This is a genomic window from Micromonospora sp. NPDC049044 (genome assembly GCF_040649215.1).
In the GTDB taxonomy this organism is placed as follows: domain Bacteria; phylum Actinomycetota; class Actinomycetes; order Mycobacteriales; family Micromonosporaceae; genus Micromonospora.
Genome location: NZ_JBEZFA010000050.1, coordinates 1 through 51658, shown reverse-complemented (window position 1 = coordinate 51658; position 51658 = coordinate 1). Strand labels below are relative to the sequence as shown.

Here is a 51658-nt window from a genome sequence, read left to right as displayed (position 1 = left end):
CTCGACAGCGCATCCCACTCGACATCAGACAACTCGTAGCGACGACCCACGCGCTACATCATCCGACATCAAGATCCTTTGAAGACACGGCCTAGCGGAGTGTCGCCGCGATGATCTCCGCGATCCGCTCGCCCGCCGCGCCGTCCCACATCGGGGGCGTGGGCCAGACGGCGGGTCGGCCCGCTGCCACAGTGCTCGCCACGGTCTCGGCGAGCGTCGACCGGGTGACGAGGCGGTTGGTGCCGTGCGTGATCGTGATCGGGCGTTCGGTGTTGGGCCGCAGCGTCAGGCAGGGCACCCCGAGCATCGTCGTCTCCTCCTGCACCCCGCCGGAGTCGGTGACCACGACCGCCGCGCCGCGTACCAGGCTGACGAACTCGAGGTAGCCCAGCGGGTCGACGACCCGCAGCGCGCGGTGTGACAGCAGGCCCGCGCTCTCCAGGTGCTGCCGGCCGCGCGGGTGCAGCGGCAGGATGACGGGGAGTTGATCGGCAACCGCGTGCATCGCCTTGACCAGGTCTACCGCGTCTGTCGCATCGTCGACATTGCCCGGTCGGTGCAGCGTGGCCACCACGTACCGGTCGGGCAGCGAGAGTGCCGCCCGAATGCCGGCGACGTCGAAGCGGTCGAGATTGGCCAGCAGGGTGTCGATCATCGGGTTGCCGACCAGATGGATCTTCTCGGCGGCGACGCCCTCGGTGCCGAGGTGCGACACGGCGTCGGGGCTGGTGGCGAACAACAGGTCGGACACGTGGTCGACGACGATCCGGTTGATCTCCTCGGGCATGGACCTGTCGAAGCTGCGCAGGCCGGCCTCCACGTGCGCGACAGGGACGCCCAGCTTCGACGCGACGAGCGCGGCGGCGAGGGCGGAGTTGACGTCCCCGTAGACGACGGTGAGGGCCGGGCGGTCGGCGATCATCAGCTCTTCCAGGCCGGTCATCACGCTCGCGGTCTGGCTCGCGTGGCTGCCCGAACCGACCCCCAGGTTGAGGTCCGGCTCGGGCAGGCCCAGTTGCCGGAAGAAGACCTCGGACATCCGCTCGTCGTAGTGCTGTCCGGTGTGGATCAGGCGCTGTGCCACGCCGTGCCGCCGAAGTGCGCGGATCACGGGCGCTGCCTTGGGAAAGTTGGGACGTGCACCCGCGACGTGCAGAACGGCGTCGGCTGGCATGGATCTCCTCGGGAAATTCGGTGCGAATCAGCGACGGCGCGCCAATAGTACAAGTTATCCAGTTTAAGGCATCTAATCGGCATAGAATGCCGAATGACGGATGCGTCGCGGTGTGTGTTGCCTGAGCGGTGACCTGCCGTGATCGGTGTTCTTACTCCCGAAGGCAGGCAGAGCCGCGTGAAGCAGATCGTCCAATCGGTGTCCGGCGGAGAGTTGCGAGTCGTCGAAGTCCCCCAGCCGGAGCCCGGCGCCACCGAGGTGCTCGTCGCCACCCGCCGGTCCCTGCTCTCCGCGGGGACCGAGCGCGCCGTGCGCGAGCTGGCCTCGGCGAGCCTGCTGCGCAAGGCGCGGGCCCGACCGGATCTGGTCCGCCAGGTGGTCAACAGGGCACGCACCGGGGGAGTTCGCTCGACCGTGGCCGCCGTGCGCAGCCGGCTCGACGAGGACATGCCGCTCGGCTACAGCGCCGCCGGTGTCGTCGTCACCGCCGGCGCCGCGACCGACGGGATCCGCCCCGGGATGCGGGTGGCCACGGCGTCGGTGGGGCACGCCGAATACCAGGCGGTGCCGGGTCTGCTCGCGGTACCCGTCCCGGAGTCGGTGTCCGACCAGGCGGCCGCCTTCGGCGCGGTGGCGGCGATCGCCATGCAGGGCCTGCGGCAGGCCGAGGTGGGTCTCGGCGGCTCGGTCGCGGTCGTCGGGCTCGGCCTGGTCGGGCAGCTGACCGTACGACTGGCGCTCGCCTCCGGGCTGCACGTCATCGGCATCGACCTGCGCGACTGGACCGCCCAGCTGGCCGGCGAGTGTGGTGCGGTAGGCCTGGTCGAGGCGGGTGCGACGACCACCGAGCAGATCATGGAACTGACCCGTGGCCGAGGCGTCGACGCCGTCCTGATCACGGCGGCGACCGCCTCGTCGGAGCCGGTCGCGCGCAGCACCGAGATCGCCCGCGACCGCGCCCGACTGGTGGTGGTCGGCGACGTCGGCCTGGCCCTGGACCGTCGACGCTTCTACGAGCGTGAGCTGGACCTTCGGTTCGCGCGCAGCTACGGTCCCGGCCGCCACGACCGGGCCTACGAGGAGTGGGGCATCGACTATCCGATCGGCCACGTGCGCTGGACGGCACGCCGCAACATCGAGGCCTACCTCGACCTGGTGGCCGGTGGCCGGGTCGCGGTCGACGACCTGGTGACGCATGTCTTCGAGGTGGAGCGGGCCACCGCGGCCTACGAGGTGCTGGCCGCGGACCCGCGCTCGCTCGCGGTGCAGCTCAGCTACGCGGCTCCCGCGCAGCAGTCCCGGCAATCGATCACGGTCCGACCGCGCCGCAACTCGACGTCGCCGCGCGGCGGCCTGATCGGGGCCGGCAACTACGCCAAGGCCACGTTCCTGCCCGCGCTCAGGGCGGCGGGCTGGGGCGACGACCTCGTGGCCATCACCTCGGCCAAGGGCCTGTCGGCGCGGCACGCGGCCGAGCGCAACGGAATCGCCGTGGTGGCACCGACAGCCGAGGATCTGCTGGTCCGCGATGACATCGACGTGGTGTTCATCCTCAGCCGCCACGACTCGCACGCCGCCCTGGTGGTGCAGGCGCTCGACGCCGGCAAACACGTCTTCGTGGAGAAGCCGCTCGCGCTGACCCAGGACGAACTCGACGAGGTCAGGGCCGCCTACGAGCGCAACTCCGGCCACCTGTTCGTCGGGTTCAACCGCCGGCACGCGCCCATGGTCAGCCACGCCAGGTCGGCCCTGGCGGCCGGGTCAGGTCCGATCACCGTCGCCTACCGGGTCAACGCCGGGCAGTTGCCCGCCGCCCACTGGTATCACGACCGACGCCAGGGCGGCCGCATCCGGGGCGAGGTGTGCCACTTCATCGATCTCGCCTCGTGGCTGGTGGGCGCGCAGCCGCGGGTCGTGCACGCGTACGGCAGCGGCCGTGGCGAACCGGGCCTGGAGGAGGACGTGAGTGTCCTGCTCGGATACCCGGACGGGTCCACCGCGACGATCACGTACGCCACCGGCGGGCACCGGCGGACGCCCAAGGAGCGCCTGGAGGTCCTCGGGCGCGGGCACACAGTGGTGATCGACGACTTTCGGCGCCTGGAGATCGACGGTCGGGAGGTCAAGCGCGTGCCCGGCGGCAAGGGACATCAGGAACTGCTCGCCCACACCCGCGCGGTGATCGCCGGCAATCTGCCCGACGATCGGGAACTCGACGCCTCCTTCGGCACGACCAGGGCCGCGCTGTCCGCGATCGCCGCCCTGACCGGCGTCCAGGAACACCCGTCGCGCCTGCCCGTGCAGGCAGACCTGGAGAGCGTGCGGGCCGGCTTCACCTCGTGACGCGGTACCCGGCGCCGGGCGTGCGGTCAGCACCTGGCGCCGGCTGTCGGTGTCAGGCGCGGTGCCGGGCGGCGGGACTGCCGTCAGCGCGACGCGTCGCCGTCGACAAGCGGATCGAGTAGCCGCCCGAGGGCCTGCGCCATGGCCGTACGAGACTGGTTCGCCCGGATCCAACTCCGGCCGGCCGCGCCCAACTTGGCAAGTTCGTCCGGGCTGGCCTGGCTGAGCTGGGCGAGGCCGTGGGCCAGGTGGCCCGGCGGGGTCACGTGTCCGGCGTCCGCGCCCAGCACGAGGTCGCCGACGACCCCCGGGCTGTTGGTGACGATCGGCAGCCCGGCCGCCATGTAGTCGAACACCTTGTTGGGGCTGACCCCGGCCCGGAACAGCTCGACGTCGGCGAGCACGTGCACCCCGACGTCCGCGGCGTGCAGGAGGTCCGGGATCTCCGACTTCGGCACCGGGTCGAGGAAGCGGACATTGTGGATGCCGACCGCCTTCGCCTGTAGGCGTGACTTCTCCACACCCGCGCCGACGAGGACGACGTCGATCTCGGGTACCGCCTCGGCGGCGGCCAGCAGCAGGTCGAGCCCGTTGGCCGGACCGTGCGCCCCGGCGTAGACGGCGGTCCGGCGGGTGAACCGGTAGCGCCGCCGCAGCTCGGCACGGTCCCGGCTGGGTACGAAATCCTCGGGGTCGGCCGCGTTGGGGATGAAGGCGATCTTCTCGGGCGCCACGCCCTTGCCCTCGATCGCCGCCCGTACGCCAGGTGCCATGATCACCACCCGGTCGGCGCGCCGGTACAGCAAGCGTTCGAGGCGCTCCAACGCCCGGTACGCCACAGATGTCTCCGACAGCGTGCCCATCTCCACGAGCACGCGCGGCCACAGGTCCCGGACCTCCAGCACGAACGGCGTGCGCCGCAGGGTCGCCACCACGCAGCCGGAGAGACCGGCCAGCAGGTGTGGCGACGAGGCGTAGACCACGTCGGGTCGGGGCTGCCGCAGGCTGGCCACCGTGGCCGTCACCGCGTAGCTGGCCCAGTTGGCCACCCGGCCCAGGCCGTTGCGCCGGTACGGCGTCACCGCGACCAGGTGGAAACCCGGCTCCGCCCGTTGCGGCTGACCGGTGATCATGTTGCGGCGAGCCGCGATGATCACGTGGGTCCAGCCGGGCAGTCGGCTGAACAGCTCGACGTGCCGGGTGCCGCCCGGATGGCCCGGGGGTACCGCGAAGTGGTTGAGGACCAGGACCCGGCGTGGTGTCATCGCGGCGCTCGCACCTGGTGGACGTCCCCTGTTCCGAGGTGGGTGGCGGTGAGGATGGCGCTCGCGTCGGTCCAGGTCACCTGGTACCGGAAGCCGTCGAGTGCGCTCGGCTCGGGGGGCGGCCCGGGTATCGTGCCCAGCCCCCACAGGGTGGTGTCGGCCCGGCTCTCGGCGGTGAGCCACGTCGCCGGCTCCCAGCGGCCGTAGGTCCGGCTGTGCCAGCCCGCGAAGGGCGTCGAGCGTCCGCGCACCTGCTGGTGACCGTCCAGGCCGATGAGGTCGAGTTTGGTGCCGCCGACGATGAGCGTGCCGTCCTGCACTGTGACGTCCGGGTGCAGCGGAACGGTGAGTGACCAGGACCGGGCGGCCGCCGGCGGGTCGGCGAACTCGACGATCGCCAGGTACTGCTCGGCCACCACCACCGCGCGGGCGACCCGTACCGGGTGCTCACCGCGCGCGTACGCGTCGTGCCAACCGAAGACGACTGTGCGATCCGGCAGGACGAGCGGTGCGCCGAGGTAGCCCCGGCCGCTGTTCAGCCAGCGGAACGCCCGGTGCGGGACGAGTTGGTCCTGCCCGTCCGGCCGGCGCACGGGGTGGGCGGCGGACGTACGTAACCCGTTGCGGATCTCCAGCGGGCCGTTGTAGGTGCCAGTGCCCGGGTCGGCGATCAGCCAGCGGTTGTCGTGCTTGACCCAGACCGAGGTCAGGTCGGCGTGGCCGTGCGACGGGCCGCCGTCCACCTTGAACCACACCCGCCACGGCCCCCGGTCGACAAGCGCGATGCCGCCCGAGGCCGTCGCTGTCGATCGGTGGCGCAGCGCGGCGGGAAACTCCGCCGAGGTGGCCGCGGGGCCGGGCGGCGGCGCGTACCAGGCCAGTTCGTCGAAGTCGGCGTACCAGTGCGCCGGCAGCCGTTCGCCGCAGAGCGCGAGCCCGAGCGCGGCGGTGCCGGCCACGTCGAGGGGGTCACCGGAGGACGCCAGCACCCGACCCTCGTCCCAGTCGCCGTACTGCGGGAGGTCGCCGTCGAAGACTCCGAGCCGGGCCAGGTGCAGGCTGGCGGCGTGCAGATCACGGTGCACGCTGGACGGCGCGCCGCCGAGCAGCACCCGCACGATGAGCATTTCGAGCACGAACCTGTGGTACGACAGCGAGTCCTCGATCATCCGGCCGTCCGCGCCGAAGTGGCGGCGTTGCTGGGCGGCGAACATCTTCGCGCCGGTCCGCGCCCACAAGCGGGCGCGTCGGGCCGTGGGGAACATCCGGGCGAGCAGCATCAGTCCGAGCGCGTCGCCGAGCAGGTGGTTGTTGCGCATGCTGCTCAACGTGTAGGGCAGCTCGACCATCAGGTGCCGGGCGCTGGCGAGCAGCTGCCGCTGCATGGCGGTCCCGACGTCGGGGGGTAGTCGGTCGCCGACCAGGGTGAGGATCTGGTTCCAGGCGATGGCGCGCAGGGCGAGTTCGAGACTTGAGTACCAGTTGACGCCCCGCTCCGGCGGGGACTGCGAGCACCAGGCTCGCAGCAGCTCGTCGAGGCCGTCCTGCCACCGGCCGGACGGGTCGAGGCGGGCCGCGCGGGCCAGCACGACAAGGTCGCGGTGGCGGGCCGCCTCCCAGGTGTGCTTGACGTCCGACAGCCGGGCCGCGGAGCGGATGTCGATGCGCCACCACGGGTCGCCCGCCGGCCACTGCCGCCCGGTCAGCGGGTCGGTGCCCCACGGTTTCGACACGCCCGTCGCCACCCGGGCGCCGAAGACCCGGAGCCCGTCGTCAAGCACGCGGCCGGCGTCGTCCAGGCAACGCTGCCGTGCGCCGTCGCCGATCGGCAGCACGCTTGTCAGCGGCACCACAGCGGCCGGGTGGTGCCGGTGCGGCGGCCCACGGAACAGGACGGCGTGGAAGCCGCTGCGCTTGGATGCCTCGTAGGCCGCGCGCAGCGGTGCCGACAGGCCCAGCGCGCGCAGGTCCACGGCGATGGAGCGGAGATCGGGTTTCACCTTCGACTTTCCCCTTGGGCAATGGCGATTCCGTCGTTTCGTCCCGACCAGGACCGCCGGTGTAGGAAGCTGCAAGCTCAGTAAAAATCGGGCATTTAGGACGGCTGTGAGTGGTGTGTGGGTCGGGCGGTTGGTGCGTGCCGGTCGGGGCGGGTCGTCGGTCTGTCGGCTGTCCAACGCCGCCGGTGCCGCTTCAGTGACGACATCGCCGCCGCCCGCTTCGTCGACGACGTCGCGGCTGCACAGTGGCAACGCAGAGGAGTGGTCGTGACAGTGCAAACCCGGGTGCGGCTCGGAGCCCGCCGGCCGATGCCGCCGCGGGCCGGTGCCGGACCCGTACCCACCGGTGGGGCCACCGCCGGCACCGTGGCGGGTGGCTGGCGGACGAAGGCGACGACCCTCGCCGTCGCGCTGCTGTGTGTCGCGGCCTTCCAGGCGGCCTCGGCGAACGCCTGGATGACCGTGTTGCAGGCGTGCGGCGCGGCGATCCTGCTCAGTTGTCGCCTGCCCCGACCCCGCCTGCCCGACGTGCTGGCGGTCGGGGTCGCGGCCTGGGCACAACTGACGGTCCTCTGGTCGAGCGACGTCGCGCAGACGCGGAGCGTGGCCCTCGCGTACACCTCGGCCGCTCTGCTCTTCGTCGCGGTCCGCCACGTCGCCACCACGCCGAGGCACCTGCTCGCGATCGGCGGCTCGTACGTCGTCGGGTGCGCCATCGCCGCGTGGCGTCTGATCATCGAGGCGCGGGGGGCCGGTGGGCCGGCCGGCGCGATGGACATGGCGGTGCGCTTCGGCATCGAGGGCACCAACATCAACTTCACGGCCTACTCCAGCGTCACCGCCTTCGTACTGGCGCTCTGCCTGTTGAAAATGCGCGGCCAGCGGCGGCTCGTCACCATCGGCCTGCTCACCGCGCTACCGGTACTGGCGTCCGGGATCTTCCTGAACCGCACCAAGGGCGCGCTCGTCGCCCTGCTGCTCGTGGTGGTGTACGCGCTGCTCAGCGAGGTGGCACCCCGGTTGACGTGGATGGCCGCGGTCGCCGCGGTACCGACGCTGCTGGTGGCGGTGCCGCTCGGCCTGGGGCAGAGCGCCTTGATGTGGGCGGACGGCGTCATCGGCTCGGCGGCGACCGGCGACGTGCTGAGTCGGATCGAGCTGTGGCGGTACGCGTCCGCCTACCTGTGGGACGACCTCTGGGTGGGCGGTGGCGCGGGCACCTTCGAACTGTGGAATCCGTTGGGGATCCGCCCGCACAACGCCGTCCTCGCCGTCGCCGTGGACCTGGGCCTGGTGGGCCTGGTGGGCGTCGCCACCCTGTTCGCGGTGGTGCTCGCCCGGCGGGCCGCGCAGCGCCCGGTCGGGCTCCAGGTCGCCGGGCTCTTCCTGGTCGGGGCGTTCCCGCTCTGGCTGACCGGGGTGTGGGAGTTCGAGCGGGGGTCGTGGCTGGCCCTCGCACTGCTGTCGATGCTGCCGGTCCAGGCCGGCAGCCGTCGGACGCGGACCACCCCGGACGGTGGGCGACCCGCCGTCCGGTCGGGGTCCGCGCCACCGTGCCCCGCCGGGACGAGCGTGCTGGAGTAGCCCGGTGCCATCACCCGGTGACAGCCCGATCGTTGGCTCGTTGAGTGAACACTCGCAGTCAGTCGATTGGCCCGAACCGGGGCGGGCGCCGTCCGGGCCACCGACACCTGGCTCGGTACGACGACGGCCACGCCCGGTCGTCGGGCGCTCAACAGGGTGGAGGGTCGGCGGGTGCAATCTCGGAATCCGGGCCGGGGCGACTCGCGACAGTTTCGGGCCGGCCGCTCAGCCGGGAATGGTCCGCGGTGACCGCCACCGACGGGATCAGTCGGGGCCGGCACCGCTCGCCGGTCGGCGACCTGCAACTCCCGGCCCCCGCCCGGCGACCGGAGCGCCGGGTACCCCGGCCGGTGGCGGCGCTCAACGCGATGCCGGCCGGTCGAAAGATCACCTGGCTGCCGTTGGCGCTGGCGCTGTTCTGGATGCTCGGCACGTTCGGCGCGTTCTGGTTGACCAGACTCGCCCACGATGTCGCGAACCCGTTCCGGCTCTGTGTCTTCGTGCTCGTGGCGACCGCCCTGTTCGCCGGGGGGTACGTGGCGCAGATGTCGCGTCGCGCGCCCCCGGTGGCTGTCCCGAGACACTCCGCCGGGCGCATCCGGCTGGTGCGTCAACTGGTCCTGGCCAGCGCCATCTACTACGTCGTCGTGAGCCTGACCCGGCTGACCCAGTTCGGTGCCACCGGCCCCAGCAGTGTGTGGGCGAACATCCAGGCGCCCGCCGCCGGCTACGTCAACAAGTTCGATGTCTACCAGCAGGGGTTCGCCAGCACCAGCCCGTGGATGAACGCGCTGTTTCCGCTCGGCGTGCTCAGCATGGCCCTCGTACCGCTGCTGGTGGTGCACTGGCGCGGTCTGCCCGGCTGGCTGCGCCTCGCCGGCGTGGTCGCGACGGCGACGCACATCGCGTTCTACCTCTTCATCGGCACCATGAAGGGGCTCGGCGACGTCGTCATCATGCTCGCGGCGGGGATGTTGATCGCCGGCGCGTCCGTCCGGCACCGGACCCGGACCCGGACCCACTCCCGCCGACGTCAGGCGCTCCTGGTGGTCGTCGGGGCGTTCGCGCTCCTGACCACCTACATGATCCACAATCACGCGACCCGAGCGGCCGAGTTCGGCACCACGGGTGACGTGGTGCAGGTGAATCCCGCTGTGGAACGGGCCGTGGGCAGGTCGATGGCCGAGGGCGTCGCCGCGATGATCGGCTATCCGACGCACGGCTACCTCGGGCTGTCCTACAACCTGCAGGTGCCCTTCGAGTGGTCCCGGGGCCTCGGCAGCGCGCCCTCCGCGGCCATCTTCGCCGAGCAGACCTTCGACGTGGACCTCACCGAACATCCGAGCTTCCCCGACCGGACCGAGCACGAGACGGGGTGGCCGGCGCGCATGTACTGGGCCACCATCTACCCCTGGCTCGCCTCGGACCTCACCTTCCCCGGCGCGGCGCTGTTCATGGGGTGGGTGGGCTGGCTCTTCGCCGGCTCGTGGCGCGCGGCGGTGTCCGGCCACCGGGTGGTCCCGACGTTGATCTTCGCGCAGCTCTGCATTCTCATCGTCTACGTGCCGGCGAACAACCAGCTCGGGATGGCCCCGGAATCCATCGTCGGGATGGTCACGCTGTTGGTGCTGCACCTCATGCAGTCGTTCTCCGGCGCCCGCCGACCACCCGCCGCCGACCCGGTCACCGCCGCGCCGTTCGCCACCCACCGCTAGCCGCACCGACGGGGCCGGGCAACAGGTACGCCGTCAGCCCCACTGCCGGAAGAACCGGCCCAGCGGCTCCGCGTGCGCCCGGTAGTCGAACGATTCGAGGGCCTGGCTCCGCGCTGCCTGGCGCATCACGCTGCGCTGCGTCGCGGTCAGCCCCGCCGCTGCGCGGAACGCCGCGGTGACCTCGCCAACAGTGTGGTCCCGGCAGATTAGGCCCTCCAGGTTGGGGCGCAGGTATCTCCCCATGTCGCTCGTGAGGTTGGCGATCACCGGGGTGCCGCTTGCCAGACTCTCGCAGAACTTCGTCGAGAAGCCCGCGTCCGCCGCCAACTCCGGCCTGCGGATGAGGACAGTGAAATCCGCCTCCTGGAGGGCGTTCGCCACCTCGGCCTGTGGCAGGCGGCCCAGGCACCGCACCCCGTCGGGCAGCGTCCGACCGCCGAAGAGGCCACGCACCTCGTCAGGCGTCGGGCCGTAGACGCGTAGCTCGACACTCGCGCCGTCGCGCCGGACGTTGCCCACCGCTTCGATGACGGTACCCAGGAGATCCTTCTTGTTCCCGTGCGGATTTCCCGCGTAGGCAAGGGTGAGCGGCGGTGAGTCGCCACCGGTCTGTCGGGCCTCCAGCGTCAGGCTCTTCACGTCGAGCGTGGGCGGCACGCGCAGGATGGGCTTTCCGCTGCGCCGGTAGTGGGCCTCCAGGTAGGAGCTGATCGCGATGATGCCGTCGCAGCGCGGGTAGTAGTGGTGCAGGGCCAGCTTCATGCTGAGGTGTAGCGGACCGAGGTAGCCACCGCGCACGTGGCGTCCGTTGAACCAGTCGACGACGTCGACGATCAGCGGTACCCGGTGCCGCCGGCACCAGCGCTGGAGGTGGAACATGTACTGGGCCTGCCCACCGTGGACCAGGACGTGGGACGGCTTGGTCGGCTGGGCGTCGAGCCATCGCACCGTGCGCTCACCCCAGCGCACCAGCGTCTGGACCGAGCTGCCGATCGGTCCCGCCGTTGCCGGTGGCCGCTCGGCGAGGCCGAGGTGCGAGACCGATCCCGGTCCGTCGACGCCCGGCAGCGCCGTCCTGGTCAGCGGCTCCGGCCCACCGCTGGCGACCACCACGTCGTAGCCTGCGGCGGCCAAGGACGCCACCAGGCCATAGACCCGCCGTGACCCCGCCTCACCCCACGGGAAGAGGAACGGACCCACACAGGCGACCCATCCAGTACGTCTCATCGCAGCACCTCGACTTGCTTCTAGGCCGTTGGCCGGCCGGCGGCCCCGACCGTGGCGGATCCGGTTCGGGCCGCCGCGTCCAGCGTGGCGGCGAACCGGGCGGCCACGTTCTCCTTGGCGTGCTCCTGTCGGGCGAAGGCGGTGCCGTTGCGGGCGAGCCGCGCCCGCAGGGCCCCGTCCCGACAGAGGTCGGTCAGGCCGCGCACCAGCGCCGTCGTGTCCTCGGTACCGACGATCACGCCGGCCTCGGCCTCCTGGATGTGGTTCATCGACGCCACCTCGGCCGGCCCGTAGCCGAGGATCGGCCGGCCCGCGGCGAGGTACTGCGGGATCTTCGTCGAGACCGAGTAGCGGGTGTAGCGGCGAATCTCCTCGTCGAAGGACTCGATATGGACGAGGACGTCCGCGCCGTGCAACGCGGCGGGCACCTCGTCGCTGGTGAGCGACGGCCCTAGCCGCACCCGCCGCAGTGCGGCGAAGTGTTCCGCGTACCGGCGGAGATCCTGCTCCGGGGCGTGGATGGTCAGCCGGGCCGACAGTCCGGCCTCGGCCAGGCCGTCCAACGCGGCGCCGATGTCGCGCAGCGACTCCCAGCGGTTGAGGTGCAGCGCGCCGACGTAGACGAGCTCCGCCGTCGGCCGCTGATCCGCCTCGCTGCGGGGCGCGGCGAAGAAGGTCTCGTCGACGCAGTTCACGAACGCGCTGAACGGAATGCGGTACCGCCGGGTGTACTCCTGGGCCATCGGCGCACTGATGACCATGCCGAGCGGGGCCAGGCGGATGAGTCTGGCGACCGTCTCCCGGACGGATCGGTCGGCCCGACCGAAGAGTTCGCCGTTGTCGTAGAGGGTGGCCGGCCAGTCGTCGGTGAAGTGCGGCACGACAGGTACGCCGCAGGTACGCGCCGCGAGCGCGGTGATCCTGGTCAGCCGCACGCTGCCGAGCATCGAGTAGACGACGTCGGGCTGGAAGTCGCGCATCCAGCCGATCAGCGCCGGGGGGACGCGGATCGGGCTGAGATCGGCTGTCGCGCGCAGTTGTGCGTAGATCCTGGCCACTGTGGGACGGCGCTCCGCCGCGGCGTGTACGGCGGCGATCGGTCGGCTCTGTTGCAGCGGCGTACGACCGTTCCAGCCCGACATCCGCATGGCGTAGTACTGGATGGGCAGGTAGTGGTCGCGGGGCGGGAAGTGGAAGAAGTTCTCGCAGACCTCGGTGGTCGGCGTGATGTTTCCGGTGTGCACCTGGGCGAGGCGGTCCTTGGGCCAGCCGGAGAAGAGGTTCGACAGGGTCATGGCGGTGCCACTGACCCGGCTGAAGGGGGTGTGGCTCACCACCAGCACCCGCGGAAATTTCTCGTCCAACACCATTGGCGTATCCGCCTCTCTCATGTGGTCCGTATTCTCAGCGCCCGCCGGTAGCCGAAGACGGCCGCCGGAACAACCGTCACGGCGTAGATGACAACGGCGACGTACGGTGCGGCGGCCACCCCCCACCAGTGCACTCCGAGCAGTTTTCCGACGATCGACAGTGGTAGGTACAGCAGGTAGCCGCACATCTGGGGGCGCACGACGCCGGCGGCGTTCTGCACCATGAACCGTGGCGAGATCGCGGCCAGCACGATCCACCAGCAGGCGAGGCCCAGCAGGAGTGCGCGATTTCCGATCGGAATCGGCAGCCAGGCAGCGAAGAACCGCTCGCCGAACAGCACCAGGAATGTCGATGGCAGTAACGCGATAAGCGTCGACACGACAGTCATCCGGCGCACGGTGCGGCGTATCCAGGCGAGGTCACCACGCGCCAGCGCCTCGCCGTGCATCGGCCACAGCGGTTGGTTGACAAGCGTGACGAGTGCGCCGAGCTGGTTGAACAATCTGGCCGGCACCGCGTACGCGGTGACGCTTGCCAGCCCCAGCACGTGAGCGATGATCAATGGGTCGGCGTTGTCCGCCAGCACCATTATCAGCGTGACCACGAAGAAGAGGCCGCCCAGGCCGAACAGGTCCCGGACCCCCCGACCGTCGACGAATCTCGGCCGCGGCGCCAGGTGTGGCAGCCGCCAGCCGAAGGTCCAGACCGTGTTGGTGATGTTGACGAGTAACGGGGCGACGGCGATGCTGGCGATCACCGCTATGGGTGGCAGGTTCGCGTACACCGCGCCGAGCGCGAGGGGTAGCGAGAGCGCGCTCGCCGCCGCCTGCCAGACATTGCTCGCCGCCACCTGTTGGTACGCGTACTGGACGCGGGCCACCAGGGACAGCGGGATGTTGAGCAGGAACGCGGTAAGGCACACCAGGGCGACGAGGTGGGCTTCGCGCGCCGCCGTCCCGGTCGCGTTGAAGAGCAACGGCCACGGGATGAACCCACCGAAGAGCCAGAGCAGGCCGCACGTCGGCAGCGCCACCCCGCAGACCGCCGCGTAGGCGCTGGAGACGTACCGCCGGGCGGTGTCCGAGTCGCCGGCCACCCGACACGGCGCGAGCCTCGTCATCAACCCGAGGCCGACGCCCAGGTCCGCGAAGGCGACCATCCCGGTGACGGCGAGCACCGCGGCCCAGAGCCCGTACAGATCGGTGCCCAGGTAGGCCAGGGTCACCGGGAGGAGGACCAGGGGTACGAGAGCGCTGACCACCCGACTCAACGCGGCGGTGGCGATCCAGGACAGCAGTCGACGACCGCGACTCGGTGCCGGGGGAGTGGGAGCTGCCGGCGCCGGCGGCGCGACAGTCTGGACACCCCGACCCGAGGTGGGTGCTGCGACGCCCGGCGGCTCGGGCCGCTCAAAGCCGCCGGATGGGGCCCGCATCTTTCGGTCCTATCGATCTGCGGCGAACGCCGGAGGGACACGGTTGCCGCGACGCGGCCGCACGCTGGGGTTCCTCACGGGCATAACTGCCGGTGCGGGAGTTTGGGTGCGGCTTCGCGCCACAGTCCGCCGCCGGTCACCGCGACTGAAGGGGTACGCCCACCGGGCCGTCCACCGCCGGATCGATCGGCTGCGCGCAGAGCATCGCCAGGTGCTCGGTGAGCTTCGCCGCGTCGTCGTACGGGTCGAGGCCGCTCACCTCCATCGGGTCGAGCGCCGGCACGGCCACGTGCGACACCAGCGGGTGGAACGGCCGGGCGTCCACCTCGCCGGTGCCGAACAGGTCCTCGTGCAGCTTCTCGCCGGGACGCAGGCCGGTGTAGACGATCGGCACCGTCGTGGATGCCTGCTCGGCCATCTGTCGGGCCAGGTCGGCGATGCGGACCGGCTCGCCCATGTCCAGCACCAACGCCTCCCCGTCCCGGCCGATCTCGGCGGCCTGGAGCACCAGGTGGACCGCCTCCTGGATGGTCATCAGGTAGCGGGTGACGTCCGGGTGGGTGACGGTGAGCGGCTTGCCGTCCTCGATCTGTCGCTGGAAGGCAGTCACCACCGAGCCCCGGCTGCTGAGCACGTTGCCGAACCGGACGCTGAGGAACGTCCCGGGGAACCGGGACGCGGCGTGCGCGGTCAGCCGTTCGGTGATCCGCTTCGAGTACCCGAGCACGCTTATCGGGTTGGCCGCCTTGTCGGTGGAGATGTTCACGAACTTCGCCACGTCCTGGCAGGCGTCCAGCACCGACAGCGTGCCCCAGACGTTCGTCTTGACCGCCTCGCCGGGGTGCCGCTGCAACAGGGGCAGGTGCTTGAGTGCCGCCGCGTGCAGGATGATCTCCGGACGGCGCTCCCGGATGATCCGCCGCAGGCCCTCGTCGTCGCGCAGGTCGGCGAGGATCAGCTCCGGACTGTCCAGCAGGGCTCGGCCGGCGAGCGACATCTGTAGGCCGTGCAGCGCCGACTCGTCCCGGTCCAGCATCATCAGCTCGGCCGGGTCGGCCTTCATCACCTGCCGGCAGAGTTCCGAGCCGATCGACCCGCCGGCGCCGGTGACCAGGACCCGCCGCCCGGTCAGGCTGTTCGAGCTCAGTGGCAGGTCGCCGATCACCTGACGGCGGCCGAGCAGATCGCTTATCTGCACGTCCCGGACGTCGGTGACGGTGATCCGGTGGTCGACCAGGTCCCGCACCGGGGGCAACACCTTGAAGACCGCCTCCGCGGCGAGGGTGGCCTCGCGGATCTGGCGGATCAGCGCCGCGTCGGCGTTGGCCACCGAGAAGATCACCGCCTTCGCGCCGGTCCGGCGGACCGCGGCGCCGACGTCGTTCCGCCCGCCGAGCACCCGCACCCGCCGGATGCGCAGGTCGCGCTTGTCCGGGTCGTCGTCGAGCGCGCCCACCGGCAGGTAACGGCCGCGCGGGTCGCCGAGCATGGCCCGCAGCAACTCCTGCCCGGCGTCGCCCATCCCGAACAGCAGGACCGGTGTCGAGGAGCGGACGTCGGGACGCATGGAGAGTTCCCGGCGGTGCCGGTACGCGAACCGGGCGCCGAGCATCAGGAGCAGGGCGAGAGCGCCGCCGACCAGCGGGGTGCTCGCCGGGATCGGCCGGTCACCGGAGGTCAGCAGGCCGAGCAGCACGATGGCCGCGGTCAGGATGGCGGTGCCGCCGACGCCCTGGACCTCCTGCAGACTGCCCAGCGGGTGTCGTCCGGAGTAGAGCCGGCGTAACGCTGCCACCGCCACGTGCACGACTGCCGCGAGCAGGCCCATCGCCGCGGCCCGGCCCAGTTGGCCCGCCGGGAGGTCGAACTCGAACCGGGTCCACACGGCGGCGGCGAAGCCGCCGACCCAGGCGGTGGTGTCGGTGGCGAGGAAGCCTGCGGTGCGGCGGCGGACCCTGGCCCGCCGGGTCGATCGGTCCGCGTGCTGCGTGTGCTCGGTTTCCTGCGGCATGTGTTTGGCTCCTGACCCCGTCTTCGACTGCTTCCGCCGCGAACGACAGAAGGACAAACGCCCTTTGTCCTTGTTACAGGCAGATTCGTGTTTTTGGGTGGTTTATGGCGAATCGCGCATCAAAGTCAGCTCCGTCGCCACGTGTTCGTCACACCGAACCGACTCCCGGGCGCAGACTCAGGAACTCCTCGATCGCGACGGACACCCGGTTGATCTGCGACTCGGTAAGCGCGCTTCCGCTGGGCAGCGTGAGCCCCTGGCCGAACAGTCGCTCCGCCGCGCCGGTGAGCAGGGCCTCCGCGCCGGCGTGCATGGGTTGCAGATGCATCGGCTTCCACACCGGCCGGGTCTCGATGTCCCGCTCGGCCAGGTGGGTCGCCAGGTCGTCCGCCCGCCAGCCGCACCGCTGCGGCTCGACGGTGATGACGGTGAGCCAGCAGTTTGACTCGGCGTCCTCCACGCCCAGCAGCCGGACGCCGGGCACCGGAGCGAAGAGCTTGGCGTAGTGATCGCGTAGCTGCCGGCGGCGGGAGATCATCGCGTCCAGCCGGAGCAGTTGGGCTCGACCGAGCGCCGCGAGCAGGTTGCTGAGCCGGTAGTTGTAACCGGTCTCGCGGTGCTCGTAGTGCCGGGCCGGTTCGCGGGCCTGGGTGGCGAGGTGGCGGGCGCGGGCGAGCAGCGCGGTGTCGTCAGAGACCAGCATCCCGCCGCCCGAGGTGGTCATGATCTTGTTGCCGTTGAAGGAGAGCACGCCGGCGCGCCCGAACGAGCCGGCGGCTCGTCCCCCGTGGTGGGCGCCGAGCGCCTCCGCGGCGTCCTCCACCACCGGGACCCCGGCGTCGGCGCAGACCGGGATCAGGGTGCGGTAGTCGGCGCAGCTGCCGAACATGTCGACCGGAACGACCGCGCCGACCCGCTCACCCCGCGAGCGCAGCCGGCGCAGCGCCTCGTCGACCAGGGCGACGTCCACGTTGCCGGTGCGGGGGTCACAGTCGACGAAGACCGGCCGCGCCCCGATGTAGCGGGCCGCGTTCGCTGTGGCGACGAAGGTGAGCGTGGGCACGACCACCACGTCGCCGGGGCCGACACCGACACCGAGCAGCGCGAGGTGCAGCGCCGCCGTCCCGGAGTTGACGGCCACGGCTGCCTCGGTGCCGACCCGGGCGGCGACGTCCTGCTCGAACGCCTGCAGGTCGGGGCCGACCGGTGCGACCCAGCCCGAGCGCAGGGCGGCGATCAGGTACGACTCCTCGAGTGGCCCGATGTCGGGTGGCGACAGATACACGGTGCCGCTCATCGGGCACCACCGGTCCCGAGACCACCAGGCATCGGCACGATCCCACCTCCAAAGGCGTCGGGCGAAACCGGATGACCGTGCCGATAGGCGACAGTCGGCCAGCATTCCCCCGATCAACCCCGAAACTCGCGGACGGACACGGCCAGCTCGGCGGCCTTCTGCGGTGAGCGGGTCAAGCGAGCCTCCGCTGAGCGCCGCGACGACCGGTCGGGCGAGGGGAAGACTGGCCGTCCGGGCGAGGGGTTGCGGCACGTAGGACACGCCCAGCAGGCCACCGGCCAACCTCCGCCTCCGACAGCAAAATCACCACATAAGCTGACATGTTTCCCGAGCGCCTGTTAGCTCGTTTGGTCCGATTGCGGGCCAAACACGTATCTGCTGCTGGGGCCTCTCGTTGTCCCGGGTGCCGTATCCGGCGGGGCTTCCGCCTGACCGCCGGAGACCGGCGCCCGCGCCACAGCGCGCAGCGCTGTGCCGCGCCGGGTCGACGGGTGGGAACCGCCCGTCGGGTGACGAACGGGAGAACCAATGAGCGTGATAACCGCGGGCCGCCGGGTGCTGATCACCGGCGGGACCGGATCCTTTGGACAGACCATGGCTCGACGACTGCTCGACCGGGACGTCGCCGAGGTGCGGATCCTCAGCCGGGACGAGGCCAAGCAGGACGCCATGCGGCGCTCGATCGGTGACGAGCGGATGCGCTACCACATCGGCGATGTCCGGGACATCGACACGGTGCTGCGGGCCACCCAGGGCGTCGACTTCGTCTTCCACGCGGCAGCGCTCAAGCAGGTACCGTCCTGCGAGTTCTTCCCCCTGGAGGCGGTGCGCACCAATATCCTCGGCAGCAGCAACGTGGTGGAGGCCGCCGCGCACAACGGGGTCAGCTCGGTCGTCGTGCTCAGCACCGACAAGGCCGTCTACCCGGTGAACGCGATGGGCATGAGCAAGGCCCTGATGGAGAAGGTCGCCCAGGCGTACGCCAGGAACAACCCGAACAGCGCCACCACCGTGTCCTGTGTCCGGTACGGCAACGTGATGTACTCGCGCGGCTCGGTGATCCCGCTCTTCATCGAACAGATCAAGGCCGGTCGCGCGCCCACCGTCACCGATCCGGCCATGACCCGCTTCCTGATGTCGCTCGCCGACTCGGTCGACCTGGTCGAGCACGCCTTCCACCACGCCCGCCCCGGCGACGTGTTCATCCGCAAGGCCGCCGCCTGCACCATCAGCGATCTCGCCGAGGCCATCTGCCAGTTGTTCGACGTGCCGTTCAAGCTGGAGATCATCGGCGTACGGCACAGCGAGAAGTCGCACGAGACCCTCGCCAGCCGGGAGGAGTTGGCCCAGGCCGACGACTTCGGTGACTTCTACCGGGTGCCGTTGGACGCGCGGGACCTCAACTACGCGCTCTACATCTCCGAGGGCGAGCTGGGTGAGCGGCCCGGCGAGGACTTCAACTCGGCGAACGCCACCCGACTCGGCGTACCCGATGTGGTGCGGTTGCTCAGGTCACTGCCGGAGATCCGGGCGGAGCTGGCGCTGCGGGATCCGGTGCTGGCGTGCTGAGCCTCGCCGTCACCGGTGCCGGCGGGTTCCTCGGCTGGCACGTGCGGGTCCTGCTGCGGGCGCTCGGCTGGCCCGAGCCGACAGTGCTGACCCGTACCGACCTGGCCGACCCGGCGGTGGTCGCCCGCAAGATCGCCGGGGTGGACCGGGTGTTGCACCTGGCGGGGGTCAACCGGGGTGAGCCCGCCGACGTGGCCGCCGGCAACGTCCAGCTCGCCGTCCAACTCGCCCACGGCCTGCGGGCCTGCCCGGAGCCGCCCGCCCAGGTGGTCTTCGCCAACTCGGTGCAGGCCGGCAACGGCACCCCCTACGGCGACGCCAAGGCCACCGCCGCCGGCATCCTCGCCGAGACCGGCGTGGCCCTGGACGACGTGCTGCTGCCCAACCTGTACGGCGAGCACGGCCGACCCTGGTACAACTCGGCAGTCGCCACCTTCTGCCGGGTGCTCGCCGAGGGCGGCCAGCCGGAGGTGCACGCCGACCGGCAACTGGACCTGGTGCACGTCACCGACGCCGCCGCCCGGCTGGCCGGTGTCGCCGCGGGCGGCTCCTGGGACCCGGCGCTGCCGGCCCTGCGGATCGGGGTCCGCGACCTCGCCGAGCAGCTCAGCTCGTACGCCGGCACCTACCGCACCGGCGAGATCCCGCCGCTGCGCGACCGGCACGACGTGCGGCTGTTCAACACCTACCGGTCGCACTGCTTCCCGGCGCACTACCCGCTGGCCCTGCCCACCCGGACCGACGCCCGGGGGGCACTTGTCGAGACGGTCAAGGCGCACGGGGGAGCGGGGCAGACCTTCTGCTCCACCACCCGGCCCGGGATCACCAGGGGAGAGCACTTCCACCTGGCCAAGGTGGAGCGGTTCGTGGTGCTGCGTGGCACCGCCGAGATCAGCCTGCGCCGCGTCGGCGACACCGATGTCGTCCGGTTCCCGGTCAGTGGCGACCAACCAGTTGTCGTCGACATGCCGACCATGTGGGCGCACAACATCACAAACACCGGCCCGGACGAGCTGCTCACCCTCTTCTGGACCAACGAGTTGTTCGACCCGGAACGGCCCGACACGTGGCCGGAGCCGGTCGGCGTCGAACCCCGGGTGCCGGTGGGCGCCCGGTGAGTGACAGGCGGAGGGAGACCACATGACCCGAGTGATGACAGTCGTCGGCACCCGTCCCGAGATCATCCGACTGTCCCGGGTGCTCAGCCGGTTGGACGAAACCGTCGACCACGTGCTTGTGCACACCGGACAGAACTGGGACAGCACCCTCTCCGACGTGTTCTTCACCGAGCTGCGGCTGCGCGAACCCGACAGGTTCCTGCGGGTGGACACCAGCTCGCTGGGCCGGGTGCTCGGCGGTGTCCTGGTCGGCATGGAGGCGGCGATCGCCGAGCTGCGGCCCGACGCGCTGCTCGTGCTCGGCGACACCAACAGCTGCATCGCGGCGCTGATGGCCCGTCGGATGCGGGTGCCGGTCTACCACATGGAGGCCGGCAACCGCTGCTTCGACCTCAACGTGCCGGAGGAGACGAACCGGCGACTTGTCGACCACGTCGCCGACTTCAACCTGGTCTACACCGAACACGCCCGGCGGAACCTGCTCGCCGAGGGCCTGCACCCGCGCCGGATCCTGCACACCGGCTCGCCGATGCGGGAGGTGCTGGAGCACTACCGGGCGCCGATCGCCGCCTCGACCATCCTCCGCCAACTGGAGCTGGACCCGAGCCGCTACGTCCTGGTCAGCGCGCACCGGGAGGAGAACGTGGACCGGCCCGACCGGCTGCGGCGACTGTTGGACTGCCTGGTGGCGGTCCGCGACCGTTGGGGCCACCCGGTGCTGGTCTCCACCCACCCGCGCACCCGCAAGCGGCTGGAGGCACTCGCCCCGGACGCCACCGCGCTCGACGGCATCGCCTTCCACGACCCGTTCGGGCTGCTCGACTACGTACACCTGCAGATGAACGCGTTCTGCACCCTCTCCGACAGCGGGACGATAAGTGAGGAGGCCGCCATCCTCGGCTTCCCGGCGGTGACCCTGCGCGAGTCCATCGAACGCCCCGAGGCGCTCGACGCGGGCGGGATCATCATGACCGGTCTGGATCCGCAGGGCGTGGTCGAGGCGGTCGAGGTGACTGTGGCGCAGGTCGCCGCGGCGGGTGTGCCGTGCCCGGCCGACTACCAGGTGCCGGACACCTCCCGGCGGGTGGTCGACTTCATCCTCTCCACAGTGCGCCGGCACCACGACTGGGCGGGCATCCGGCACTGACCGGCCGGCACGGGCGGTCGGTGGTCCGGCGGGACCGGCCACCGGCCGCCCGGCGACGTGCTCACCGAGGGCGGCCCACAACGTCCTCGACCGCCCGGGGACCGGCGCTCACCGCGCCGGGACTCCCTTGACCACCGTGCCGGCGGGTACCTCGCGGACCACGCAGGCCCCGGCGCCGACGGTGGCGCCCGCGCCGACCCGCAGCCCCTGCAACACCACGGCACCGGCCCCGATCAGCACACCGTCGCCCAGCCGGCAGGCGCCGGAGACCGCTCCCAGCGGGTTGACCGAGACGTGGTCGCCGACCGTGCAGTCGTGCGCCACCGCGCTGTTCTGGTTGAGGTGTACGTGCCGACCGAGGGTGACGTTCGTGGTGACCCGGGCACCGGGGAACACGGTCAGGCCTTCGCCGTAGATGGTGTCCGGGCCGACTGTGGCGTCCGGATGCACAAGCACCGCCGCCGGCAGCCGGTACGCGGTCAGCCGCTGGTCCACCGACCGCCGGGCGGCCGGATCCCCGATGCCGAGCGTCAGGTGGGTGCCGGCGGGCTGCTCGCCGAGGCGGGTGGTGCCGCCGAGGTACGGCACCTCCAGCCGCTGCACCCGCTTCAGGTTGACCTCGCTGGGCTTGTCGTCGACGAAGCCCCGTACCCGCCACACCGGACCGTCGGGGGCGGCGGCGTTGATGGCCCGGACGATGCCGAGCACCTCTCGGCCGTGCCCGCCGCAGCCGACGATGACGATGTCCAGGCTCACCGGCGCCCCTCTGCCGACCCGCGACCGCCGGCGGTGGCCAGCTCGGCCGGGCCGAGGAACTCGTGGGCGGTGGCCGCGCCGGCCGCGGTGATCCCCTCCCGGCGCAGGACGGTGCGTACCGTGCGCAGCAGGATCCGCAGGTCCAGGACGAGCGAGCGGTGTCGCACGTAGTGCACGTCGAGCGCGAAGCGTTCGTCCCAGCTCAGCGCGTTGCGTCCGTACGCCTGCTGGAGGCCGGTGATGCCGGGGCGAACCTCGTGCCGACGCAGCTGCTCCGGGCTGTAGCGGCTCAGGTAGGCCGGCAGCAGGGGCCGTGGCCCGACCAGGCTCATCTCGCCACGCAGCACGTTCCACAGTTGGGGCAGCTCGTCGAGGCTTGTGGTCCGCAGCCAGCGGCCGAACGTGGTGAGTCGGGCGGCGTCGTTGGCCGGGGCCTCGTCGGCGCCGCCCACAGTCATCGAACGGAACTTGACCAGGTGGAACAGTTGGCCACCACGACCCGGGCGGGCCTGCCGGAACAGCACGGGTCGACCCATGGTGACAAGCACGGCCAGCGCCACCGCGGCGAGCACCGGCGTCGCGAGCAGCAGGCCGGTGGCGGCCAGGAGCACGTCCAGCACGCGTTTGACCGTGTCGTAGGGGCGCTTCATCGGCGCCCGGCCGGGAGGTGGGTGATCGAGGTGAGCACGCCGGGGTCGCCGCTGCGTGTCACGGGCCGGCGGTGGTGAATCAGATCCACGGATGGCGCCTCCGATCGGGCGTGTCAAAAGACCAAATGGTTGTATCAGCAGCTATGGCGGCACATAGGCGGTTTCGCCAACTCTGCGGTCAACCGACCCGACTGTCCCCCGACAGTCGGACCGGCCGTCCAGCCCGGCCGGCTAGAGTGCTGCCGGCCGTGCCCGTGCGCCGCGTACAACAGGGAGAACGAGTGCTGCACCTCAGGGTGATCGCCCCGGCGGAACGATCCGCCGAGGTCGTTGACCTGCTCGCCGCGGAGGCGGGGGTGACCCACCTGGCAGTGCTGCCCGGCGCGGCCCGGCAGCCGCAGGGTGACCTGATCCTCTGCGACGTGGTCCGGGAGAGCGCCGACGGCATTCTGCGCGGCCTCCAGCAGCTCGGGGTGGAGGCGAGCGGCGGTATCGCCGCCGACGACGTCGAGCTGACCATCTCCGCGGCGGCCGACCGGGCCGCGGAGAACGCCCCCGGCAGTGGTGCCGACGCGGTGGTCTGGGACGAGATCGCGGCGAAGACCGGCGAGCAGACCGAGCTGTCCGGCACCTACCTGGTGCTGATCGTGGTGGCCACCATGATCGCCGGCGTCGGCGTGCTGCTGGACCAGCCGATCCTCATCGTCGGGGCGATGGTGGTCGGTCCCGAGTTCGGCCCGCTCGCCGCCCTCTGCGTGGCGCTGCTGCGCCGCCGGCTCGACGTGATCGGCCGGTCGGTGCAGGCCCTCACTGTCGGGTTCCTGGCGGCCATGGTGGTGACCGTGCTGAGCACCTGGGCGCTGACCGCGGCCGGCCTGGTGAGCGAGGAGATGCTGCTCGCCAAACGCCCGCTCACCAGCTTCATCTGGCGCCCGGACGCGCTGTCCTGGGTGGTCGGTCTGCTCGCCGGCGTGGCCGGCATGCTCTCCCTGACGTCGAAGAAGTCGGGCAGCCTGGTCGGGGTGCTGATCTCGGTGACCACGGTGCCGGCCGCCGCGAACGTGGCGGTTGCCGTCGCCTACGGAGTGTGGGACGAGGCGGGCGGATCGGCACTCCAGCTGGTGATCAACGTGTGCGCGATAGTCCTGGCTGGCCTGCTCACCCTCCTGGTCCAGCAGGCCTGGTGGTGGAATCTGGCCCGCCGGACCCGCCGGGCACGTCGCCCAGCAGCCGGCTGAGCAGGGTCCGCAACGGCATCGACTCGCCGTCACGGCCACCCGCGCCGATGACCAGCGGCGCCGGGCTGGGCTGCGGATCGACGCCGAACAGCCGGGCCCGCAGGCCGCCCGGCACGGTCAGCAGGTGGAACCGGCCGGCCACGTCCACCGCACGGGTCTCGGCCCGGTCGACGTACCAGCCGGTCAGCCGGGTGCGGTAGCGCCCGCGCCCGTCGTACCCCCGGGCGACCAGGTGTGTGGTGGGCAGCCCGCGCCGGGTGGCCTCAGCCACGAACCAGGCCACCAGCTCCGCCGCCTCTGCCTGCTCGGCGGCCCGCCGCCGCGCGTCCGCGTCGGCGTGCGCCCGCACCGCGTGCTGCTGCCGCTCCCGCCACTCGCGGCCGTCGTCCTCACCCACGAGCCGACGGTACGCCCCGACTCAGTCGAGCACCGCCCGCAGGGTGTGCCGGGCGAGGGCGGCCCGGACATCGGCATCCTGGTCCGCCAGGGGTCCGCCCCGACCGAACCCTGACCACGACCGTCCGCCGGTGTCGATGTCGTGCAGGGCGACCACGACAGCGGCCAGGTCACTGGCGAAGACGTCCAGGTCGTCGATCCGGTCGGGCTGGGCCGTCTCCCCAGGGATGAACCGGTACGCCGTCCACCACCCCGGGTACCCGTCGCCCGGCGCACCGAGGCCGAGCGGCTCGGGCACCGCGACCGGCAGGTACGCGGCGAGCAGCCGGGCGTACTCCTGCTCCTGCCGCAGCTCGTCGCGCAGCTCGGTGCCGGTGGAGGGGCGCAGCGGAAAGCGCAGCACGACGTCCGAGCCGACCCGGAACAGCGCGTTCACCGTGCCGGCCGAACGGAGGGGGCGCACCGGCAACCCCCGCCAGCGCGGGAACTGTCCAGCCACCAACGCGGCAACCACCTCCGCGAGCACGTCCACCTGGTCGGCATGCATCCGTATCGGGAGATCATCACCCAGAACCTCGCGGACGGGCGACCCGATTTCCCGCCCCGCGCACGCCGCCCCCGCGCACCCCGTCCGCCGCTCCCGGGGCTCTGTCAGGCCCATCCGCTCTGTCCGCCCGCCGTTTCCCTACCCGCCGTCTCCTGCCTGCCCCCGCTGTCCCGCTGCGCGGCCAGCCTCAGGGTTGCTCCCTGCGGCCCTTTCGAGCTGAATCGTTGGCGACATCAACTCGCGATTCGTTTACGACATCAGCTCCATAGGCAGCCACCCGGGACCGGCGACCTGGGTTGGTGTGCAGGCTGACGCCGTGGCCGCTTGGCCGCTTGGCCGGGTGGGCGATCAGGCCAACCCGGCGCGCCGGAGTGCGTCCGCCATCGCGTCGTTGGCCGGCGCCGGCCCGGTGCCGCCTCCGCCCTGCTGCTGGCCGGCGCGTCGACCCTGGCCGCCACGTTGACCCTGGCCGCCACGCTGGTCCTGGCCGCGTTGACCCTGGCCACCGCGCTGGTCCTGGCCGCGTCGACCCTGACCGCCGCGTTGGTCCTGGGAGCCACGGCTGCCCGGTGCGCCGCGTCCGCCCTGGTCGGCTTGGCCGCCGCGTGCTCCCGGTGCGCCCCGCGTCCCGTCGGGCGAAGTGCCCGGCTCGTCCGTCAGGCGCAGGGTCAACGAGATCCGCTTACGCGGTACGTCCACGTCGAGCACCCGGACCTTCACCACGTCGCCGGACTTCACCACCTCACGGGGGTCCTTGACGAAGGTCCGGGACATCGCCGACACGTGCACCAGCCCGTCCTGGTGCACGCCGACATCCACAAAGGCACCGAACGCGGCCACGTTGGTGACCACCCCCTCCAGCACCATGCCCGGCGTCAGGTCGCCGATCTTCTCCACCCCCTCGACGAAGGTGGCGGTACGGAACTCCGGGCGGGGATCCCGGCCCGGCTTTTCCAACTCGGCGAGGATGTCGGTGACGGTGGGCAGGCCGAACCGGTCGTCGACGAAGTCGGTGGCCCGCAGCCCGCGCAGAATCGCGCTCCTACCGATCACCGAGCGCAGGTCCTGACCGGTGCTGGCGAGGATCCGGCGCACCACCGGGTACGCCTCGGGGTGCACGCTTGACGAGTCCAACGGATCGTCCCCGTCGGGGATGCGCAGGAAGCCGGCGCACTGCTCGAACGCCTTGGGCCCGAGCCGTGCCACCTTCTTCAGTTCGGTACGGGACCGGAACGGCCCGTTGGCGTCCCGGTGCAGCACGATGTTCTCGGCCAGCCCGGCGCCGATCCCGGAGACCCGGGTGAGCAGCGGCGCGGAGGCGGTGTTGACGTCCACCCCTACCGCGTTGACGCAGTCCTCCACCACCGCGTCCAACGACCGGGACAGCTTCACCTCGGACAGGTCGTGCTGGTACTGGCCGACCCCGATCGAGCGCGGGTCGATCTTGACCAGCTCGGCGAGCGGGTCCTGGAGGCGCCGGGCGATGGAGACCGCGCCGCGCAGCGACACGTCCATCCCGGGCAGTTCCTGCGAGGCGTACGCGGAGGCGGAGTAGACCGACGCGCCCGCCTCGGAGACCATCACCTTGGTCAGGTTGAGCTGCGGGTGGCGCTTGATCAGGTCACCGGCCAGCTTGTCGGTCTCCCGCGAGGCGGTGCCGTTGCCGATCGCGATCAACTCCACCCCGTGCGCCCCGGCCAGCCGGGCGAGGGACTCGACCGACGCGTCCCACTGCCGGCGCGGCTCGTGCGGATAGATGGTGTCGGTGGCGAGCACCTTGCCGGTGGCGTCCACCACCGCCACCTTCACCCCGGTGCGCAGACCCGGGTCCAGGCCCATCGTGGGTCGGGTGCCGGCCGGCGCGGCAAGCAGCAGGTCACGCAGGTTGGTGGCGAAGACGCGTACCGCCTCCTCCTCGGCCGCCTGCCACAACCGCATCCGCAGGTCCGCGCCGAGGTGGATGAGGATCCGGGTACGCCACGCCCAGCGCACCGTGTCGGCCAGCCAGCGGTCGGCGGGCCGGCCGGCGTCGGACACCCCGAACCGCCCGGCGATGGCCGCCTCGTACCGGCTCGGGCCGGTCGGCACGGCGTCGGCCTCGCCCGCCTCCTCCGGCTCCATGGTCAGGTCGAGCACGCCCTCCTTCTCGCCCCGGAACATGGCCAGGATCCGATGCGAGGGCAGCTTCGGGTACGGCTCGGAGAAGTCGAAGTAGTCGGCGAACTTGGCGCCGGCGGTCTCCTGGCCGTCGCGTACCCGGGACACCAGCCGGCCCCGCGACCACATCTGCTCGCGCAGCGTGCCGATCAGGTCGGCGTCCTCGGCGAAGGTCTCGATCAGGATCGCGCGGGCGCCCTCCAGCGCGGCGGCGGCGTCCGCGACGCCCTTCTCCGCGTCAACGAACCCGGCGGCGGTGGCCTTCGGGTCCTGGCTGGGGTCGGCCAACAGCGACTCGGCCAGCGGCGCGAGCCCGGCCTCGCGGGCGATCTGCGCCCGGGTCCGCCGCTTCGGCTTGTACGGCAGGTAGATGTCCTCCAGCCGGGACTTCGAGTCGGCCGCCATGATCTGCGCTTCCAGCGCCTCGTCCAGCTTGCCCTGGCCGCGGATCGACTCCAGCACCGCCGCCCGCCGCTCGTCCAGCTCGCGCAGGTAGCGCAGCCGCTCCTCAAGGGTGCGCAGCTGGGTGTCGTCGAGCAGGCCGGTGGCCTCCTTGCGGTAGCGGGCGATGAACGGCACTGTGGCGCCGCCGTCGAGCAGTTCCACTGCCGCCCGCACCTGACGCTCGGCCACGCCGAGCTCGTCGGCGATCCGCTGATGAACAGACTGGGTCACGATCTCGATCCGCCTTCGACTCGATCCGCCCTCAGAGAGCGGGTACCGCCCTGCATTGTGCCGGGCGACCCCGGGACGGCCCCGCCGGGCCTGCGCTAGCGTTGCGATCATGGAAACACCTGCGGAGCCGCGCGCCCGCCGACTCTTCGGCGGCAGCGCCCGCGCCCTCGGCGACCTCGCCGCCGACCCGTTCCGCGCCGACCGGGACCGGATCGTGGGCTCGCCGTTCTTCGCCCGCCTCGGCGGCGTCACCCAGGTGATCAGCCCGGTCGGTTCCGGCCTGCTGGTGCACAACCGGCTCACCCACAGCCTGAAGGTCGCCCAGGTCGCCCGGTCGATCGCCGAGCGGTTGACGACCGACGAGCGCTCCCGTGACCTGCTGGACAAGCTCGGCGGCTGTGACCCCGACGTGGTGGAGGCCGCGGCGCTCGCCCACGACCTGGGCCACCCGCCGTTCGGGCACCTGGGCGAGCGGGTGCTGGACCGGCTGGCCCGTCAGCGCCTCGGCCTCGCCGACGGGTTCGAGGGCAACGCCCAGTCGTACCGGATCGTCACCAGCACCGAGATCCGGGGCGCCGCCACCACCGGGCTGGACCTGACCGCGGCGGTCCGGGCCGCGATGCTGAAATACCCGTGGACCCGGCTTGATTACCCCGATCCGCACCCGCGCACGATGGACCCACCGCCGCGCGGAGCCACCCCGCCGCCGGACGACCCGGAGAGCGGCTCGTCTAAGTTCGGCGCGTACCGCACCGAGCTGGACGACCTGCGGCAGGCGCGGGAGCCGTTCGTCGGTCGCATCCCGGACTGGCAGCAGACAGTGGAGGCGTCCGTGATGGACACCGCCGACGACATCGCGTACGCCATCCACGACGTGGAGGACTTCTACCGGGTCGGTGTGCTCCAGCAGGGCTCGGTCTCCGCCGAGCTGATGGCCTGGCAACGCGAGAGCGGACAACTGCGGGCGATCACCGACGCGGCGCTGGCCACCGCGGCCCGACGACCCGGTGCCGCGATCGAGCGGCTCCGTCGGCAGTTGCACCGCAAGGACGCCTGGATCGCCGACGACGAGGCGTTCGCCGCCGCCGTCGAGCACGTCCGTGAGGAGCTTGTCGACGGGCTGCTGGCGATGCCGTTCGACGGCTCGATCGAGGCCGAGCAGTACGTGGCGCGGTTCTCCGCCCGCTGGTCCACCCGCTTCGTCGAGGCGATCGCGGTGACCGACAAGCCGTCGGTGCGCTCCGGGCACGTGCTGCTGGGCTGCGCGCAGTGGCACGAGGTCCAGGTGCTCAAGTTCGTCCACCACCGCTTCGTGCTGGCCCGTCCGGATCTCGCCCTGCACCAGCGCGGCCAGGCCCGACTGCTGGGCACCCTGGTCGAGGCGCTCTGGGAGTGGCTGCTCGACCCGGAGGAGGAGTCCCGGCTGCCCCGCCGGCTGCACGACCTGGTCGAGTTGGCCGAGGCGGAGCTGCACCCGCGCACCCCGGACCGGATCGGCCGGGCTCGGGGCCGGGCCATCGTGGACTTCGTCGCGCAGCTCACCGACGGTCAGGCGGTGGCCATGCTGGACGCGCTCTCCGGCCGTTCCGGCGCACTCTGGACCGACGCGTTCGTGCTCTGACGGGCTGCCTCAGGCGACGGCCTGCCACCAACCGTCGACGGCGGGCGGCTCGTCGACCACCACCCGCTCGCCCGGGCGGGGCACGGCGAGCCGCACGTCGCGGGCCTTGGCCTCGGCCCACAACCGGTTCACCGGCTCGGCCCAGTCGTGCAGGGCCAGGTTGAACGTCGCCCAGTGCACCGGCACGAACAGCCCACCGCGCAGGTCGAGGTGGGCGTCGACCGCCTCCTCGGGGAACATGTGGATCGTCGGCCACGCCCGGTCGTACGCGCCGATCTGCATCAGCGTCACGTCGAACGGGCCGTGCTCGGCGCCGATTTCCGCGTACCCGTCGAAGTAGCCGGAGTCGCCGGTGTAGAAGACCTTGCGGCGGGCCCCGGCCACCACCCACGAACTCCACAGCGTGCCGTCGCGGCGCAACCCGCGACCGGAGAAGTGCTGCGCGGCGGTGGCGGTGATCTCCAACCCGGCGACCTGGTGCGACTCGGACCAGTCCAGCTCGATGATCCGCTCGGCCGGTACGCCCCAGCGGTCCAGGTGCGCGCCCACCCCGAGCGGCACCAGGAACGGCGCGGACTGCCCGGCCAGCAGCGCCCGCACGGTGGGCATGTCGAGGTGGTCGTAGTGGTCGTGCGAGATGAGGATGGCGTCCAGCGGGGGCAGCTCGTCGATGCCGACCGGCGGCTCGTGCAGCCGGCGCGGGCCGACCAGGCCGGACGGTGAGCAGCGGTCGCTCCAGACCGGGTCGACAAGCACCCGCCGGCCCTCGATCTCGATCAGCGTCGAGGCGTGCCCGTACCAGACGATGGTGAGTTCGTCGGCGGCGTCGGCGGTCGCCGCCGAGCTGGGGCGCAGCAGCGGCACGGGCGCGGTGGGCCTCCGCTTCTGCTTGCCGAAGATCAGCTCGCGGAGCAGGTTGCGGCCCGGCTCGGTGACTGTGGTGCGGGTGCCGGCCCGGTTGTGGAAGGTGCCGTCGCGAAACTGGGGCGAGCGGGCCGCCCGCTCGGCCCGGGCACCGCTGAGCCGGCCACCGAGCGCCGCCGGCACGTCCCGGGCCACCCAGGCCAGGCCGGCCAGCGCGGCCAGGCCGGCCGCGCCCCGCATCCGCCGCCCGAGCGACCGTTCCACGTCCCTGCTGCGCGCTCGTGCCATTGCCGTCCCTCCGACGTGTCCGCCCTTACACGGTAGTCACCCGCGCCGGGGCGTGCCCCGGCGGTCGCCACGCCGGGTCGGCCGCCGGCAGCGGCGACCGACCCGGACCGGTGCGGACCGTGCCCTAGCCGCCGTTGCTGGGACGTCGGGCGGTGCTCCGGAACGTCTCGCCCACACCCGCGATCCGGTCCACCGCGGCCAGGAACTTGGGGCCCATGACGGCGCGGGCCCGCACCGCCGGGTGGGTGGCGCCGAAGTTGTCCGGGTCGGCCTGCCCGTCGGCGAAGAGCGCGTAGGTGAGCACCGCCGCGCCGGAGCGGTCGAAGATCACGCCGGCCTCGTGCCGGGCGTCGCCGTACCAGCCGGCCTTGGTGGCGATGCGGGCCCGTTCGTCGGAGGACATCGTGCGCCGGATGCCGTCGGTGAACGCCACAGGGGAGCGCAGGATGCCCAGCAGGTACGTCGTCGAGGCGGGGGAGAGCAGCGTGCCGGCGACCAGGGCGCGCAGCAGGTCGTGCGTCTCCCGGGGGGTGCTGGTGCCGAGGAAGAACCGGTTCGGGTTGGCGACCGGCTCGACCTGGGTGTTCGGGAAGCCCTTGGCGACCAGGATGGAATTGATCTCGGCCGCCGGCGCGACGAGGCCGCACAACCGCACCGCTGTGTCGTCCGAGACGGTCAGCAGGTTGGCCAGCACGTGCCCGAGGGTCACCCGGCTCGGGTACGCGCCGTCCAGGCTGAAGATGCCGTCACCGCCGGGGACCACGATCGCCGCGCTCACCTCGACCTGCTGGTCCAGGGTGAGCAGCCCTCGGTCGACCTTGTCGAGCACCGCGGTGGCAACCGCGATCTTGTTGACGCTGTACGCCTCGATCCGCCGGTCCGCGTCGGCGGTCACCGCGACCACCGGCACACCGGAAGGGTCGGCGACGCTGACACAGGCCTGCCAGTTGCCGCCGGCCTCGGCGCTCTGCGTGGCGAAGACCGAGGCGACGCGCCGGGCGGCCCGAGCGGGCGTGGTCGGTGCGGCTTCGGCGGCGCTCGCCGGGGAAGCGGCGCTCGCCGGCGACCCGGCCCCCAACACCGTCCCGGCGGTAGCCATCGTGCCCAGTCCGAGTGCCGTTCTGCGATTGAGTCGCATTGTCGTTCGTCTCCCCCACAGTGGAGCGCCGGAGCGCTTGCTGGCCCACCACCCTAGGCGAGTTGATCGATGCACGACGACCCCAAAAAGTCTCAAACAGCCCCGAACAGCTTCAGCCGAACCGTCGGCGCAGTACGGCACCCAGCGCGTTCGCCGGCCCGGACACGAGTTGACGCAGGTCAGGCAGGTGGCCGCCGCGTACCGACTCACCGGCCGGGTTCGGGGCGAAGACGCTGCCGTCGTTGGCGGCCACCGGCTGTCCACTCAGGCCGGCCAGCCGCATCAGCGGCCCGACCAGGACGTCGTAGACGCCCGGCAACACTGTGAAGCCGGCGCGCAGCACCACGTTGAGCCGACCCACGGAGACCTCGCGCCGTGGCCGGTCCACACAGTCCACGATGGCGCGGGCCACCCGCTGCGGGCTCGCCACCGGCGGTGGGGGCCTACCGATCCAGCCCAGATAGTTGGCCGCCTGCTGGTACACGGGCGTGTCCACGCTGCCCGGGTTGACCAGACACAGCCGGATCCGCGGGCTGTCGCGCAACTCCTGCTGCACCGTGCGGGCCAGCCCCTGCAACCCCCACTTGCTCGCCACGTACGCGCTCATGTACGGCGCGGCGATGTGCCCGAGCACCGAACCGGTGAGGACGACGGTGCCGTTCCCGGCGGCCCGGAAGTGCCGCAGCGCCACCCGTACCGAGCCGGCGGTGCCGAGCAGATCGGTCCGTAGCACCTGGTCGAAGACCCGTTCGGGCAACTCGTCGAAGCGCCCGTAGGCCATCACGGCCGCGGTGTGCACCCAGACGTCGATCCGGCCGAACCTGTCGACCGCCGCGTCCGCGAGAGCCTTCAACGCGCCCGGCTCGGTGACGTCGGTCGGCACGGTCAGCACGTCGACGTCGGCGCACTCCGCGCGTACCTCGGCCAGGGTGGTGGTGGCGCGGGCGGCGAGGACGAGGCGGTCGCCGCGCTCGGCGAACGCCCGGGCCGTAGCCCGGCCGATCCCACTGCTCGCGCCGACGACCACCACCACCCGACTCACGGTTCCAGCACGACCTTGATGCAGCCGTCCTCCTTCTTCTGGAACATCTCGTACGCCTGCGGGGCGCGGGCCAGCGGCATCCGGTGGGTGCGCAGGTCCTCCACGCCCAGCGGGTCGTCGTCGCCGGCGAGCAGCGGCAGGATCTCGTCGGTCCACCGGCGCACGTGACACTGCCCCATCCGCAGTTGGACGCCCCTGTCGAACATCTCCATCAGCGGCATCGGGTCCGCCTCACCGCCGTACACGCCGGAGACCGACACGGTGCCGCCGCGGCGCACCCCCTTGACCGCGGCGTGCAGGACGGACAGCCGGTCCATGCCGACCCGGTCGGTCATCGTCTGCGCCAGCTTGTCCGGAAGCAGCCCGACGGCGGCGTGGGCCAGCTTGCCCCCCGGGGAGCCGTGCGCCTCCATCCCGACCGCGTCGATCACCGCGTCCGGGCCACGCCCGTCGACCAGGTCGATGAGCGCGCCCGGCACGTCGGAGAGTTCACGGACGTCGAGCACCTCGATGCCGTGCCGGCGGGCCAACTCCAGCCGCTCCGGCACCAGATCCAGCCCGATCACCCGGCCCGCGCCGAGGTGGCGGCCGATGCGAGCGCAGAACTGCCCGACCGGGCCCAGCCCGAAGACGGCCAGGGTGCCGCCGGGCGGGGTGTCCGCGTACTTCACCGCCTGCCAGGCGGTGGGCAGGATGTCGGACAGGTAGAGGTACCGCTCGTCGGCGCCGGTCGGCGGGACGACGATCGGGCCGAAGTGGGCCTGCGGGACACGCAGATACTCGGCCTGCCCGCCGGGCACCGAACCGTAGAGTGAGGTGTAGCCGAACAGCGCGGCACCCTTGCCCTCGCCGGTCACCTGGGTCGTCTCACACTGGGCGTAGAGCTGGCGTTGGCACATCCAGCAACTCCCGCAGGAGATGTTGAACGGCACCACCACCCGGTCGCCCGGCTTGAGCCCGGTCACCTCCGACCCGACCTCCTCGACGATGCCCATCGGTTCGTGGCCCAGGACGTCACCGGGCTTCAGGTACGGTCCCAGCACCTCGTACAGGTGGAGATCCGAGCCGCAGATCGCCGTGGATGTGATCTTCACGATCGCGTCGGTCGGTTCCTCGATCCGGGGATCCGGCACCTCCTCGACCCGTACGTCCCGCTTGCCCTGCCAGGTGAGCGCCTTCATGTCCCTCGTCCTTTCTCCTGCTGTCTCGAGAGACTGCTACCCGGGCTCGGGCACTTGAACCGGCTTCGCACCCCGATGTCTGGGGGCATGGAGTTGATCGACTCGGGTTCCTTGAAGTCGCGGTGTCCGAGGCGCTGTGACAGCCCGACTTCCTGAAATCCGAGTGGATCATCGGGCGGCTGCGTCGCGCCGCCTGACTCCGCACAGAGCGCAGGCCGCCGTACCCGAGAGGGCACGGCGGCCTGCCAGGTGCGGTGGCTTCAGGAACCGGGGGTGTTGTCGGCTCCCTTGGCGGTGGCGGCGAGGTAGTCGCGGTTGAGGCGGCCGATGGTGTTCAGCGGGATGCCCTTCGGGCAGGCCGGGGTGCATTCGCCGGCGTTGGTGCAGCCGCCGAAGCCGGCCTCGTCGTGCGCGTCGACCATGCCGATGACCCGGGTGTACCGCTCGGGCTGGCCCTGCGGCAGCAGCGAGAGCTGGGTGAGCTTGGCGGCGGTGAAGAGCATGCCGGAGCCGTTCGGGCAGGCCGCCACGCACGCGCCGCAGCCGATGCAGGCCGCCGACTCGAAGGCGGCGTCCGCGTTGGCCTTGGCGACCGGGGTGGAGTGCGCCTCGGGTGCACTGCCGGTCGGGGCGGTGATGTAGCCGCCCGCCGCGATGATCTTGTCGAAGGCGCTCCGGTTCACGACCAGGTCCTTGACGACCGGGAAGGCGCTGGCCCGCCACGGCTCGATGTCGATCGTCTCGCCGTCCTTGAACTGCCGCATGTGCAGCTGGCACGCGGTGGTGCCGCGCTGCGGCCCGTGCGCGTCACCGTTGATCATCAGGCCGCACATGCCGCAGATGCCCTCGCGGCAGTCGTGGTCGAAGGCGACCGGGTCCTCGCCGGCGAGGATGAGCCGCTCGTTGAGCACGTCGAGCATCTCCAGGAACGACATGTCCGGGGACACGTCGTCGACCGGGTAGGTCACCATCCGACCCTTGTCCTCAGGGCCCTTCTGGCGCCAGATGCGCAGGGTCAGGTTCACTTGTAGCTCCGCTGCGTCGGGTGGACGTATTCGAACTTCAGGTCTTCCTTGTGCAGCACCGAGGGCTCACCGGTCGCGGTGAACTCCCAGGCCGCCACGTACGCGAACCGGTCGTCGTCGCGCTGCGCCTCCCCGTCGGGGGTCTGGTGCTCGGCCCGGAAGTGGCCGCCGCAGGACTCCTCGCGGTGCAGGGCGTCGATGCACATCAGCTCGGCCAGCTCGAAGAAGTCGGCGACGCGGCCGGCCTTCTCCAGCGACTGGTTCAGTTCCTCGCCGGTGCCGGATACCTTGACCCGCTGCCAGAACGCCTCGCGCAGGTCGCGGATCTCGCCGATCGCCTTGCGCAGGCCGGCGTCGGAGCGCTCCATGCCGCAGTGCTCCCACATGATCTGGCCCAGCTCCCGGTGGAACGAGTCCACAGTCCGGTCGCCGTTGACGGCGAGCAGCCGCTGGACGCGGTTCTCCACGTCGGTGCGGGCCTCGACCGCCGCCGGGTGACTGGCGTCGACAGTGTCGAGGGGGCCGGAGGCCAGGTAGTTGGCGATGGTGGTGGGCAGCACGAAGTAGCCGTCGGCAAGGCCCTGCATCAGCGCCGAGGCGCCGAGCCGGTTGGCGCCGTGGTCGGAGAAGTTCGCCTCGCCGATCACGAACAGGCCGGGGATGTTCGACTGGAGGTCGTAGTCGACCCACAGGCCGCCCATCGTGTAGTGCACGGCGGGGTAGATCCGCATCGGCACCTCGTACGGGTCCTCGCCGGTGATCCGCTCGTACATCTCGAAGAGGTTGCCGTACTTGGCCTCGATGGCCTTGCGGCCGAGCCGGTTGATCGCGTCGGCGAAGTCGAGGTAGACGCCGAGCTTGGTCGGTCCGACGCCCCGGCCCTCGTCGCAGACGTTCTTCGCGGCGCGGGAGGCGATGTCCCGGGGGACCAGGTTGCCGAAGGAGGGGTAGATCCGCTCCAGGTAGTAGTCCCGCTCGTCCTCGGGAATGTCCTTCGGGCTGCGCTCGTCGCCCTTGGCCTTCGGCACCCAGACCCGGCCGTCGTTGCGCAGCGACTCGCTCATCAGGGTCAGCTTCGACTGGTGGTCGCCGGAGACCGGGATGCAGGTCGGGTGGATCTGGGTGTAGCAGGGGTTGGCGAAGTACGCGCCCTTGCGGTGCGCCCGCCAGGTGGCGGTGACGTTGCAGCCCTTGGCGTTCGTGGAGAGGTAGAAGACGTTGCCGTAGCCGCCGGAGGCGAGCACCACGGCGTCGGCCATCTCGGTGCTGATCTCGCCGGTGACCAGGTCCCGCACGACGATGCCGCGGGCCTTGCCGTCGACGAGGACCAGTTCCAGCATCTCGTGGCGGGCGTTCATCTCCACGTTGCCCAGGCCGATCTGCCGCTCCAGGGCCTGGTACGCGCCGAGCAGCAGCTGCTGACCCGTCTGGCCCCGGGCGTAGAAGGTGCGCTGCACCTGGGCGCCACCGAAGGAGCGGGTGTCCAGCAGACCGCCGTACTCGCGGGCGAACGGCACACCCTGGGCGACGCACTGGTCGATGATGTTGACCGAGACCTCGGCCAGCCGGTGCACGTTCGACTCCCGGGAGCGGAAGTCGCCGCCCTTGACGGTGTCGTAGAAGAGCCGGTGTACGGAGTCGCCGTCGTTGCGGTAGTTCTTCGCCGCGTTGATGCCGCCCTGGGCCGCGATGGAGTGGGCCCGGCGCGGGCTGTCCTGGTAGCAGTAGGACTTCACGTGGTAGCCCTGCTCGGCCAGGGTGGCGGCGGCCGAGCCGCCGGCCAGGCCGGTGCCGACCACGATCACCGTCATCTTGCGGCGGTTGGCCGGGTTGACCAGCTTGGCCTCGAAGCGTCGGGTCTCCCAGCGCTTCTCGACCGGGCCGGCGGGAGCCCTGGTGTCGGCGATCGGGTCGCCCTCGGTGAAGAGTTCCATGTCAGGACACCAATCCGGTGAGTACGGCGAACGGGACCACCAGGTATCCGGCGCAGAGCAGCACGGCGAAGACCAGCGCCGCGACGCGCGCCCGGCGCTCGCCACGCGGTGTCTGCTGGCCGAGGCTGCGGAACGCGCTGAACGCGCCGTGGCGCAGGTGGAAGCCGACCGCGAGGATGGCGAGGGTGTAGAAGAGCGTGACGTACCAGCGCTCCGGCGCGAAGTCGGCGACGACGTTGCCGTACGGCTTGCTCTCGTTGCCGACCGGGTTCAGCGTGCCGGTGGTCAGGTCCAGCAGGTGGTAGATCACGAAGAGCAGGATGATCACGCCACCCCAGCGCATCGTGCGGGCGGCGTAGCTGCCGTTGACCTTCTTGCGGTGGGCGTACTTGACCGGGCGGGCCGCGCGGGCGCGCCGGGCCAGCACGGTGGCGGCCACGATGTGGGCGACGACGGCCACCGTGAGCACGGCGCGCAGGATCCACAGGAACCAGACACCGGGCAGCAGTGGCTTGCCGATGTCGCGCAGCCAGTGCGCGTAGTGGTCGAACGAGGTTTCCCCCGTGAACACCTTCAGGTTCCCGAGCATGTGCGCGATCAGGAAGAGCACCAGGAGGATGCCCGTCACCGCCATGACGGCCTTGAGGCCGACGTTCGAGCGGATGGGCGACCGAGTTTTCGTCATTACCACGAGACCGACGCTAGGAGCACTTCGATCAGTCGTCCAATGCATCAAACGAGCAGCGTTGATAGCCGTAGGCTATGTAGATGCAGCTCCATCAGCTCCGGTACTTCGTTGCGGTGGCCGAAGTACGACATTTCACCCAAGCCGCCGACATCGTCGGCATTACTCAGCCTTCTCTCAGTAAGCAAATTCACGCCCTGGAGGCCGACCTCGGGGCCCCGTTGTTCGAGCGGGTAAGGGGCAACATCGCGCTCACCGCCGCGGGTGAGGTGCTGCTGCCGTTGGCCACCCGGATCCTCGCCGACGTGGAGACCGCGACCCGGGAGGTGCAGGAGCTGGTCGGGCTGCGCCGGGGCCGGGTCCGACTCGGCGCCACCCCCAGCCTGGCCACCTCGCTCGCACCGCCGGTGCTGCGCCGGTTCCGCGACGCGCACCCCACCATCGACCTGCGCGTCGAGGAGGGCGGCTCCCAGGACCTGGTCCGCGACCTGCTCCGCGGCGACCTCGACCTGGCGCTGATCATCATGCCGGCCCAGGGCGCCGACCCCGGGCTACGGGTCGACCCGATCCTGCGGGAGAGCCTGGTGGTGGCCTCGGTGGGGGAGGTGCCGACCGCCTCGGTGACCGGCGAACTGCACATCACCGACCTGCGCGACCAGCCGATGGTGATGTTCCGGGAGGGCTACGACCTGCGCGACGCCACCATCCAGGCATGCCGCGAGGCGGGCTTCGAACCGAGCTTCGCGGTGGACGGCGGCGAGATGGACGCGGTGCTCAGCTTCGTCGAGGCGGGGCTCGGCATCGCGCTCGTGCCCGGCATCGTGCTGGCCCGCCGACCGGGCGTGCGGATCACCCCGCTCGCCCCGCCCGGGGTGCGGCGGACCATCGCGGTGGCCCGCCGCCGCGACATCGTGCCCACCCACGCCGGCCGGGAACTGCGCCGCATCCTGCTGGACTACATCCAGTCGGCCATCGACCGGGGCGAGCTGCCGCCGGGCGTGGAGCCGCTGACCTGAGCGGGCGGTCAGCGACCCTCCGCGTCGTCCATCGCGCGGTAGATCCGCTGTTCGGAGACGGGGTACGGGGTGCCGAGCGCCTGCGCGAACACGTTCACCCGCAACTCCTCGATCATCCAGCGGATCTGCCGGACGGCTGTCTCCTGCCGACGGGCCGGCGGCAGGTTGGCCAGCATGTCCTGGTACTCCTTCTGCACCACCGCGACGCGGTCCTGCTGCTGGCGGTCCCGCTGCGGATTGCCGCCGAGGCGGTCCAGTCGGCGCTCGATGGCGGTGAGATAGCGCAGCAGGTCGGGCAGGCGGGCGTACCCGGTCTCGGTGATGAAACCCGCGTGCACCAGCCCGGCGAGCTGCTTGCGGATGTCGGCGAGCGCGGCCACCACGGCGAGGTTGCGGGTGGCACCGAGGCGCTGCTCGACGGTGTACGCGGCGGCGAGGACCTTGCGGACCCGGTCCATCACCTCGACCACTGTGTCGACCAGGTCGGCGCGGACCTTCTCGCGTAGCGCCGCGAACCCCTCGGCGTCCCAGGCCGGCCCACCGGCGTCGCCGATCAGCCGGTCGATGGCCGCGCCCGCCGCGTCCTCGATCAGCTGCTGTACGCCGCCGTGCGGGTTGCGGCTGAGCGCCAGCTTCGCCTCGTTGCTCAGCCGGCCCTGCAGGAACCGGGCCGGGGACGGCACGGTGAGGCGCAACAGGCGGCGGGTGCCGGCCCAGTGGGCCGCCTCCGCCTCGGCGGGGGAGTCGAACACCTTCACCCCGACCGTGGCGCCCTCGTCGACAAGCGCCGGGTACGCGGTCACCGCGTAGCCGGCGCGGACCTGCTCGATGGTCCGGGGCAGCGTGCCGATGCTCCACTCGCGCAGCCCGGTCCGCGCCACCTCCGGCGCGGCGGCCGCCACCACCTGGCGTACCTCCTGGCGGAGTTGACGTTGCAGGGCCGGCAGGTTCTTGCCCTCGGCGACCGGCTTGTCGTCGTCGCCCAGAATGCGGAACGTCACCCGCAGGTGGGCTGGCAACTTGTCCGGTTCCCAGGCGTCGCGGGGCACTGTCACCCCGGTCATCCGGCGCAGTTCACGGGTGAGCGCGTCCAGCAACGACGTCTCGCCGGGGGTGATCGTCGCGAGGGCGGCGCGGGCGTAGTCCGGCACCGGCACGAAGTTGCGGCGGATCGCCTTGGGCAGCGAGCGGATCAGCGCGATGACCGTCTCCTCGCGCAGGCCCGGCACCTGCCAGTCGAAGCTCTCCGCCGGCACCTGGTTGAGCAGGGGCAGCGGGATGTCGACTGTGACGCCGTCGTCCGGCGTGCCCGGCTCGAACCGGTAGGTGAGTGGCAGGCGCACCCCGTCGGCCTGCCACTCGTCCGGGTAGTCCTCCTCGTCCACCCCTTGTCGACCGTCGTTGACAAGCAGGTCGCGGGTGAAGGTGAGCAGGTCGGGCTGCTCCCGGCGGGTCTTCTTCCACCAGCTGTCGAAGTGCCGGCCGGACGACACGTCGGCGGGGATCCGCTTGTCGTAAAAACCGAAGATGGTCTCGTCGTCGACAAGGATGTCGCGGCGTCGCGCCCGGCTCTCCAACTCCTCGATCTCGCCGAGCAGCCGTTTGTTGTCCGCCCAGAACTGGTGATGGGTCTGCCAGTCGCCCTCGACGAGGGCGTGCCTGATGAACAGCTCCCGGCTCAACGCCGGGTCGATCCGACCGAAGTTCACCTTGCGAGAGGTGACGAGCGGAACGCCGTACAGGGTGACCTTCTCGTAGGCCATCACCGCGGCCTGCTTCTTCTCCCAGTGCGGTTCGCTGTAGCTGCGCTTGACCAGGTGCTGCGCCAACGGTTCGACCCACTCCGGCTCGACCCGGCCGGCGATGCGGGCCCAGAGTCGCGAGGTCTCCACCAGCTCGGCGGCCATCACCCAGCGCGGCGGCTTCTTGAACAGCGCCGACCCGGGGAAGATGGCGAACTTCGCGCCCCGCGCCCCCAGGTACTCGTGTTTCTGGGCGTCCTTCAGGCCGATGTGCGACAGCAGGCCGGGCAGCAGCGACTGGTGCACCTTCGGGGTGTCGATCTCCTCCGGCAGGTCCGCGCCACCCCGGCGGCCCGCACCCCGGCCGGCGTCCGCGCCGTCGGCGGTGTCGCGCGCCGGCCGCCCACCACGCCGGTCGCCTTCCCCAGGGGTACGCAGCACCTGGCGCAGTTGGCTGACGATGTCCTGCCACTCGCGGATCCGCAGGTAGTTCAGGTACTCCGCCTTGCACATCCGGCGGAACGCGCTAGAGGACAGCTCGCGCTGCTGCTCGCGCAGGTAGCGCCACAGGTTGAGGTAGGCGACGAAGTCGGACTCCTTGTCGGCGAACCGGGCGTGCGCCTGGTCGGCCTGGGCCTGCTTCTCCGCCGGCCGCTCCCGCGGGTCCTGGATGGAGAGCGCGGCGGCGATCACCAGCACCTCGGTGGCGCAGCCGTTGCGTTCGCCCTCGACCACCATCCGGGCCAGCCGGGGGTCGACAGGCAACTGGGCCAGCCGCCGGCCCAGCGCGGTGAGCCGCTTGGCCGGGTCGGCCTCGGTCGGGTCCAACGCGCCCAACTCGTGCAGGAGGTTGACGCCGTCGGTGATGTTGCGCTTGTCCGGTGGGTCGATGAACGGGAACGCGGCCAGGTCGCCGAGCCCGATCGCGGTCATCTGGAGGATCACCGAGGCCAGGTTGGTACGCAGGATCTCCGGGTCGGTGAACTCGGGCCGGGACAGGAAGTCCTGCTCGTCGTAGAGGCGGATGCAGATGCCGTCCGAGGTACGCCCACAGCGGCCCTTGCGCTGGTTGGCCGACGCCTGGGAGACCGGCTCGATCGGCAGCCGCTGCACCTTGAGCCGGCTGGAGTAGCGGGAGATGCGGGCGGTGCCCGGGTCCACCACGTACTTGATGCCGGGCACTGTCAGCGAGGTCTCCGCCACGTTGGTGGCGAGCACCACCCGCCGCGAGCTGTGCGCGGCGAAGACGCGGTGCTGCTCGGCGCTGGACAGCCGTGCGTACAGCGGCAGGATCTCGGTGCCGAGCAGCGAGCGCTTGGTCTGCACCAACTTGCCCAGCGCGTCGGCGGTGTCGCGGATCTCCCGCTCGCCGCTGAGGAAGACCAGGATGTCGCCGGGGCCCTCGGCGGCCAGCTCCTCGACGGCGTCGCCGATCGCCTGGATCTGGTCGCGGACGTTCTCCTCGTCGCCGTCGCCGTCCTCCTCGCCCTCGGCGACCTCCAGCAACGGCCGGTAGCGCACCTCCACCGGGTAGGTGCGGCCGGAGACCTCGACCACCGGCGCCGGCACCCCGTCCGGCTCGTCGGAGGTGGGGGGCCCGGCGAAGTGCCGGGCGAACCGGTCGGTCTCGATCGTCGCCGAGGTGATGATCACCTTGAGGTCGGGTCGGCGGGGCAGCAGCTCCCGCAGGTACCCGAGGATGAAGTCGATGTTGAGGCTGCGCTCGTGCGCCTCATCGATGATCAACGTGTCGTACTGGCGCAGCATCCGGTCGGTCTGCAACTCGGCGAGCAGGATGCCGTCGGTCATCAGCTTCACCAGGCTGCGCTCGCTCACCTGATCGGTGAAGCGCACCTTGTAGCCGACCACGTCGCCCAACTCGGTGCCCAGCTCGTCGGCGATCCGGTCGGCCACCGTCCGGGCGGCCAACCGCCGGGGCTGGGTGTGCCCGATCAGGCCGTTGATGCCCCGCCCCAACTCCAGACAGATCTTGGGGATCTGGGTGGTCTTGCCGGAGCCGGTCTCGCCCGCCACGATCACCACCTGGTGATCGCGGATGGCGGCGGCCAGGTCGTCCTTGCGCTCACTTACCGGCAACCCTGCCGGGTACGTGATCACCGGCACCGCCGCTCGGCGGGTGGCGAGTCGCTGTTCGGCCTGGACCACGTCGGCGGTGATCTCGGCCAGCGCAGCCTCGCGCCGCTGCGGGTCGCGCAGCTTGCGGGCGCCGTCGAGGCGCCGCTGGAGCCGGCGCTGGTCGCGGAACATCAGAGGGGTCAGGCGGCGGTGCAGCTCGCGAACGGGATCGGTCGCGGCGGAGGCGGTTGGATTCTGCATGTCGTGCCCAAGGATAGGCAGCCCGGCGGCGTACCGCCCCTGGGTTACCGCCGCAGGCCTGCCGGAGGGCCGTCCGCCGAGGCCCGAGCCGCAGGCGCGACCCCGGCCGTCCCGGGTCGCGCCTGCTGCGGGGTGCGCAGTCCGCGGATCCGTCGGGTCAGCATGGGTACGGCCGAGACGACGAACCCGGCGGCGCCGACCGCGACAGCTGTCCGGCTGCCCACCGTCTGGCCCAGCACCCCGCCGAGGGCGCTGCCCAGCGGGAGTGCCCCGTAGATCAACACCCTGTAACCCCCGTTGCTGCGGGCCAGGTTGCCCTGGGGGATGACCACCTGGCGCAGGGTCACCGAGAGGACGTTCGCCACTCCGAGGCCGATCCCGGCGGTGAACTGCACGCAGGCGAGCCCGGCGGCGAGCGCTCCGCCGGAGCCGGGCAGCGCCGCGATGAGCAGGGGTGTGCCCGTGGACAACATCAGGGCCGCGGCGAACGCCCGGCCGTAGCCGAGCCGGTCCGCCAACCGGGTCGAGGCGAGGGTGCCGACGAGCGCGCCGGCCCCGCCGGCGCTGAGCGCCAACCCGAACAGGCCGGGGCCGAGTCCTCGGTCGGTGACCATGAGGACGACCAGGTTGACTGTGACGACCTGCGACGCGGCGTTGTAGATCGTGGCGTGCGTGGTGAGCGCCCGCAGCCACGGATTCGCGGCGATGGCCCGGAGCCCGTCGAGGATGCCTGAGCTGTCCTCGCGCGGCGGCTCGGGTTCGGCACGACGGGCGCCTGCCACACCGATCGCGCTGGCCAGGTAGCTCACCGCGTCCAGGGCGACGGCCAGCGGTGGCCCGGCGAGCTGGGTGAGGCCACCGGCGAGACCCGGCCCGGCCACCTGGGCGGCGGTGGTGGAGCCCTGCGTGGCCCGGTTGGCGTCGGCGAGGTCCGGGTCGTCCACAAGCGACGGCACGTACGCGAAGCTGCCGATCTCGAACACCACGCTGGCCGCGCCGACGACGAGGGCGACCGCCACCAGCAGCGGCACCGAGAGGAGTCCTGCGAAGTGGGCCACCGGCACCACGGCCAGCGTGGCGGCCCGTACCAGGTCGGCGGCGATCATCACCGGTCGCCGACGACGGCGCTCCAGCCAGTGCCCGACCAGCAGCGGCAGCAGCAGGTTCGGCAGGTACGACGCGGTCGCGATCACGGCGACCCCGCTGGCGCCCGCGTCGAGGGTCAACGACGCCAACAGGGGCAGTGCCACGGCGGTCACCTGCGAACCTACCACCGACGCGGTGTGGCCGGCCCAGAACCGGCGGAAGTCCCGGTTGCGGCGGAGCACATTAGCGGTGGGCGTAACCATATGCCGGCCTCCTTGTGGTAACGGTTACCGGTGATGCTGCCACAGCGGTAATGTCTGCGCATGCGACAGCCCGGCGACCGCGTGCCTGCCCCGGGGCCGCTCGCTCTCGTGCAGGACCTCGCCAACACCGTCGACATCGAGGCGGGACGCGACACGCTGGTCGGCGTCGACGACCTGGTCGCCTTCTGCGCGGCGCACGACCTGCCGGCACCAACCCGGACCGGGGACGAACTGGCCGCGGTACGCCGCCTCCGCGAGGCCCTGCGGGACGTCTGTCAGGCCCACGCCGGGGTGGACGTGCCGCCGGCCACCCGCACGACGCTCGCCGAGCTGTTCCGGGACGCGCCGCTGACCGTCGAGATCGACGCGCACGGCCGGGCCCGGCCGGTGCCCCCGCCCGGCCTCACCGGGGCAGCCGCGCTGACCGCCGAGGTGGGTCGCGTGGTGCTCGTCGCCGAAGCCGACGGCACCTGGCCACGCCTGAAGGCCTGCGCCGCCCACGAGTGCCGCTGGGTCTACTACGACCACAGTCCGGCCGGGCGCAGCCGCTGGTGCACGATGAGCATCTGCGGGAGCCGGGCCAAGATGCGGGCGTACCGCGACCGCTCCCGGCCCGACGAGGGTCGGGCGACGACGAGCCACCGGGAATGACGATGACGATGCGCGACACCGACCGGGCCCTGGTGCAGGCGGCCACGGCGGTCGCCAAGCTCCGCTGCCGCAACGCCCGGCACACCAGGGCCGCTGCCGCGCGGACCGCCGACGGCCGGGTCTTCAGCGGCGTGAACGTGCACCACGTCACCGGCGGTGCCTGCGCCGAGGTGGTGACCGTGGGCGCCGCTGCCACCCAGGGCGTCACCGAGCTGGAGACGCTGGTGCTGGTGGGGGATCGGGGGCGCGAGATCCTGGCGCCCTGCGAGCGTTGCCAACAAATGCTCAGGGACAGCTTTCCGGCGCTGCGCCTGATCGTGGGGCCGGTCGACGGCCCACGGGTGTTGTCCGTCGCCGACCTGCCACCGGGGCCTTCTGTCGGCACGGCGGCCGCGGTCGACGCTTCGCTGCCGGCGCCGCGGCCCGCCCCCGAGGGCTGAGTCGGACCGCGGGCTCAGTCGCCGGCGGCCGCCTCCAGCATCGAACGGGGCATCGGCACGCCCTCGAACCGCACGTTGCCCTCCGGGACCAGCCAGCTCGTCACCCGCGCGTCCAAGCGCCCGGCCCGCACGGCCGGGTCGTTGGCGAACAAGGCACGCGCCTCGTCCGGGGCGATGGAGAGCACGACGAAACCCCGTAGCAGCCCGTCGTCGGGGTGCAGGAACGGCCCGGTCGCGAGCACCAGCCCCTGCTCGACGAGCCCGGCCTGATGGGCCAGGTGCGCGTCGTGTAACCGGTCGATCGCGTCCTGCGGCAGCTCCGGCGGGTCCGCCGCTCGGACCAGCAGGACGACCGTGTGCTGGTCGTATCGCATGTCCACACCCTAGGTGCGGTATGTCCCTCTTATGGGTCTGATCCGCCGTCTGCACCTCTTCGCGCGCTCCGTGAAACTCATTCTTCTTCTATCGGGATCGGGAGCAACTGGAGGTACGGCATGGTCACCAGACGACGGTTGCTCGCGGCCGGGGCCGCCGGCAGCGCGGCGGCACTGGGTCCGGTGGGCTGGGCGGCGTCCGGCCGGGCGGCCGCCGCGGTGGCGCCGCTGGACGCCGGGGACATCCCGAAGTACGTCACACGGCTGCGGATCCCACCGGCCATGCCGACGGTGGCGACAGGCCCGGAGCGCGACACGTACGAGATCGCGGTACGACAGTTCCGCCAACAGATCCTGCCGCCGTCGTGGCCGCGCACCACAGTGTGGGGATACGGCTCCACCGCCCATCCCGACAGCTTCGGCTACCCCGCACCCACCATCGTGGCGCGGGTCGGCCGCCCGGTCCGGGTGACCTGGGTCAACCAGCTCGTCGACGGGCGGGGCAAGCACCTGCCGCACCTGCTGCCGGTGGACCCGACCCTGCACTGGGCCAACCCGGCCGGTGGCACCGAGGGCCGCGACCGGCACGGCCGTTGGGACGGCAGCCGACAGGGGTATCGCGGGCCGGTGCCGCAGGTGGTGCATCTGCACGGCGCGCACAGCGGGCAGGAGAGCGACGGGCACGCCGAGGCGTGGTACCTACCGGTGACCCGCGACCTGCCACCCGGCTTCGCCGTGGCGGGCAGCGCGTACCGCGAGTTCCGGTCCCGCTTCGCCGACCACTCCGGCCTGCGTTGGGCACCGGGCTCGGCCACCTTCGAGTACGCGAACGACCAGCGGCCCTGCACCCTCTGGTACCACGACCACACGCTCGGGCTCACCCGCGAGAACGTCTACGCCGGACCGGCCGGGTTCTACCTGCTCGGCGGCGGCGGGGACGACCTGCCGGACGGGGTGCTGCCCGGCCCGACACCCGGCCGCGAAGACGGGCCGAACACCGCACCCCACGACATCCCGCTGATGATCCAGGACCGCAGCTTCACCGCCGACGGCGAACTGCGCTACCCGCGGCGGTACTCCGGCGACGACGACGGGCCGCCGAACTGGATACCCGGGTTCTCGGCCGCCACCATGGTGGTCAACGGCCGGACCTGGCCCACCCTGACCGTGCGGCGTCGGCGCTACCGGTTCCGGTTGCTCAACGGCTGCAACAGCCGGTTCCTGCTGCTCAGTGTGGTCGCCAACGCCACCGCGCGGCCGGCCCGCCCGGTGCTGCCGGTCTGGCAGATCGGCAGCGACGGCGGCTTCCTGCCCGAGCCGGTGCCGCACGAGCGCGTGGGGCTCGGCCCCGCCCAGCGGGTCGACGCGATAGTCGACTTCACCGACGTACCGGCGGGCACCGAGCTGTACCTCGTCAACGAGGGTCCCGACGGGATGTACGGCGGTGGCCGACCGGGAGTGGACTTCGCGCCGGCCGACCCGCGGACCACCGGGCAGGTGCTGCGCTTCGTGGTCACCGACGCGACCGATGCCGACCCGAGCGTGCCACCGGAGCAGCTGCGGCTGCCGTCGCAGCCGCGGCTCGGAACGGCCCAGAGGGTACGCCGCCTGTCGCTCAACGAGCGGATGTCCGGCGGTTCGATGATCATGCTGCTCGGCGTCCTCGACGAGCGGGGCCGGGGTCTGCCGCTGCGCTGGAGCGACCCGGTGACCGAGCAACCCACCCTCGGCGACACCGAGGAGTGGGAGGTGCGCAACTTCACCCGGCACGTGCACCCGGTCCACCTGCACCAGGTCCAGTTCGAGCTGCTCGGGCGCGGGCACTCGGGCCGGCTGCGGCCGGACCCGGGGGAGCGCGGCCGGATGGACACGGTGCTCGCGTACCCCGGGGAGGTGACCCGGATCAGGGCGCGCTTCGACCTGCCCGGTCGCTACGCCTGGCACTGTCACCTGTTGGAGCACGAGGACAACGAGATGATGCGACCGCTGAACGTGCTGCCGCGCGGGGGCGCGGCGACCGGGGACGGGGGTTCGCTGGGCGGGTCGGTCCCACCGCGGGGCGGGCCGGAAGTGCCCCCGACGGCATCGACCCACGCCGGTTAGGTCACTTTCCGCAGGTCGGCTAAGGTTAGGCGAACCTAAGCCCGATCGTGCAGGGAGATTCGTGACCGCGCTCGCCAGCCGGCCGACCCAGGTCAGTAGCCGGTCCGGCACCCGCACCCGCCAGCGGTTGGCCGTCACCGTCGGGGCCGCCCTGGTGTTGCTGTTGGCAGTGCTCGCCAGCCTCGCGCTCGGCAGCCGACACCTCGGCGTCGACCAGGTCTGGCACGCCCTCGTCGCACCGGACGGCGGCGAGGCCACCACCATCGTGCGCGAGCTGCGGATGCCCCGTACCGCGCTCGGCCTCGCCGTCGGTCTGGCCCTCGCCGTGGCCGGTGTGTTGTTCCAGGCGCTCACCCGGAACCCCCTCGCCGAGCCGCGCATCCTCGGCATCAGCGCGGGCGCGTCGTTCGGTGTGGTGCTCGCCATCTCCGTCTTCGGGGTCGGCACGCTCGCCGGTTATGTCTGGTTCGGCATCGTCGGCGCGCTGATCGCCGGGCTGCTGGTCTTCGCCATCGCCACCCGGGCCCGCGAGGGCGCCAGCCCGGTCACCCTCGCGCTCGTCGGCGCGGCACTCGACGCCAGCCTGGCCTCCGGGGTGTACGCGCTGCTCAGCATCGACGCCCGCACCTTCGAGGAGTACCGGTTCTGGGTGGTCGGCGGGCTGGCCGGACGCGACCTGACGGTCACCGCACAGGTGCTGCCGTTCGTCGTCGCCGGTCTGCTGCTCGCCGCCCTGGTGGCCCGAGGCCTGGACGCGTTGGCGCTCGGCGACGACGTGGCCCGTGGCCTCGGCCACCGCATCGGTCTGGTCCGGCTCGGCGGCGGCCTCGCCGCGGTCCTGCTGACCGGCGCGGCGGTGGCGGCGGCCGGACCTGTCGCCTTCGTCGGGTTGGCCGTGCCGCACCTGGCGCGGGCCATGGTCGGCGCGGACCACCGCTGGACCCTCGCCGTCTCCGCCCTGCTCGGCCCGGCGCTGCTGCTCGGCGCCGACGTCGTCGGCCGGTTGGTCGCCCCGCCCGGTGAGATACCGGCCGGGATCGTCACCGCGCTGATCGGAGCGCCGCTGCTGGCCGTCCTGGTCCGCCGCGCCCGGGTGGTGACCGCGTGACCACCGCCCGCCCCTCCGACAAGGCCGGTCGGTCCGACGCGGCTGGCCAGCCCCGTCTGGCTGGCCCGGCTGGCGCGTCGGTCGCCGCCCCACCCCGTGCTGGTGGTGCCCGGCTCGCCGGCCGGTCGCTGCTGCGGCTCGGCCCGGTCAGCCTGCTGATCCGCCGCCGCGCGGTGCTGGTGGCCGCCGTGCTGACCGTGCTGCTGCTGTCGGCAGTCGTGCTGAGCCTCTCGCTGGGCACCCCGTACGTCGCCCCGGCCGACGTCCTGCGCGCGCTCTCCGGCGCCGGCACCCCGTACGACCTGGTTGTCCTGGACCTTCGACTGCCACGGGTGGTGCTGGCGGCGGTGGCCGGCGCGGCGTTCGGCGTGGCCGGCACTCTGATCCAGAGCGTGGCCCGCAACCCGCTCGCCAGCCCGGACGTCATCGGCATCACCCAGGGCGCCGGCCTCGCCGCCACCGTGGCCCTGACCAGCGGAATGGCCGCCGTGCTGGTGGCGCCCACCGCGCTGGTGGGCGGGCTGATCGCGGCGGTGCTGCTGTTCGCCCTCGGCGCCCGGCACGGGCTGGCCGCACAGCGGTTCGTGCTCGCCGGGGTGGCTGTCGCGTTCGGCTTCCGGGCGCTGACCGAGGTGGTCATGCTCACCGCCGACCCGATCGACGGGCTGCGCGCGCAGATCTGGCTGATCGGCACCCTCGCCGGCAAGGGCTGGACCGAGGCCGCCTGGATCGCCGGCACCCTGCTGGTGCTGCTGCCGGTGCTGGCCTGGGCCGGCTGGGCGCTGAACAGCACCGCACTCGACGACGACACCGCACGGGGCGTCGGGCTGCGCCCGGTGGCCCGCCGGATCGGCCTCGCCGGCACCGGCGTGCTCGTCGCCGCGATGGTCACCGCCCAGGTCGGCGCCGTCGACTTCGTGGCGCTTGTCGCCCCGCAGGTGGCCCGACGGCTGGTCCGCGCCGAACGGCCGCCACTGGTCTGCGCCGCCCTGCTCGGCGCGCTCCTGCTGGTGCTTGCCGACCTGGCCGGCCGGCGGCTGTTCGCACCCACCCAACTGCCCGCCGGGGTGCTGACCGCCGCGATCGGTGGCCCGTACCTGATCTTCCTGCTGCTGCGTGGCCGGCGGCGGTCGTCGTGACCCCTCAAGGAGTCGTGTGATGCTCTCCACCCGCGACCTGGTCGCCGGCTACGACGACCGGACCGTGCTCGACGGGCTCGACCTGGACCTGCCGACCGACGCGTTCACCGTGATCGTCGGCCCCAACGCGTGCGGCAAGTCCACACTGCTGCGCACGATGGCCCGGCTGCTCACCCCCCGCCGAGGCACTGTGCTGCTGGACGGCACCGCGATCCGCGACCTGCCGACCCGGGAGGTCGCCCGCCGCCTCGGCGTCCTGCCGCAGAGCCCGCTGGTACCCGAGGGCGTCACAGTGGCGGACCTGGTCGGACGCGGCCGGCAGCCCTACCAACGCTGGTGGCGGCAATGGTCGACGGAGGACGGCACGGCGGTGGACCAGGCGATGGCCCTCGCCGACGTGACCGACCTGGCCGACCGGCCCGTGGACAGCCTCTCCGGCGGTCAGCGGCAACGGGTGTGGATCGCCATGACCCTCGCCCAGGACACCGACGCCCTGCTGCTGGACGAGCCGACCACCTTCCTCGACCTGGCCCACCAGGTGGAGGTGCTGGACCTGCTGCACCGGCTGCGCTCCGAGCGGGGCCGCACCGTGGTCGCCGTGCTGCACGACCTGAACCAGGCCGCCCGCTACGCCGACCACCTGGTCGCGATGCGCGCCGGCACCGTGGTGGCCGCCGGACCGCCCCGGGAGATCCTCACCGCCGACCTGGTCCGCGACGTCTTCGGGCTGGCCTGCGTGGTCGTGCCCTGCCCGGTGACCGGCGCACCGCTTGTGGTGCCCGCGTACACCGGCGGCAACTCCGCCAGCCCGGTCACCCCCGCCGCCGAAGCGATCCCGCTCGCCGGCTCGTACCCCTCGAAAGGAATCTGATGCGTCGTCTCGTCGCCGCTCTCGCCGCGGCCGCCGCCCTCGGCGTCGGACTCACCGCCTGCGGTGAGAGCGACCCGGTCGCCGGCACCACCACCGGGGAGACCCGGGAGATCACCCACGCCATGGGCACCACAAAGGTCCCGGCGGAGCCCAAGCGGGTGGTCGTGCTCGACACCGACAAGATCGACACGGCGCTCTCGTTGGGCATCACACCCGTCGGCGCCGCCACCGCCGGTGAGGCCAAGAGCTGGCCTACCTACTTCGGCGCGGACAAGCTCGCCGGCATCAAGGAGGTAGGCGTCCTCACCGAGCCCGACCTGGAGGCGATCAACGCACTGAAGCCGGACCTCATCCTCGGCAGCAAGTTCCGCCAGGAGAAGTTCTACGACGAACTGGCCGCCATCGCGCCTACCGTGTTCACCGACAAGGTGGGCATCACCTGGAAGGAGAACCTCCTCCTCGACGGCAAGGCGCTCGGCCGCGAGCAGCAGGCAAAGGACCTGCTCGGCGCGTACGAGAAGCGGGCCAAGGACTTCGGTGCCACCCTCGGCGACCCCGCCGCGCGCAAGGTGTCGATCGTGCGGTTCATCCCGGGCAACATCCGGGTGTACGGCCCCGACTCGTTCTCCGGCATCGTCATCGGCGACACCGGCCTGGGCCGCCCCGAGCGGCAGTTGCTCGCCAACAAGGAGGACAAGCGCTTCGACCTGGTCAGCCCCGAGCGGATCAACGAGGTCGACGGTGACGTCATCTTCGTTACCGCGTACGGCGACAAGGCCGCCGCCGAGCAGACCAAGGTGGCCGGCGGAACCCTCTGGAAGGGCCTCAACGCCGTCAAGGCCGGCAAGGCGTACCCCGTCTCCGACGAGGTCTGGATGACCGGCATCGGTGTCGGCGCCGCCAACAAGATCCTCGACGACCTGGCCAAGTACTTCCCCGCCACCTGACGACCCCGGCTACACGTCCGCGCTCGCGCCCGTGTCCGCGCTCGCGCCCGTGTCCGCGCTCGCGCCCGTGTCCGCGCTCGCGCCCGTGTCCGCGCTCGCGCCCGTGTCCGCGCTCGCGCCCGTGTCCG

The 51658-nt window shown here is 71.8% G+C and carries 39 protein-coding genes; 16 read left to right on the top strand and 23 right to left on the bottom strand.

Annotation, left to right across the window (positions count from 1 at the left end; translation table 11 throughout):
• Positions 1–91: 91 nt before the first annotated feature.
• Complete coding sequence (wecB, locus tag AB0B85_RS30005) at positions 92–1174, bottom strand: UDP-N-acetylglucosamine 2-epimerase (non-hydrolyzing) (protein ID WP_357412526.1); 1083 nt, start codon at positions 1172–1174, stop codon at positions 92–94.
• 177 nt (positions 1175–1351) lie between these two features.
• Between wecB (AB0B85_RS30005) and AB0B85_RS30000 the strand changes: the two genes are divergently transcribed.
• Positions 1352–3517 (top strand): bi-domain-containing oxidoreductase, encoded by a 2166-nt coding sequence (locus AB0B85_RS30000; RefSeq protein ID WP_357412524.1) that lies wholly within the window; start codon positions 1352–1354, stop codon positions 3515–3517.
• A gap of 83 nt (positions 3518–3600) precedes the next feature.
• On the opposite strand, the gene AB0B85_RS29995 is transcribed toward AB0B85_RS30000, so the two are convergent.
• Together AB0B85_RS29995 and AB0B85_RS29990 are read right to left on the bottom strand one after the other, a co-directional pair.
• Positions 3601–4782, bottom strand: a complete 1182-nt coding sequence (locus AB0B85_RS29995) for a glycosyltransferase family 4 protein (RefSeq protein WP_357412522.1) — start codon at positions 4780–4782, stop codon at positions 3601–3603.
• Positions 4779–6782 carry a heparinase II/III family protein gene (locus AB0B85_RS29990; protein ID WP_357412520.1) on the bottom strand — a complete coding sequence of 668 codons (2004 nt, stop codon included), beginning with the start codon at positions 6780–6782 and terminating at the stop codon, positions 4779–4781. The genes AB0B85_RS29995 and AB0B85_RS29990 overlap by 4 nt, the downstream gene beginning before the upstream one ends.
• A gap of 267 nt (positions 6783–7049) precedes the next feature.
• On the opposite strand from AB0B85_RS29990, the gene AB0B85_RS29985 reads away from it, so the two are divergent.
• Entirely contained in the window at positions 7050–8366 is a 1317-nt protein-coding gene (locus AB0B85_RS29985) for an O-antigen ligase family protein (RefSeq protein ID WP_357412518.1), read from the top strand.
• Between the two features lie 245 nt (positions 8367–8611).
• Entirely contained in the window at positions 8612–10081 is a 1470-nt protein-coding gene (locus AB0B85_RS29980; RefSeq protein WP_357412516.1) for a hypothetical protein, read from the top strand.
• Between the two features lie 33 nt (positions 10082–10114).
• Here the strand turns inward: AB0B85_RS29980 and AB0B85_RS29975 are convergent, their stop codons facing one another.
• The 5 genes from AB0B85_RS29975 to AB0B85_RS29955 all read right to left on the bottom strand — a co-directional run bounded on the left by AB0B85_RS29975 (position 10115) and on the right by AB0B85_RS29955 (position 17422).
• Positions 10115–11308: a glycosyltransferase gene (locus AB0B85_RS29975; RefSeq protein ID WP_357412514.1), complete on the bottom strand. Its 1194-nt coding sequence runs from the start codon at positions 11306–11308 to the stop codon at positions 10115–10117.
• 20 nt (positions 11309–11328) lie between these two features.
• Positions 11329–12699, bottom strand: coding sequence for a glycosyl transferase family 1 (locus AB0B85_RS29970; RefSeq protein WP_357412512.1), 1371 nt, complete (start codon positions 12697–12699; stop codon positions 11329–11331).
• A complete protein-coding gene (locus tag AB0B85_RS29965; RefSeq protein WP_357412510.1) occupies positions 12696–14114 on the bottom strand; it encodes an oligosaccharide flippase family protein in 1419 nt (472 codons plus the stop codon). The genes AB0B85_RS29970 and AB0B85_RS29965 overlap by 4 nt, the downstream gene beginning before the upstream one ends.
• A gap of 136 nt (positions 14115–14250) precedes the next feature.
• Complete coding sequence (locus tag AB0B85_RS29960; protein WP_357412508.1) at positions 14251–16125, bottom strand: polysaccharide biosynthesis protein; 1875 nt, start codon at positions 16123–16125, stop codon at positions 14251–14253.
• A gap of 148 nt (positions 16126–16273) precedes the next feature.
• Positions 16274–17422: an aminotransferase class I/II-fold pyridoxal phosphate-dependent enzyme gene (locus AB0B85_RS29955; protein WP_357412506.1), complete on the bottom strand. Its 1149-nt coding sequence runs from the start codon at positions 17420–17422 to the stop codon at positions 16274–16276.
• A 528-nt stretch (positions 17423–17950) separates the two neighbouring features.
• Here AB0B85_RS29955 and AB0B85_RS29950 point away from each other — a divergent pair.
• The 3 genes from AB0B85_RS29950 to wecB (AB0B85_RS29940) are packed head-to-tail and all read left to right on the top strand — an operon-like array spanning position 17951 to position 21256.
• Positions 17951–18991 carry a polysaccharide biosynthesis protein gene (locus tag AB0B85_RS29950; protein WP_357412504.1) on the top strand — a complete coding sequence of 347 codons (1041 nt, stop codon included), beginning with the start codon at positions 17951–17953 and terminating at the stop codon, positions 18989–18991.
• A complete protein-coding gene (locus tag AB0B85_RS29945; protein WP_357412502.1) occupies positions 18985–20109 on the top strand; it encodes an NAD-dependent epimerase/dehydratase family protein in 1125 nt (374 codons plus the stop codon). The genes AB0B85_RS29950 and AB0B85_RS29945 overlap by 7 nt, the downstream gene beginning before the upstream one ends.
• 22 nt (positions 20110–20131) lie before the next feature.
• A complete protein-coding gene (wecB, locus tag AB0B85_RS29940; RefSeq protein ID WP_357412500.1) occupies positions 20132–21256 on the top strand; it encodes a UDP-N-acetylglucosamine 2-epimerase (non-hydrolyzing) in 1125 nt (374 codons plus the stop codon).
• Between the two features lie 108 nt (positions 21257–21364).
• Here the strand turns inward: wecB (AB0B85_RS29940) and AB0B85_RS29935 are convergent, their stop codons facing one another.
• Together AB0B85_RS29935 and AB0B85_RS29930 are read right to left on the bottom strand one after the other, a co-directional pair.
• Entirely contained in the window at positions 21365–22012 is a 648-nt protein-coding gene (locus AB0B85_RS29935) for a NeuD/PglB/VioB family sugar acetyltransferase (RefSeq protein ID WP_357412497.1), read from the bottom strand.
• A complete protein-coding gene (locus tag AB0B85_RS29930; RefSeq protein WP_357412495.1) occupies positions 22009–22632 on the bottom strand; it encodes a sugar transferase in 624 nt (207 codons plus the stop codon). Before AB0B85_RS29930 ends, AB0B85_RS29935 begins: the two co-directional genes overlap by 4 nt.
• Positions 22633–22943: 311 nt before the next feature.
• Between AB0B85_RS29930 and AB0B85_RS29925 the strand changes: the two genes are divergently transcribed.
• Positions 22944–23900: a DUF389 domain-containing protein gene (locus AB0B85_RS29925; protein ID WP_357412493.1), complete on the top strand. Its 957-nt coding sequence runs from the start codon at positions 22944–22946 to the stop codon at positions 23898–23900.
• Here the strand turns inward: AB0B85_RS29925 and AB0B85_RS29920 are convergent.
• The 3 genes from AB0B85_RS29920 to AB0B85_RS29910 all read right to left on the bottom strand — a co-directional run bounded on the left by AB0B85_RS29920 (position 23821) and on the right by AB0B85_RS29910 (position 27675).
• A complete protein-coding gene (locus tag AB0B85_RS29920) occupies positions 23821–24297 on the bottom strand; it encodes a hypothetical protein (protein ID WP_357412491.1) in 477 nt (158 codons plus the stop codon). The two genes, AB0B85_RS29925 and AB0B85_RS29920, sit on opposite strands and share 80 nt — an antisense overlap.
• Before the next feature lie 21 nt (positions 24298–24318).
• Positions 24319–24843 (bottom strand): phosphotransferase, encoded by a 525-nt coding sequence (locus tag AB0B85_RS29915; protein ID WP_357412489.1) that lies wholly within the window; start codon positions 24841–24843, stop codon positions 24319–24321.
• Positions 24844–25191: 348 nt separating this feature from the next.
• Positions 25192–27675 (bottom strand): Tex family protein, encoded by a 2484-nt coding sequence (locus AB0B85_RS29910; RefSeq protein ID WP_357412487.1) that lies wholly within the window; start codon positions 27673–27675, stop codon positions 25192–25194.
• 109 nt (positions 27676–27784) lie between these two features.
• Between AB0B85_RS29910 and dgt the strand changes: the two genes are divergently transcribed.
• Complete coding sequence (gene dgt / locus AB0B85_RS29905; RefSeq protein ID WP_357412484.1) at positions 27785–29296, top strand: dGTP triphosphohydrolase; 1512 nt, start codon at positions 27785–27787, stop codon at positions 29294–29296.
• A gap of 9 nt (positions 29297–29305) precedes the next feature.
• On the opposite strand, the gene AB0B85_RS29900 is transcribed toward dgt, so the two are convergent.
• From AB0B85_RS29900 to AB0B85_RS29870, 7 genes are all read right to left on the bottom strand, one after another.
• On the bottom strand, positions 29306–30448 hold the full coding sequence (locus AB0B85_RS29900) for an MBL fold metallo-hydrolase (protein ID WP_357412482.1): 1143 nt from the start codon (positions 30446–30448) through the stop codon (positions 29306–29308).
• A gap of 124 nt (positions 30449–30572) precedes the next feature.
• Positions 30573–31547, bottom strand: coding sequence for a serine hydrolase (locus AB0B85_RS29895; RefSeq protein ID WP_357412480.1), 975 nt, complete (start codon positions 31545–31547; stop codon positions 30573–30575).
• Positions 31548–31698: 151 nt separating this feature from the next.
• Positions 31699–32628, bottom strand: coding sequence for an SDR family NAD(P)-dependent oxidoreductase (locus tag AB0B85_RS29890; RefSeq protein WP_357412478.1), 930 nt, complete (start codon positions 32626–32628; stop codon positions 31699–31701).
• Entirely contained in the window at positions 32625–33809 is a 1185-nt protein-coding gene (locus AB0B85_RS29885; protein WP_357412475.1) for a zinc-dependent alcohol dehydrogenase, read from the bottom strand. The genes AB0B85_RS29890 and AB0B85_RS29885 overlap by 4 nt, the downstream gene beginning before the upstream one ends.
• A gap of 260 nt (positions 33810–34069) precedes the next feature.
• Positions 34070–34834 (bottom strand): succinate dehydrogenase/fumarate reductase iron-sulfur subunit, encoded by a 765-nt coding sequence (locus tag AB0B85_RS29880; RefSeq protein ID WP_124777088.1) that lies wholly within the window; start codon positions 34832–34834, stop codon positions 34070–34072.
• Positions 34831–36768, bottom strand: coding sequence for a fumarate reductase/succinate dehydrogenase flavoprotein subunit (locus AB0B85_RS29875; protein WP_357412473.1), 1938 nt, complete (start codon positions 36766–36768; stop codon positions 34831–34833). Before AB0B85_RS29875 ends, AB0B85_RS29880 begins: the two co-directional genes overlap by 4 nt.
• 1 nt (position 36769) lies before the next feature.
• Positions 36770–37453, bottom strand: a complete 684-nt coding sequence (locus AB0B85_RS29870) for a succinate dehydrogenase cytochrome b subunit (protein WP_357412471.1) — start codon at positions 37451–37453, stop codon at positions 36770–36772.
• A gap of 83 nt (positions 37454–37536) precedes the next feature.
• Here AB0B85_RS29870 and AB0B85_RS29865 point away from each other — a divergent pair, with 83 nt between their 5' ends.
• Complete coding sequence (locus AB0B85_RS29865) at positions 37537–38469, top strand: LysR family transcriptional regulator (protein ID WP_357412469.1); 933 nt, start codon at positions 37537–37539, stop codon at positions 38467–38469.
• A gap of 8 nt (positions 38470–38477) precedes the next feature.
• Here AB0B85_RS29865 and hrpA read toward each other — a convergent pair whose 3' ends face one another.
• Together hrpA and AB0B85_RS29855 are read right to left on the bottom strand one after the other, a co-directional pair.
• Positions 38478–42548, bottom strand: coding sequence for an ATP-dependent RNA helicase HrpA (gene hrpA, locus AB0B85_RS29860; protein ID WP_357412466.1), 4071 nt, complete (start codon positions 42546–42548; stop codon positions 38478–38480).
• Positions 42549–42592: 44 nt separating this feature from the next.
• Complete coding sequence (locus tag AB0B85_RS29855) at positions 42593–43897, bottom strand: MFS transporter (protein WP_357412464.1); 1305 nt, start codon at positions 43895–43897, stop codon at positions 42593–42595.
• Between the two features lie 60 nt (positions 43898–43957).
• On the opposite strand from AB0B85_RS29855, the gene AB0B85_RS29850 reads away from it, so the two are divergent.
• The gene (locus AB0B85_RS29850; protein WP_357412462.1) at positions 43958–44548 is read left to right on the top strand and encodes a CGNR zinc finger domain-containing protein; all 591 of its coding nucleotides are present in this window, start codon (positions 43958–43960) and stop codon (positions 44546–44548) included.
• Positions 44549–44550: 2 nt separating this feature from the next.
• On the top strand, positions 44551–44988 hold the full coding sequence (locus tag AB0B85_RS29845) for a cytidine deaminase (RefSeq protein ID WP_357412460.1): 438 nt from the start codon (positions 44551–44553) through the stop codon (positions 44986–44988).
• 14 nt (positions 44989–45002) lie between these two features.
• On the opposite strand, the gene AB0B85_RS29840 is transcribed toward AB0B85_RS29845, so the two are convergent.
• Complete coding sequence (locus AB0B85_RS29840; RefSeq protein WP_357412458.1) at positions 45003–45362, bottom strand: YciI family protein; 360 nt, start codon at positions 45360–45362, stop codon at positions 45003–45005.
• 120 nt (positions 45363–45482) lie between these two features.
• On the opposite strand from AB0B85_RS29840, the gene AB0B85_RS29835 reads away from it, so the two are divergent.
• The 5 genes from AB0B85_RS29835 to AB0B85_RS29815 all read left to right on the top strand — a co-directional run bounded on the left by AB0B85_RS29835 (position 45483) and on the right by AB0B85_RS29815 (position 51530).
• Positions 45483–47465 carry a multicopper oxidase domain-containing protein gene (locus AB0B85_RS29835; RefSeq protein WP_357412456.1) on the top strand — a complete coding sequence of 661 codons (1983 nt, stop codon included), beginning with the start codon at positions 45483–45485 and terminating at the stop codon, positions 47463–47465.
• A 61-nt stretch (positions 47466–47526) separates the two neighbouring features.
• A complete protein-coding gene (locus AB0B85_RS29830) occupies positions 47527–48573 on the top strand; it encodes an iron ABC transporter permease (RefSeq protein WP_357412454.1) in 1047 nt (348 codons plus the stop codon).
• Positions 48570–49712: an iron ABC transporter permease gene (locus AB0B85_RS29825; protein WP_357412452.1), complete on the top strand. Its 1143-nt coding sequence runs from the start codon at positions 48570–48572 to the stop codon at positions 49710–49712. The genes AB0B85_RS29830 and AB0B85_RS29825 overlap by 4 nt, the downstream gene beginning before the upstream one ends.
• Before the next feature lie 19 nt (positions 49713–49731).
• Positions 49732–50583 (top strand): ABC transporter ATP-binding protein, encoded by an 852-nt coding sequence (locus tag AB0B85_RS29820; protein ID WP_357412450.1) that lies wholly within the window; start codon positions 49732–49734, stop codon positions 50581–50583.
• A complete protein-coding gene (locus AB0B85_RS29815) occupies positions 50583–51530 on the top strand; it encodes an iron-siderophore ABC transporter substrate-binding protein (protein ID WP_357412448.1) in 948 nt (315 codons plus the stop codon). The genes AB0B85_RS29820 and AB0B85_RS29815 overlap by 1 nt, the downstream gene beginning before the upstream one ends.
• The last annotated feature ends 128 nt before the right edge of the window (positions 51531–51658 follow it).

What these genes read in the sequence shown, in the direction of transcription:
- AB0B85_RS29950 (WP_357412504.1), top strand. Translation starts at nt 17,951, where the DNA reads ATGAGCGTGATAACCGCGGGCCGCCGGGTGCTGATCACCGGCGGGACC.
- AB0B85_RS29960 (WP_357412508.1), bottom strand. Translation starts at nt 16,125, where the DNA reads ATGCCGCAGGAAACCGAGCACACGCAGCACGCGGACCGATCGACCCGG.
- wecB (WP_357412526.1), bottom strand. Translation starts at nt 1,174, where the DNA reads ATGCCAGCCGACGCCGTTCTGCACGTCGCGGGTGCACGTCCCAACTTT.
- AB0B85_RS29820 (WP_357412450.1), top strand. Translation starts at nt 49,732, where the DNA reads ATGCTCTCCACCCGCGACCTGGTCGCCGGCTACGACGACCGGACCGTG.
- AB0B85_RS29915 (WP_357412489.1), bottom strand. Translation starts at nt 24,843, where the DNA reads ATGCATGCCGACCAGGTGGACGTGCTCGCGGAGGTGGTTGCCGCGTTG.
- AB0B85_RS29900 (WP_357412482.1), bottom strand. Translation starts at nt 30,448, where the DNA reads ATGGCACGAGCGCGCAGCAGGGACGTGGAACGGTCGCTCGGGCGGCGG.
- AB0B85_RS29865 (WP_357412469.1), top strand. Translation starts at nt 37,537, where the DNA reads ATGCAGCTCCATCAGCTCCGGTACTTCGTTGCGGTGGCCGAAGTACGA.
- dgt (WP_357412484.1), top strand. Translation starts at nt 27,785, where the DNA reads ATGGAAACACCTGCGGAGCCGCGCGCCCGCCGACTCTTCGGCGGCAGC.
- AB0B85_RS29970 (WP_357412512.1), bottom strand. Translation starts at nt 12,699, where the DNA reads ATGAGAGAGGCGGATACGCCAATGGTGTTGGACGAGAAATTTCCGCGG.
- AB0B85_RS29975 (WP_357412514.1), bottom strand. Translation starts at nt 11,308, where the DNA reads ATGAGACGTACTGGATGGGTCGCCTGTGTGGGTCCGTTCCTCTTCCCG.
- AB0B85_RS29885 (WP_357412475.1), bottom strand. Translation starts at nt 33,809, where the DNA reads ATGAAGGCGCTCACCTGGCAGGGCAAGCGGGACGTACGGGTCGAGGAG.
- AB0B85_RS29815 (WP_357412448.1), top strand. Translation starts at nt 50,583, where the DNA reads ATGCGTCGTCTCGTCGCCGCTCTCGCCGCGGCCGCCGCCCTCGGCGTC.
- AB0B85_RS29955 (WP_357412506.1), bottom strand. Translation starts at nt 17,422, where the DNA reads ATGAGCGGCACCGTGTATCTGTCGCCACCCGACATCGGGCCACTCGAG.
- AB0B85_RS29835 (WP_357412456.1), top strand. Translation starts at nt 45,483, where the DNA reads ATGGTCACCAGACGACGGTTGCTCGCGGCCGGGGCCGCCGGCAGCGCG.
- AB0B85_RS29895 (WP_357412480.1), bottom strand. Translation starts at nt 31,547, where the DNA reads ATGGCTACCGCCGGGACGGTGTTGGGGGCCGGGTCGCCGGCGAGCGCC.
- AB0B85_RS29840 (WP_357412458.1), bottom strand. Translation starts at nt 45,362, where the DNA reads ATGCGATACGACCAGCACACGGTCGTCCTGCTGGTCCGAGCGGCGGAC.
- wecB (WP_357412500.1), top strand. Translation starts at nt 20,132, where the DNA reads ATGACCCGAGTGATGACAGTCGTCGGCACCCGTCCCGAGATCATCCGA.
- AB0B85_RS29845 (WP_357412460.1), top strand. Translation starts at nt 44,551, where the DNA reads ATGACGATGCGCGACACCGACCGGGCCCTGGTGCAGGCGGCCACGGCG.
- AB0B85_RS29850 (WP_357412462.1), top strand. Translation starts at nt 43,958, where the DNA reads ATGCGACAGCCCGGCGACCGCGTGCCTGCCCCGGGGCCGCTCGCTCTC.
- hrpA (WP_357412466.1), bottom strand. Translation starts at nt 42,548, where the DNA reads ATGCAGAATCCAACCGCCTCCGCCGCGACCGATCCCGTTCGCGAGCTG.
- AB0B85_RS29995 (WP_357412522.1), bottom strand. Translation starts at nt 4,782, where the DNA reads ATGACACCACGCCGGGTCCTGGTCCTCAACCACTTCGCGGTACCCCCG.
- AB0B85_RS29855 (WP_357412464.1), bottom strand. Translation starts at nt 43,897, where the DNA reads ATGGTTACGCCCACCGCTAATGTGCTCCGCCGCAACCGGGACTTCCGC.
- AB0B85_RS29870 (WP_357412471.1), bottom strand. Translation starts at nt 37,453, where the DNA reads ATGACGAAAACTCGGTCGCCCATCCGCTCGAACGTCGGCCTCAAGGCC.
- AB0B85_RS29875 (WP_357412473.1), bottom strand. Translation starts at nt 36,768, where the DNA reads ATGGAACTCTTCACCGAGGGCGACCCGATCGCCGACACCAGGGCTCCC.
- AB0B85_RS29965 (WP_357412510.1), bottom strand. Translation starts at nt 14,114, where the DNA reads ATGCGGGCCCCATCCGGCGGCTTTGAGCGGCCCGAGCCGCCGGGCGTC.